This is a genomic window from Haloarcula hispanica ATCC 33960, assembly GCF_000223905.1.
GTDB lineage: Archaea > Halobacteriota > Halobacteria > Halobacteriales > Haloarculaceae > Haloarcula > Haloarcula hispanica.
Genome location: NC_015948.1, coordinates 1,950,549 through 2,005,635, shown reverse-complemented (window position 1 = coordinate 2,005,635; position 55,087 = coordinate 1,950,549). Strand labels below are relative to the sequence as shown.

Sequence of the window (55,087 nt, the reverse complement as noted above, 5' to 3'; positions counted from 1 at the left end):
TCCCCGAAGCGGAGTATCCGGTTACGAGAGTACTCGAATCCGGCGAGCCAGTGTTTGGATTCGAGCATTGGATAGAACTCGCCGACGGGACCGAACGGTGGCTTTCGAGCAATGCCGCGCCGATACTGGGTGATGACGGGACCGTCGAGCGCGTCGTCGTCGGTCTGGACGACGCAACGAGATTGAAACAGCGGGAGGAGCACCTGGAGTGGCTTATCGGGACGGAGATGCTCGCCGACGTCGGCGGATGGGAACTGGATCTGGAGACAGGTCTAATAGAGGGTACTGCAGGGATGAAACGCCTGTACGGGCTCCCGGAGTACAATCCGACGCTTGAGGAGGCACTCGAGCAGTACCATCCCAACGATAGAGCGGCCCTTCGCGACGCCATCGAGACCTGTTGTGAAACCGGCGAGCCGATGGAACTGGAAGCACGCCGCAAGACCGCAGAAGAAACCGAGCGCTGGTTCCGACTCCGGGCAGAAAAAACCGTCCGGGGCGGGGAACCGAAACTGCGAGGCATCGTTCGCGACATCACTCAGGACAAGGAACGAGAGCAGCGGCTAATGGTCATGAGTCGGATTCTCCGGCACAACATCCGAAACAAGCTGACCGTGATACGGGGCAATTCGAGACTCCTCAAAGAAGAACTCGGATCGCCCGAGTTCTCAGTCGACGCTGCCAGCGGACACATCGACAGAATCGAGAACGCGTCGAAAGAGCTCGATTCGCTGGCCGAACGAGCACGGACGTTCGACCGGGTCATCGAGCGCGACCTCCGAAGCGGGACAGTCCACCTACGGCAAGTCCTCACCGATGTCCGGGACGATCTCGGAGAACAGCATCCCGAGGCCGCAATTGAGGTGACACCTACCGACGCGGAGGTGGCTGGTGACAGGATGGCTATCGACCTGATGCTGGAGATTCTTGTCGAAAACGCGCTGGAATACAGTGATCTACCTAGCCCGAGGGTCAAACTTACGGCTGAAGAGACCCCGTCGGGCCAGGTGACAGTCAGCGTCGATACCGACGGGTCCGGTATCCCCGACATGGAGCAAAAGGTCCTGGCTTCGGAGACGGAAGGGCCAGTGGTACACAGTCGCGGTCTCGGGTTGTGGGCGGTTACGTGGCTTGTCCGACGCCTCGGCGGGTCTGTGACAATCGACGAAGACGCCGCCGATGGCGGCGGAACGCGAGTTCGACTCGCGTTCCCGCTGGCGCGAAGCGAGTAACGAACGACAGCGTATTTTCCGTCCCGGTTCTGTCGCTCCATCTATAGTAACAATTGAAACGATTTAACACTGATCGCACTGCCGTCGTGCGATCAGGTGTGCATTGATTTTCAATGGCTACTATACCGCAATCCGGGATTTGATATCGCCACATATGGTTTATCGCGAGGCCACAGGCGGTCAAGGGCCAAACGGTAAGACCACGCGGTACGAGAGGTCCGCGTATGACACTGCGGGCACCACCGCTCTCTGCGGTTCACCAGCGATCCGACGCTTCGTTCACCGATTTCGGCGGGTGGGAGATGCCGGTCGAGTTCGAGTCGATCCGCACGGAACATGAGGCTGTCCGGAGCGAAGCCGGGAAGTTCGACGTTTCACACATGGGACAGATAACCGTGTCCGGGCCGGACGCGGCGACGCTGACACAGCGGCTGACCACCAACGACGTGACCGTGCTGGACCCGGGCGAGGCCCAGTACGGGGCCATCACAGACGAGGACGGAATTATGCTGGACGACACCGTCGTCTACCGATTGCCCGAAGGCGCGGCCGACGAGTTCCTGTTCATCCCGAACGCCGGGCACGACGGGGAAATGACCGAACGGTGGCTCTCTGAGCGGGACGAGCGGGGGATCGACGCGACGGTGACGAACCGGACCGAGGAGTACGCGATGATCGCCGTCCAGGGGCCTGACGCGCCGGACCTGCTGGCAGCCGAGACAGATGTCTCGCTCGCTGCCCTGTCGCGGTTCGAGGTGGCTGACGGGGCTGTCGCCGGTGTCGACTCGTTGATCGCTCGGACGGGATACACGGGCGAACGCGGCTTCGAAATCCTCTGTCCGCCCGACGAAGCCGAGGCGGTCTGGGGCGCGCTTGAGTGCCAGCCCTGCGGGCTCGGCGCGCGCGACACCCTCCGGTTGGAGATGGGTTTTCTGCTCTCCGGGCAGGAGTTCCACCCGGTCGACGAGCCCAGGACGCCTTACGAGGCCGGTATCGGCTGGACCGTCAAACTAGATACGGAGTTCGTCGGTCGGGACGCACTGGAGGGCGTCGCCGCTGACGGTCCCGAAGAGAAGCTCATCGGCATCGAACTCATCGACCGCGGCGTCCCGCGTCACGGGTACGACGTGACGACGCCGGACGGAGAGCCGATCGGTCACATCACCAGCGGTACGATGAGTCCGACGCTGGGAGCGCCGATTGCCCTCGCCTACGTCCCGACGGCGTACGCCCAACCGGACGAGTCCGTCCGCGTTGTCGTCCGCGGCGAACCGAAGAAAGCACGTACCAGGAGCACACCATTCCTCGATAGATGAGCTTCGACGTTCCCGACGACCTGCGATATCTGGAGTCACACGAATGGGTACGCGTCTCCGGCGACACCGCCGAGGTCGGCATCACGGCGTTCGCACAGGACGAACTCGGCGACGTGGTGTTCGTCGAACTGCCCGAGGCAGGGGCGGAGCTGACCGCGGGCGAGGACTTCGGCGTAGTGGAGTCTATCAAGGCCGTGTCCGACGTGTACGCCCCCGTCTCCGGCACCGTCACAGCAGTCAACGACCGGCTCCGCGACGAGCCGGAACTGCTGAACGAGGACCCGTTCGGTGACGGGTGGATGCTTGAGGTCGAGATAGCCGACGAGAGCGACGACCTGCTTTCACCCGACGCGTACCGCGACCAGATCGAGTAACCCTCGGTGGCAGCGGTCCCTGCGGGGGTGAAAGGAGTAACCTAATGTGGGCACGGTCGCTAGCTGTCGATATCATGTCACCCCGGCGCTACTGGGTGGTTCTCCAATGAGCGATAGTGACTCACACGCAACAGGCAGTCCGTACGCACCGCAGACGGCCGCAGAGACCGCGGCGATGCTCGATGCAGTCGGGGCCGACGACCTCGAATCGCTGTTCGACGTTCCCGAGTCCGTCGCCTTCGACGGCGAGTTCGGTATCGACGCCCGGAGCGAGCGGGCGGCGCGCCGGGAAGTCGCCGGCCTCCTGGGCCGCAACGCCGACCTCACCGAGTTTCTCGGCCGCGGCCACTACGACCACTACGTCCCGAGCGTCGTTGACGACCTCGCCAGCCGCTCGGAGTTCCTGACCTCCTACACGCAGTACCAGCCAGAGGTCGCACAGGGCTTTCTCCAAGCGTTGTTCGAGTTCCAGTCGATGCTGGTCGAACTCACGGGACTGGGCGTCGCCAACTGCTCGATGTACGACGACGCGACGGCGCTGGGCGAGGCGGCGACGCTCTCCCAGCGCGTCCGTTCGGTCTCGGGCGACCGGATTCTGGTTCCCGAGCACCTCCGGGAGGGCAAACGCACCGTTCTGTCGAACTACGCCGAAGGACCGGCCCTCACGGTCGAGTCATACCCGATGACCGACGGCGTCGTCGACGTGGCGGCGCTGGCCGACCAGATAGGCGACGACACCGCGATGGTGTACGCCGAGTCGCCGACGGTCCGGGGCGTTATCGAGGAACGGCTCGGGGTTGTCGGCGACCTGGCCCACGACCACGAGGCGCTGTTCTGTCTCGGCTCGGACCCCATCGCGCTGTCCCTGCTGGAGCGCCCGGCCGATGTCGGAGCCGACGTAGTCGTCGGCGACGCCGCGTCGCTGGGGACCGGGACCGCCTACGGATTCGGCCTCGGAATGTTCGTCACCCGCGAGGAGTATCTGCGGCAGGTCCCCGGCCGGCTGGTCGGGGCCAGCGAAGACGCCGCCGACCGCCGCGCGTACACGCTGACGCTCCAGACGCGGGAGCAACACATCCGCAAGGAGCGGGCCACCTCCAACATCTGTACGAATCAGGCGTGGGTCGCGCTTCGGACTGCGATGCACGCCGCGTGGCTCGGCCCGGACGGACTGGTCGACCTCGCCGAGGACTGTGTGACCCGCGCTCGTGACCTATCTGACCGCCTCGACGACATCGTCGGCGTGAAAGCCCCGATTCACGGCCGCCACCACTTCCGGGAGTTCCTCGCCCGCACGGACCAGCCGGCCAGCGCAATCGTGGCCGACCTCGCGAGCGAGGGCTTCGCGGTCCACGCGGTCGAGGACCACTTAGTGCAGGTGTGTGCGACCGAGACCACTGCTGACGCCACAGACGAGTTCGTGGCGGCGTTCCGGGAGGTGGCGAAGTGACACTCGCCTCGCGCTACTCGGCGAAACACCGTGAGACAAACCGCGTCCCACGAGCGTCACGCTCGACACGGGGGTGTCTCGCGTGAAATACGACCAGGCGCGCTGGACCGACGACAGCGACGACCGGTACGAGCCGCTGCTCTCGGAGAAAGCCAGCGAGACGGTCGACACCGAAGACTCGCCGCTGCCCGACGACCTGACGCGGGACTCGCTCTCCCTGCCGGACCCGGCCGAGCCTGAACTGGCCCGGCACTATACGCGCCTCTCGCAGATGAACTACGGCGTCGAGAGCGGGCCGTTCCCGCTCGGCTCGTGTACGATGAAGTACAACCCCTCCTTCACCGAGGACGTGGCTGCACGGGCGGACGCCGCCATCCACCCGGACCGGCCCGATTCCACAGTGCAAGGAACGCTGGCGCTGTGTCACCGCCTGCAGGATTACCTCGGCCGCATCGGCGGGATGGACGCGGTGACGCTACAGCCCCCGGCCGGCGCGGCTGGCGAGTTCACCGGGATACAGATCGCGAAGGCCTACCACCAGCACAACGGCGACGAGCGCTCGGAGGTCGTCATCCCGGACTCGGCGCACGGGACGAACTTCGCGACGGCGGCGATGGCCGGCTACGAGGTCGTCGAGCTCCCGAGCGGCGACGACGGCCGGGTCGACATCGAAGCGCTGGAGGCGGCTGTCGGCGACGACACCGCCGCGCTGATGCTCACGAACCCCAACACGCTGGGGCTGTTCGAGCGCGACATCGAGCACGTCGCCGACATCGTCCACGACGCTGGTGGCCTGCTGTACTACGACGGCGCGAACCTCAACGCCCTGCTCGGGCGCGCTCGCCCCGGCGACATGGGCTTCGACGTGATGCACTACAACGTCCACAAGACGTTCGCGACGCCCCACGGTGGCGGCGGTCCCGGGGCCGGCCCGGTCGGCGTCCGCGAGGAACTGGCCCAGTTCCTCCCGAACCCACACGTCAGAGAGCGCGGCGGCAACTACGAACACTACGAGCCGGACAACTCCATCGGGAAGGTGCATGGCTTCTACGGCAACTGGCCGGTATTGCTCAAGACCTTTGCGTACATCGCCAGATTGGGCGACGAAGGCCTCCGAGACGCCAGCGCGAAGGCCGTGCTGAACGCGAACTACCTCGCTGAGCAGATAGAGTACGAGGTGCCATTTGGCCCGTTCCATCACGAGTTCGTCGCCAGCGCGGGCGAGCAGGACGCTGCTGACGCGGCCAAGCGGATGCTCGATTACGGCGTCCACCCGCCGACGACGAAGTGGCCCGAAATCGTCGACGAGGCGCTGATGACCGAGCCCACGGAGAGCGAAACCAAACGCTCGCTGGACCAGCTCGCGGCCGCGTTCAACGCCGTGGCCGGCGACTCCGACGCCGAACTGGCCGACGCGCCGTCGCGTCCGGCGGCGAAACGCATCGACCAGGCGACTGCGGCCCGAAACCCGCGGCTCTCCTGGCAAGCGCTTGACGACACGTAGCTGCTCGTTTCGACAATTGATACTCCCGCCCGAGCGTATATGCCACCCCGTTGTATAGCAGTTACAACGCAACGCTATGTCCGATACGCCGCACCTGTTGTACGTGGGTCTTGTCGACGCGGACACAGCCACACCTGACGCATCGGTTGCAGTTACGCCAGTCACCACCGCGGCAGACGCGCTGTCGGAGCTGGCCGACCGCGACTACGCCGCCGTCATCTGCGAGCAAGAGCTCCCGGGGGACGAAACGGGTCTGGACGTGCTGGCGGCGATACGCGAGCAATACGACGCCCTCCCGATCGTTCTCTGTACGGCCGAACCGGACGGCGAGGTCGCCGCCCGTGCGACGCAGTTGGCCGTTACTGAGTACGTCCCGCGGAGCGATGTGGACCTGGCGACACGGGTCGGCGACATCCTGACAGGGACCGACACGAGCGCCGACAGTCCAGCCGATCCCATCGAGCGCAAGCACGAGCTACGGACGAACAACGCGGCGCTTCGGAAGCTAGCACAGCTCGCAACGGAAGACGGGCTCACGGAGACCGAAACGGTCGAACGAGTCCTCGAAATCGGATGCCAGCGGCTCGGCGTGTCACTTGGCTTTCTGAACCGGATCGCGGACGGGACACACGAGATCGCGGTAATGGTCGGCGATCACCCCCGCTTCGAGCCCGGGGCCACGACCCCGATTGCGGACACCTACTGTGATCGGGTCATCGAGACCGGCGAGATGTACGAGGTCGCCGACGCTACCGACGTGGCGGGCGGTCCACCAATCGCCCAGAAAACCGGGATGTCCTGCTATATCGGGAGCGAACTCAGCGTCAACGGGACGACCTACGGGACGCTGTGTTTCGCCGACAGCGACCCGCGTCCGGAGCCGTTTTCGGACTCGGAGCAGGCGTTTCTCGAACTGCTGACCGAATGGATGAACCGCGAACTCGAACGCCGCCGCCGCGAGGACGAACTCGAACGATACGAGAACATCATCGAAGCGGTCGACGACGGCGTCTATGCGCTCGACTCAGAGGGGTATTTCGAGTTCGTCAACCAAGCAATGACCGACCTCACTGGCTACTCCGAGTCGGAGCTGCTCGGCGCCTACACCGGGTTCATCAAGAACGACGCCGTCGTCGAGCGCGCCGAATCAATCGTTCAGGAGATGATATTCGGGGACCGCGACGACGAGGAATCGTTCGAGCTGGAGATCCAGCAGGCGTCGGGGAACTCGTTCCCCGCCCAGGACCACATGACGCTGCTGTACGACGACGACGAGCGATTCGCCGGGACCGCGGGCGTCATCCGGGATATCACGGAACAGAAACGGCGCGACGAGGCGCTGTCCGGACTGCTTGATACGACTCGGTCGCTCATGCAGGCCAAGACACCCCAGGAGGTCGCCGAAACAGTCATCGAGGCGACTGAGTCGGATCTCGGGTTCGACCACTCGCTCGTCAGGCTGTACGACGAGGAGGCGGACACACTCCGACCGGTCGCAGCCAGCGACAAGGTCCCGGAACGACCGGTGTACGACGCCGACGAAGGGTTCCCCGGCGACGCGTTCCAGCGCGACGAGCCGCTGATCGTTGACGAGTTCGAGCGGATCGACAACTACGACTCCGACGTGCTGACAGCGGTGATGTACCTCCCGATGGGGGACCACGGAGTCGTGAGCATCGGTGCGCGACAGGGCCACGAGTTCACCGAGTCGGACGTCTCCGTCGGCAAGATTCTCGCGTCCAATGCAGCCGCCGCGTTCGACCGCGTCGAGCGTGAGCGAAGCCTGTTACGGTACGAGTCAGTGTTCGAGAACGTCCGTGACATGATGTACGTCCTCGACGACGAGGGTCGGTTCCAGCTGGTCACCGAACCGCTCGCGGAGTGGCTCGGCTACGAGCGGGCGACGCTTCTGGGCCAGCATCCGCGCGTTGTTCTCGACCAGGACACTATCGACGAGTTCGCCTGTCGTATCGGCGACCTCTGCCGCGCGGGCGGAACCGGGGCGGTCCAGCTCGAAGCGGCGCTGGAAACGGCCAGCGGAGGGACGCGTCCGGCCGAAATCGAGGTCTCGCTGCTCGACGCGGACCAGTTCCGCGGCACTGTCGGCGTCGTCCGGGACCTGACCGAACTCAAGCAGGCGCGGGCAGAGCTGAAAGACGAGCGTGACCGGTTCTCGTACCTGTTCAACACGCTCCCAGACGCCGTCATCGAAACGGAGACGGTCGCGGACGAGTCGGTCGTCAGGTCGGTCAACCCCGCGTTCTCCGACGTGTTCGGGTACGGCGAGGACACAGCCGTCGACAGCCCACTCTCCGACCTCCTCCGACCACCGGACACTGCACACGACGAACTGCCCCAGTTCGACGACCGACGGGCGAACGGCGACCCCTTCCAGACCGAACTCCGACTGATGACCGAGACGGGGTTCCGTGACTTCCTTTTCCGGGGCGTGCCGTACAGCCGGGACGGCGACAGCGTCCGCGGGTTCGGTATCTACACCGACATCACTGAGCAGCGCGAGCGCGAACGCCGGCTGAAACTGCTCAACCGCGTCCTTCGGCACAACCTCCGGAACGACCTGACTGTCGTCCTCGGGATGGCTGACGCGCTGGACGAGCGAATCGACGACGAGGACCAGCGAGCCATTCTCCACAGACTTCAGCGAAAGGCGGAGGAGATGGCGTCGCTGAGTGAGCGGGCGCGCGACATGGAGCGTTCCGTTCGCCGCGACCAGTACGGCGCGGCCCCGGTCAACGTGCCCGCAACCGTTACGGATACCGTATCCTCGTATCACGACGAGTATGCCGGTGAAATCAAAACAGACCTCCCGGATGTGTCGGTTACGGCGGGTGATGGGCGGCTCCATCGAATCCTCGGTGAACTCCTCGAAAACAGCCTCGAACATGCCGGCGACGACCCGTCGATTAGCGTCGACGTGACGGCCGACCAGCGAACCGTCTCAATCACTGTCGCCGACGACGGCCCGGGGATTCCACAGCACGAACTCGACGTCGTGACCGGCGACGAACCGATTACACAACTCCGTCACGGGACCGGCCTCGGCCTGTGGCTGGTCGTTTGGGTGACCGAAACCTACGGCGGCACCGTCGACTTCGCTAGCGGTCGGGACGGCGGGACAGTCGTCACGCTAGAGCTGCCTCGGTTGGATACTTAGATGGCGTCGCGGATCCGGTCGGCGAGCACGCTGTACTGCTCCGTGCCCGTCCCCTTCTGAACCACGGCAGTGACGCCATGTTCCGCGGCAGCATCTGCGACGTCGTCGTACTCGCGGGCCGTAAACAGCAGGAACGGGATGTCGACGTCGTTCTCCCGGAGCGCGGCACATAGCTCCATCCCGTCGAGCCGGGGCATCTTGTAGTCACTGACGACGGCGTCGAAATCGCCGTCAGTTGCCAGGTCCAGTGCCGCCTCTGGGTCGGCTTCCGTCGTGATCTCGAACTCGTCTTCCTGTCCCAGAAACGTCCCGACGATGTCCAGAACGTCTACGTCCTCGTCTACCAGTAGGACCTCGATACTCATCGGTTCTAGGTCCGTGGTTCCCCGGTAAAAACTCTCGGTCACCGCATCGCATCCAGGTTGACGACGATGTCCTTGTCCACGGTAATCCACGTCGATAGCTTGGCAATGCCGGAGAGCCCCCGCGGTGACACGGTACAGCGGTCCGGTTCGCCGGTGTACTCAACCACGGTCATCGACAGGTCGTGCGGGGCCTGCGTTCGCTCGGCGGTCGCGTTTCCCGCACCGTCCGGGTCGAGACTCATCGGTAATGGATACCTCTCAGGGACGGTGTAAAACGGCTGCTAAGAGGTCTCTATACCGCTCCGGAGAGCTATGCCGCCTGGCCGGTGTCGACTTCGCCGTCGATGCGGACGAACCCGTAGTCACACTCCGGGCAGTGCCACTTGATCTTGGTCCCCAGGTGCATCGTCGTGCTCGCGACCTTCCAGAAGTCGCGGTACTCTTCGCATTCAGGACAGTAGTGTTCGAGTTCGAGGCCCATATCCAGTTGTTTCCGCGGGGGTACAGTTGAATTTCCCGGTTCCACTCGGGGCGTCGAAGGGGGCAAACCGCTCGAACCCCTGTATCCCAGTATGATTCCGAGCGCGTACGAGCCGACTCATCCGACCGAACTGGCCGTCGACGCTGAATCGCTGCCGCCGTCGGCGACCGAGACGGCGACGTTCGGCATGGGCTGTTTCTGGGGGCCAGACGCCCGCTTCGGCGCGACACCGGGCGTGGTCAGGACACGAGTCGGCTACGCCGGCGGCACCGACCTGGACCCCAGTTACTACTCGCTGGGCGACCACACCGAGGTCGTCCAGGTCGAGTACGACCCCGAGGCGGTGCGCTACGAGGACCTGCTTGCCGTGTTCTGGGCGAACCATACGCCGTTTTCCGCCCCTCGGAAACGCCAGTACCGCGGCGTGGTGCTGGCTCATAACGATCAGCAGCGTGAAACCGCCAAGCGGACGCGCGAGGAACTCGAATCGCGGACGGGTAGGTCAGTCGAGACGGCCATCGAAACCCTCGACCAGTTCTACCTGGCGGAAGACTACCACCAGAAGTACGAACTCCGCTCGACGCCAGTGGTCGCCGATGAACTTGAAGATATCTACGGCGATGCGTTCGTCGATTCGACGGTCGCCGCCCGGCTCAACGGCTTCGTTGCCGGCCACGGGGACGACGCCGAGCGCGAGGCGCTGTTTGCCGAACTGGATATCTCACCGGCTGCGCTCTCAGAGGTCCGCCGCCGGCTCTGAACACGGAGCTAGCGGTTCACAGTCGCCACGGGGCTCGGCCGCCCGCGCGCCCCAACGATTCGCCCACGGCTATAAGACGCTGGCAGTGCCAGATCCAGCTATGACTATCTACACCGGCCGCGGCGACCAGGGCCAGACTGATCTCCGGAACATGGAGCGGGTGTCGAAGGACAGCCGCCGCATCGAGGCGTACGGCACCGTCGACGAAGTGAACGCACTGGTCGGCGTCGTCAGGCCGACCGGCCACGATGACATCGACGAAAAGCTCCGCGTCATCCAGAACCACCTCCACATCGTTCAGGCCGACTTCGCCAACCCCGACCCCGACGAGGACGACCCACGGATACAGGAGTCCCACGTCGAGACGCTCGAAGACCTCATCGACGAGGCCGATTCGGAGCTTGACCCGCTCGAATCGTTCATCCTTCCCTCCGGATCGGAGCCGGGGGCGAAGCTCCACCACGCCCGCGCGGTCTGTCGGCGCGCAGAGCGCCGCTGCGTCTCCTTTGCTGCCGAGGAGGCCGGTGTCAACGAGACGGCTATCATCTACCTGAACCGGCTCTCGGACGCCCTGTTCACGCTCGCCCGCCTCGTCAACAAGCGGGAGGGCATCCGCGAGGAGAACCCCGAGTACTGAGACGACACCTCCCGCGCGGCCGCCGTCAGTACCGCGTCGGCGACGGCGGTTCGCAATAGCAAAGTGACCGGCCCGGAAGGGTGAGGTATGAAAGCGACCGCGAAGGCACATCCGATTCAGGGGCTGGTCAAGTACCACGGGATGCGAGACGAGGAACTGCGACTGCCGTACCACGACAGCATCTCCGTCTGTACCGCACCGAGCCACTCGAAGACGACGGCCGCCTTCGACCCGAACCGCGAGGAGGACGTGTACGTCATCGACGGCGAAACGGTCACCGGCCGCGGGGCCGAGCGTATCGACGCCGTCGTGGACCACGTCCGCGACCTCGCGGACATCGACCACGGCGTCCGCTTCGAGTCGGCGAACAACTTCCCGACGAACATCGGCTTTGGCTCCTCCTCGTCGGGCTTTGCCGCCGCGGCAATGGCCCTCGTTGAGGCGGCGGGCCTTGACATGACACGACCGGAAATATCGACCGTCGCCCGGCGCGGCTCCTCCTCGGCCGCTCGCGCGGTGACGGGCGCGTTCTCCCACCTGCGGACCGGCATGAATGACAAGGACTGTCGGAGCGAGCGCATTGAGACGGACCTCGAAGACGACCTGCGGATCGTCGCCGGGATGGTCCCATCCTACAAGGAAACCGAGGAAGCCCACAAGGAGGCTGCCGAGAGCCACATGTTCGAGTCGCGGATGGCCCACATCCACGGCCAGATCTCGGACATGCGCGACGCGCTGTACGACGGCGATTTCGACGCCGTCTTCGACCTCGCCGAGAAGGACTCGCTGTCGCTGGCCGCCGCGACGATGACCGGTCCCGCCGGCTGGGTGTACTGGCAGCCTCGCACCATCGAGATTTTCAACGCCGTCCGGGAGCTCCGGAACACCGAGGACGTGCCGGTGTACTTCTCCGTCGACACCGGCGCGAGCGTCTACATCAATACGACTGAGGAGTACGTCGGCCGCGTCGAAGAGACGGTCGCCGACTGCGGCGTCGACACCCGCGTCTGGGATGTTGGCGGCCCCGCACAGATTCTCGACGAGGACAAGGCGCTGTTCTGAACCGGCACTGATCGAATCGTCGCTCCCGAGCACAGGGTTAACCCGACGCCGTCCTAACCGGAGAACACAATGCGCGTCGCCGTTCTCGGAGCCGGATACGCCGGGCTCACGCTCGCCAGAAAGCTCGAACAGACTCTCCCCGATAGCGTCTCGCTGGTCGTCGTCGACGAGGAGCCCGAACACCTCGTCCAGCACGAACTCCACCGGGTCGTCCGCCGGCCGTCGCTGGCCGACGAGATCACTGTCGACCTCGACGCTGTCCTCGACTGCGAGGTCCGACAGGCAACAGTCACGGACGTATCGACCGACGAAGGGACGGCGACGCTGGACGGGGCTGAGACGCTGTCCTACGACGTGGGTGCGGTATGTCTCGGTGCACGAACGGCCTTCTACGATCTTCCGGGCGTACGCGAGCACGCGACGCCGCTGAAGCGCCTTGCCGACGCCCACGATATCCGCGAGCGGTTCCTCGAACTCGGTGACGGCGACCGGGTGGTCGTCGGCGGCGCTGGCCTGTCTGGCGTGCAGGTAGCCGGCGAACTGGCCGAAATGGCCTCGGACAGCGACAGCGAGGTCCTCCTGCTCGAACAGGAAGACGCCGTCGCACCGTCGTTCCCGGCATCGTTCCAGTCGGCGGTCCACGACGCGCTGGTCGACGCTGGTGTGACAGTCAGGACCGGAACGGGCGTGGCTGGGGCCGATGCTGATACCATCGCGCTCGAAGACGGCTCGGACCTGGCGATGGACCAGTTCGTCTGGACCGGCGGTATCGAGGGGTCGCCGGCACTCGACGCCGACCGCCCCGTCGTCCGGGCGGACCTCCGACTCGGCGAGTCGACGTTCGCCGTCGGCGACGCCGCCCGAGTCGTCGACAGCGACGGCGAGGCCGTGCCGGCGAGTGCGGCGGCTGCCATCCGCGAGGCCCGTGTGGCCGCGGACAACATCGGGACGCTCGTCGAGCGGCAACAGGGCGGTTCCGGCGAGTTCCAGCCCCGACTGACCCAGTACCAGTTCAATGTCCCAGGGTGGCTCGTTTCGGTCGGCGACGACGCCGTGGCGAAGGTCGGCCCCTCTATCCTCACCGGGCGGGCCGCGCTGGCGCTCAAGACGACTGTCGGCGCGGGCTATCTGGGAACAGTTGGAGCCGTCCAGAACGCGGTCGATCTCGTCAGCGAGGAGCTGGACCTCGATGCGAGGGACACGAAACCCGAATAAAGTACCGCAAAAACCGTAGATCGGCGCGTCAGTCCTCGCCGTCCGCGGTCGCGTTCCCGAGCACGTCGTCGGGTTCGATCCAGATGACGAACTCATCTTCCTCGTCGCGGTCGACGACGCCGTTGATGTACTCGCCGTCGACCGGGGCGGTGTTCACTTCGGATTCGGCGACAGGCACGACCTGCCGGACCTCGTCGACGATCCAGCCCATTGCGCCCTGTTCCTCGAACACACCTGCGTCGAAGACGACGATGAGGTTCTCAGTCCCGTCGCTGTCGATGTCCATCATCTCCTTGGGGTTGAGGATCGTCGTAATCTGCCCGCGGAGGTCGACGACGCCCTCGACGTAGTCTTCGGTGTTGGGAACGCGGGTGACCGTTTCGCGCTTGACGATCTCCTCGACGTAGTCGATATCGAGACAGTAGTACTCGTCACCGAGCGCGAACTCGAGTACCCGGACCAGTTCTTCTGTCTGGGTCGCGTCGTCGTCGATAGCCGCGGCGCGAGCGCCACCCTCGGTCGTGGCGGTGTTGTCCGACGCCATCGCCTCCTCGATGAGTTCCTGGTCCGGCAACTCAACGCCGGTCGGTCCCTGCATCGGGCTGGCCGACGCCGACAGGTCGTCCGTCGGCTGGTCGGCACCACCGGCGGCGACGTTCTCGGGAGTTACCTGGGCCGAGGCCTCTGCCGCTCGCTGTGCGGCGGCCATCGCGTCAGTGTCGCTCTGATCAGTCGTTGCGCCGTCGGAGCCAGTATCGCTACCGCCGTCGTCGGCGGCCTGTTCATCGGCAGTAGCCGTTTCGTCAGCCGCGTCATCGCTGGCGGCCGCTGAGTCCGTGGTGGCTACCTCGGTTGCTGTCTCCTCGGTTTCGCCCTCGTCGGTGGGCTGCTCACCGGAGCCGTCCGCGGAGGCGTCGTTTGTCTCCTCAGTGTCGTCGGTAGTTTCTGCCTTGTTCCCCTCGCGCATCTGCCGGATGCGCTCCGCCCTGTCCATACGTTCGTCGTCACTCATGCTGGTACCTCTGTGTCGGTAAAGCCGAACTGCTCGTCGAGTTCAGCGGCGATGTCCTCGAAGACAGCCGCCATGTCACACGATTCCTCGGTCGCGAAGATAGACTGACCGGCGCTGAACGCCCGCTGAAGCGCCACCCGTTTGCGGACCTCCCAGACGGGACTGTCCGGGAACGCCATGTTGAACCATTCGAGCATCGTCTCGTCCTCGGACGTGGTCTCGACCCGATTGGCGACGACACCGAGCGTGTTGATCGACGCGTCGGTCTGGCGCTCCATCGCGGCCATCTGGTCCATCAGCAGTTCGATGGCTCGCTCGGAGGTGGCTTCAGTCAGTGCGGGAATGAGGACGTTCTGTGCGGCGTACATGCCGGTGTCAGTCAGCTTCCCGTAGAACGGCGGGCAGTCGATGATAACGTAGTCGTACTCGGCATCGAGCGTCGACAGCGCCCGGTCGAGCGTGTCGAGCGCGTGTGACCCCGTGACCATCTCCGGCGTGATGTTGATCGCGAACGAGGCCAGCGCGGCCTGATCGATATCCCCGCCCTGGGTGTTGACCCGGGCGATGAGGTCGGCGATGGTCAGTTCGTGCTCGGCCTGGAGCATATCGATGCTGGAGGGGATCACGTCCATCTCCTCGCCTTCGCAGATAAGCTCACCCAGCGCCGATGGGTCGCCAGTCAGTGCGTCGAACAGCGTCGGCGGGTCGGCGTCGTACGCCTCGACGAGGCCCACGCCTTCCGTGGCGTTGCCCTGGGGATCGAGGTCGATAAAGAGGACGTCCCGGCCGCGGTCGTTCAGTGCACCGGCTACGTTGATAGCAACTGTCGTCTTTCCGGTCCCGCCTTTCGCGTTGGTCACACAGAAGCGGGCTGGACCGGTTTCTGATTGCCGGTTCATCATCCAAGTATCCACAGGTCGACTCCGAGCCACTATAAAAATGTGGTCCCGATTATCAACGTCGCAACTGGGGGACGGAACGCGGACGAGACAGAAACACCCGCGAGCGTGTGCATGACGGCCGTCTGACGGTGTGCAAGATTTATGATTGTGTAGATTGAAGGGTCAGTATCATGACCATCAACCCGCGCGATTACGACCTCGACGAGTTACGGAAGATGGCTCGTCAGCGGGGGAACGGGATGAGCGACGAAGACGTCCCGGACCCGACGGGCCTCGACATGGGGCTTGACGACTCCGACGAAGAGGTGCTTGCGGGGAGTTCGTTCCGCTCCGGGCTGTACCGTGAACTGCTGCCGTTCCTCGGCGGCGACGCCAACGAGAAGCCCTATCTCGAAACATTGCCCGAGACCTACGCCGCGGAGTTCGTGGTCTTCGAGTGGCTGGAGTTCCTGCTGATGCACTCCGGGTATCAGGGGGCCGACGAAGCGCTCGATTACTACCGCTCTATCGACTGGATCACCGAGGACGTACAGGACGACCTCTCGGACTATCTGCTCGGCATCGACGAGTCGGCGACGAACGACGACAACGAACTGAGCGTCGACGACCACATGCTGAGTCTCGTCTACGTCGCGAAGCTCACTGCGATGACGTAACGCTCGTTTTCAGCACCAGCTCTTTCCTTCGAATCCCCGCTACCGAGGGGGTTTCAGTATCAGCCACCTGAGAGGACAGCTATCAGTCCTGAATACTAGGGAGAGGATATATATCGGGCGGTCGACAAGGACGACCGTATATGAGTGACGAGGATGCGGACGACGGCACCGGGTCCGAATCGGACGCCGGTGTGTCGTCGGACGGCGCTGCCGCTGTTCCGGTCGGGGTCAAACTCGGGAGCACCCGGACCGTCATTGCCCTGCCGGGCGAACACGGCACGGAGAACCGAATCATCAAGACACTGACGTGCATGGCGACGTACGAGGACGCCCTGACCGGCGAGGAGAAGATCCTCTACGGCGAGGAAGCGGCCCGCGAGTATCCGGACCGCGTCGAGTACATGCTTCGGTCGGGACTCCCCGAGGACGCCGACCGGGCCGAGATGACCAAGACGTTCTTCGAGGCGATAATCGAGGAGCATGACATTCCGGCAAACAGCGGCGTCGTGTACGCCATCCCGACTATCGACAACCCGACCGGGCTGGAGAACCTGCAGAACGTCATCGAGAACTCCTCGATCGGGCTGGAACTCGTCGAGAGCTATCCGGAGTCGCTGTGTGGCTCCATTCCGGCCTTCGGTGACGACCTGGAAGCCATCGACGAGATCTTCGTCGCCGTCAACATGGGGTCGACGAACCTCGAAGCCTCCGCGTACCGCCGCGGTGAACAGCTCTCTCCGTTCACGACGGGTGCGGTGACCGGGAACGAGGTCGACCGGATGATCGCCAACTACGTCGAGGAGGAGACCCAGGGCCGGGTCAACATTGACAATCAGACTGCCCGCGAATATAAGGAGGAACACGCCGACTTCGTCGATTTCGAGCCGTTCACGGACATCATCCAGCAGCCCGGCGGCGGCTCACACGAGTTCACCATCGAGCGCTCGGTGATGGACGCGGTCAACGAGTACCTCGACGATGCTGTCGACGAACTGGCGAACACGTTCTTGCCGGAGCTGGCGAACGACTACATGAAGGTGTACCAGCTAGCACTGGACCGGCCGATCGCCATCACCGGCGGCATGGCCTGTATCCCCGGCATCGTCGACGAGTTCGAGGAGCGACTCAGTGCGGAGCTGAACCGCGACATCGAAGTCATCGCCGCCGACGAACCGGACGTCGCGCCGACCATCGGCGCACAGCGGATCGCGGCGCGTCTCGTCGAGACCAACTAGGGGTTCCGCCAGCAGTTCAGCCACCGTTCGATTCTGGGCTCAGACTGTGCCATTTCGTGACCACGATCGGTCGAGAGCAGTTCGAATACGTCAGTGTCGATTCCGAGACGGGTCGCGTCGGTCGAGAGACCACCACCCTGTCGCTCCTGAGACGAACCCCCGCTGAGACGGGTACGTGGCATGTGGCCAAGTACGGAGACATGATACCTAAAGCCAAGTCAGACAGCCGTCTGCCGGCTGACGCACGGTAGGGAGTCACGGCGTAGTCGACAGGGCTGCCGTGACCGAGGAACAGCAGCACGATATGCACCCAAACCAGATTAATTTACCATGGCGATATCAGAATAGATAAGTGAATATCAAGTCCTAAGGCCTATTCTACCCGGTAATGGGAAAAATTATCAACTTAGATAATCTCGAGGGAGATCCGCCCGACGTTCTCACCGGCACCGGTTCGGGCGGACTCCTCTCGGCCGGATATCTCCACGATGGGCCAGCACTGGGAGCCGTCGACGACGACGAGACGGCGCAGTTCGCCCTCACCAGTCGCAAGCACGGCATCGAAATCGGCACGTCGGAGTCCGGTGAGACGGTGCGACCAGGAAGTAACTACCGGATGATCGGGATCGTGACTGACAAGCGGTTCCTGTTGCTGGTGGGCGACGACGACGGCGACACGCGGTTCGCCATCCCACACGTCGATATCGACCAGATTTCGGGTGACCGGTCGCTCGGACACGGCCGGATCACGTTTCGGCGATGTGGCGACACGGAGTGGCAGGTCCACTGTGGCAAGCAGGGACTCGTGGACCTGACGGCGTATCTCTCGCACGCGTCACAGGCGTGGGTCCGCGTCGAGAACATCCTGGACGAGGTCAAGCGGATCCTCGTGACTGCGACCGAACAGCGCGACCGAGGGGACCACGAGCAGGCACTGAAGTCGGTGCTGGAAGCCGGGGACCGACTCGACGCGGCCGGCGAGACGGCCACCGAATTCGGGCCGCCCGGAGACGCGAATGCGCTCGAAAGGCGTGTCGCGACGGTACGGGAGCGCCACGTCGCGACACTCGCGGAAGTCCGCCGCAGCCGTGCCCGAAGGGCGGTCGACACCGGTGAGAAGCACTGGCGGGGGAACGATTTCGAGGCGGCGTACGACGCCTACGAGGCGGCGCGGGCGGAGTACGACGAGATCTTTTCGCTCCCGACGGCGGTCGTCCCCGAACTTGCCGACATCCGTGCCGAGCGGGACCGACTCGACACCGTCATCGAGGACCTCGAACAGTCGCCGTTGCGCACTGCGGTCGCGGCCGACAACGAGGCCGTCGCGGCGGAAGACCCCGCTGTCGCCGCCGATCACTGGGCCGAGGCGCTCGAAGCCTACCGAGACGTTCTCGAACTCGACTGGGGCGCGGACGAGCGGCGGTTCGCTGGCGACCCCGAGAAGGTCCGGGACCGACTGGGAACAGTCGCGGAGAACCTCGTCGCCGCGCGGCGGACGGTCGCGACGGACGCGATGGAGGCAGGGGACTGGTACGCCGACGCCAGCCAGCCCGACGCCGCGTTAAAGGAGTACAAGACGGCCCGGGCGGCGTTCGAAACCGCGCTGGCGGACGCCAGGGATTGTTATCCGGACGCCACCGACCACCTTGAAGCGGAACTGGATGCCGTGGAACAGCGACTCTCGCGGACGGAGGCCAGACTCGGTGGCGAACCCGTCGACGTGGACGACCGCTTCGACGAGACTGGGACAACGCCGGACCTGGACATCACGACCGCCGACGAACCCTCGCCGTCACCGACTGACACGACTGACCTCTCGGATATCGAGAGCGGTATCGACGGCACCGACCCGAAAATCGATCCGACGGGACACGGTGGGTCGTAGTCCTCGCTAGCCATCCGTTCTCGGCTCGCCGTCCGTTGTCTGCGACCGTCCGCACCCTGGCGAAACTGTGTAGCGGTGGCGCTATCGCCACAGACTGGGGGTTTCTGATCAACACCATGTAATGACATAGCATAATTCAGCCGTGTCAGGCCGTCTCCCGCCCGAGCCGACTATGGTCAGGAGAAAATTTATATCCTTCAGTAGAATATATACAATTATAATGGATTGTACCAACTGTGGCACGCGGATGTCATACAACGATCAGACGACAAAGCTCACCGAGTTCGTCTGTCCCAGTTGTCACGAAACCGTCATCGACTGGAAGGCCGAGGCCCGCAACGCCCGCGTTCACTGACCGGTTCCGCCCACTTTCTCACCGATAGTCCCACTCTCAGCCACTGCTCTGGCTACTGACGGCGTTGCCAGTATCTCTGCCTCGTCGCTGACTCGTGTTGCGGCCACGCTACGGGCCGCCGATAGGCCGCCAGACGCTTCGCTGGCCGCACCGACGACATAATCCACAAGAGCGTGCATGTTCGTTCAGAAACGATTGCCGAATATTTTTATATTTCAGGAGGGGATAACCGAGCAATGGGAAATTCGCCACGCATCGGCTGTCTCTACGCCGACACCTGTACAGACGAGCAGGCGGCGGCGTACGACTGGTGTCAGGAGGCAGTCGACGATGCCGAGCGATGCGCGCTCTCGTCGGTCGAGCCGACCGAGTACGATGTCCTCTGGTGGCATCGGGACGAACTGTTCGACGAGCGAGCGCTGGCCGACGCGCCGGCCCTGGCCGCGTACGTTCGTGACGGCGGCTCGCTCCTGCTGACACTGAGCGCGCTCTCGGCCGTCGAACCGCTCGGGTTCGACGACGTCGCGCCCGACGCCGTCGGCTGGGAGGAGATTCCGGAGCCGACCGGACACCTCTGGCAGGCCCTGTACGCCGACCACCCAATCCACGCGGACTACGACACCCTTCGCGTCCACACCCGCGGGGCCGGCGTGACGATCCCCTACGCCAGATACGAATCCATCGCGCCCCAGTCCGGGGACGTGCTCGCGAGTACGGTCCGTGGCGACACTGACGTGGTCAAGCAGATGTCGATTCTTTCCTGGGAGCCCGGGGCCGGGCAGGTGCTGGGCATCGGGTCGTCCGTAGCGTTCGCCCAGCCGACCCACGACGTGTGCCGGGGCAACCGCGAGACGCTCATCGAGAACGCGCTGGGATTCCTGGCGACGGCCGACCGGCACCCGCTGACCGGCCGTCCGAAGGACGTCGACACGTTCGGGCAGTTGCGTGAGCGGCTCGGCGATGACCCGAGTCGCCCGTCTTACCACGTAACGCCGCCGGCGAACTGGCTCAACGACCCGAACGGGCTCATCCACTGGAACGGGCGCTACCACCTGTTCTACCAGTACAACCCGGCCGGGCCGTTCCACAACACGATTCACTGGGGCCACGCCGTCAGCGACGACCTCGTCCACTGGGAGGACCGCCCGGTCGCGCTTACGCCCTCGCCGGACGGCCCGGACCGGGACGGCTGCTGGTCCGGCTGTGCGGTCGACGACGGCGGCGTCCCGACCGTGCTGTACACGGGCGGCCGGGACAAACGCCAGCTTCCCTGCATCGCCACCGCAGCGGACGACGACCTCACGGCCTGGGACAAGGACCCGGACAACCCCATCATCGAGGAACTGCCGACGGAACCGGAGGTGCTCCGCACCGAGGACTGGGAGGGGGAGTTCCGGGACCACTGTGTCTGGCGCGAGGACGGAACCTGGTACCAGCTCATCGGAGCGGGCATCGAGGGAGGCGGCGGAGCGGCCCTGCTGTATGAGTCCTCCGACCTCCGGAACTGGGAGTACCAGGGCCCGATTCTCACCGGCGACCGCGACACCGCCGGGACCGTCTGGGAATGCCCGGAGCTGCTCGATTTCGGGGACCGACAGCTCCTCCACATCTCGAACTACGAGGACGTGGTGTACTTCCTCGGGACGTACGAGGACGGCGAGTTCGACGCCGACCGCCGCGACAAGCTCGACCACGGCGACTTCTACGCCCCGCAGTCGATGTGGACCGACGACGGCCGCATCCTGACTTGGGGGTGGCTCCCCGAGGCCCGTGACGTGAGCGGGCAGTGGAACGCCGGCTGGTCCGGCGCGATGTCGCTGCCCCGGGAGCTGTCCCTGGCCGACGACGGCGGCCTGTGCCAGCGGCCGGCCCCCGAACTCACCGAGCTACGGGGCGACAACACCAGTTACGACGTGGTGCGCCTCGACGCGGGCGACACCGAGCAGTTGCCGGTTGAGAGCCGGTCGTTCGAGCTCCGCGCCACGGTTCGACTTGAGGACGCCGAAGCCGTCGAACTGTCCGTCCTCGAATCGCCGGACGGCGAGGAGCGGACGCCGATCAGATACACCTACGAAAGCGAGGTCGCCATCGACCGGTCGGCCTCAAGCACTGATCCGCAGGCAACCGGCGACACCCAGTGGATGCGAGTTCGACCGTACGACGCGCCGCTGTCGCTGCGCGTCTTCGTCGACGGGAGCGTCGTCGAGGTGTTCGCCAACGAACGGCACTGCCTGACCAGCCGCGTGTATCCGACCCGCGATGATGCGACCGGCATCTCGCTGTCGGCCGACGGCGGTCGCGCCACTATCGCGTCGCTGGACGTCTGGGACCTGGACTCTGTCTGGTAACCAGCCCGACTGGGTTCCTGCAAAAAGACGGATTCCGCGCTCGTTACTTTGACTCGGTGCCAGTCTCGGTTCGGGTCCCGTAGCTCCCGGCCCTGGTCTCGTTACCCTTCCCGCGCCGGATCAGTTCCCTGTCCGTCAGCGGCAGCGTCTCGCCGTCCAGCGGGATGTGCCAGTGCCCGAGATTTCCGATGATACGCGTTCGGCTCCCCTCGACATCGAGCCGGAGCGTCGGGCCGAGCGAGCCGCCGAACCGGCGCATCTGATCGGATTCGGACAGATGGGCGATCTCGTCCAGCGTGTCGCCGTCGAAGTCGTAGTAGTTGAAGAAACTCTGGACCAGTACCTCGTCGTCGTGGGGAAACGCCATCCACGAGTAGGACTGGAACGGCGCGTTCTCGGGGTTCGTGGCGACGAGGCCGGACTCGTTCAGCGGAACGTAGTCACCGCGGAGATCCTCTGCGACGAAGCCGTACAGCGCGTCGAACCCCTCCAGTCCCGGCGCGAACGTGTGGAGGTGGCTGGAGATGAACAGGTAGTACAGGCCGTCTCGATACACGATATGGGGCCGTTCGAGTTCCTGGTTGACGCCGACGGCGTCCAGCAGCGGGTCTTCGAGGTCCCACTCCAGCGGGTCGCCCGTCGGCGAGCGGGCGACGCCCACGCTCCCGTTGAACTCCTGTAACGCGGCGTCGCCACCACAGACGTCGCTCCCCTCCGGAACCGGCGTGTTCGCTTCGAACAGGAGCCACGTCTCGCCTGTCTCGGGGTCCTCGAAGAACCACGGGTCGCGGAAGGTGTATATCATCCCGCGAGACTGGTCTTCGCGCTCGTAACGGTCGCCGTCTGGCTGGAGCAGTTCGTGGTGGGTCCACGGACCCGAAAGCACGAACCCGTCTGCCGTGTCGATGCTGCCGCCGCCCGCGCCGACGATGCGCTGCGTGTAGGTCAGGTCGTCGGCTCCCTCCTCGCCGGCTGCAGTATAAAATAGATAGACACTGCCGTCGTCGTCGTACAGCGCGGACCCGGCCCACTGGCGCTGGCCCAGTGCGTCCTCGAACACCGGGCCGGCGTTGTGCCAGTTGCGACCGTCATCGGAGTAGAAACAGCGGATGGTCGCCACGTCGTGGCGCTTGCCGGGCAACAGGTCGGACGGAGCCGTCAGCGAGAAACAGACCCGATAGCCGTCGACCGTCGCCAGCGTGCCGTCGCGGTTGCGGAGGAACCAGGTATCCCAGATGTGGACCTCCGGAATCTGTTCGGTCGCGGGCGGGTAGACGATGGGGGCAACGGTGTCGTCGGTCCGCTCGATCCGACTCGCCTGCTCGCGTGTCCACCCGGCGCGCCCCTTCGTTCCGGGACGACCCTCGCCGAGCGCCTCGTTTGTCATATCTCACGTTGGGCCGACCACGGGTATAAATGTTGCCAGGCGGGTACTACGGGTGTTGTATGAAATATATGCAATACGACAGTGCCGGGCGCTAGCAGAGAAAACTGATAGTGGGTAGGTCAAGGGGGCCGAACAGCACATTACTCGCTTGAGTCCTCGCTGCCGCTGACACCCTCTGGACCGGTGATATCGAGCGGCCGGACCCACTCGTGCCAAATGAAAACGACGCCGAGGCCGTACCCCAGCGCCCAGACGGCGCTCCCGATCCACGGGTAGCCGAGCGTGCTGAACCCCCAGTTCGCGAGTCCGGGGAGAATGATCGCAGCGAGAACCGTCAGCACCAGCACTGCTGTGTCCCGATTGTTCACGGTCGCAGCCCCCACGTTACTGTGCCGTTCATACCACAAATTAGGCTCGGACACTCCTGAGTCTGTCGGAACACCGACCCGTGACCGGGACGAGACTGACGCCGTAGCCGTCCCATTTTTATCATCGTATGCCCTACCCCGGATGTCGGGAATGTCTCAGAACCACACAGACCGGTCGTCTTCGGAAGACATCGAGTGGTGCTACGATGCCGTCCATCGTGTGTCGCGGACGTTTAGTCTCACAATTTCGGAACTCAACGAACCGATGGCCCGGGACATCTGTCTGGGCTATCTTCTCTGCCGCGTGGCTGACACGATCGAGGACGCCGGCCACCTCCCTCCAGCGGTACAGACCGAACTCCTGCAGACGTACAGCCGCTCGCTCGAACCGTCGAGCGGGACGACCGTGTCGTCGTTCCACGACGCCGTCGAGGAGTGGATTCCCACGACGACGAACGCTGACTGGGAAGTCGTCGAGAATGCGGGCCGTATCGTCGACGTGTTTCACACGCTTGACGACCACTCCACGCAGACCATCCGCGGGCCGGTCCGGGAGCTCGTCGATGGGATGGCGATGTTCGTCGACCGCTACGCCGACGCCGGCGGACTTCGAATCAAGACGCTGGACGAACTCGAAGAGTACTGCTGGTACGCCGCCGGCACCGTCGGCACGCTGGTGACCGGGCTGGTCTCCCACGAAGCCACAGACGAGCAGATCGCCCAGATGGAGGAAAACGCCCGCTCGTTTGCCCTCCTGCTCCAGCTCGTCAACGTCGCCAAGGACGCCGCGACGGACATGGAAGAGGAGAACAACGTCTATCTCCCGCTTGAACTGCTCCACGAGCAGGGGCTCGACCACAGCGACGTGAGCGACACCGACAACGTCGACTCGCTGGTCCCCGTCATCGAGCAGGTCACCAAGCGAGCGGAGGGGTACCTCGACGACGCGCAGGCGTGGCTCGAAGCCATGCCGGAGACCCGCGGAAACACGCTCTCCGCGTGGGCGATTCCGTTCCTGCTTGCCGTCGGGACGATCCGCGAACTCCGCGAACGGCCCGCCGACGTCATCGAGCAGGGGAACGTCAAGATCTCCCGCGAGGAGGTCCACTCCGTGACACAGCAGTTCGGCGGCGACGGCGACCCTTCAATCGGGGAGTTGCGGGCGAAAATCCGCCAGCAGCCGCTCCACCAGTACTGACGACCAGCAGAGACATTCCTCTTTTCGACGCCCTGTCGCTTTCGCAAACGCCGCCTACTCCGGGCCGCGTTTGTCGTACTGCTGTACGATCTCACGGAGCCACCAGAGCTTCAGCCCGCTCATCGCCAGCGTGGCGGCCGCGGCGCTGACCGGTCGGCGACGCCAGGCAGCGTACAGAGCGATGGCCGACGCCAGCGCGCCGCCGGTGTTACAGACGTTCGGATAATCGAGGCCCATCGTTCCGTTGTCCTGCTCCCTGAGCCACCACCGCTCTGCCAGCACGGCGCGGGTCATCCAAGCGTCCTCGGTGTCCGGCGGCGCGAACAGGATTGGGTTGATAGCTGTCCACAGCAGCGCCGCGGTCAAGAGTCGCCAGCGACGCTGATACACTGCGTACACAATGACAGCGCCGGTCGGAACGCGCGACCAGCCGCTCTTGGGGTTCGAGTGGCGGCTCCAGAACCAGTCCCGTACGCTGTTCGGTAGTGGTGCTGTCATATCTTCCTATCGACCGTGACAGAGGATAACACTGCTGCCGGGTGGTGTGGCCCAGAGCAGCGGCCCCGATCTGATTCTCCGGGGACAGAACACTCATGTCCGCCCTGTGTGAACGCCGTCTATGGCCACAGCGGCGTCGGGGCTCTCCGAGCCACAGGTACTCGCCCGGACGAAAGACCGGCTATTTGCGGACCGCGAGGACGCCTACGTCGTCGCGGACACACAGTTCGCACAGCAGCGCTGGCTGGACGAAACGCCTATCGAGGCGGCCGTGCAGGCGACGCTCGCACCGTTCAACCACGTCCGGGTCGGAACGGGCTATCCCGATCTCGTTGGCGTGCAGACGCTCTCGACGGACCTGCTGTCCGTCGACCGGCTCGGTGACCGGCCGCCGCTGATCGTCGTCGAGGCGAAGGGGTACACCGGCAACGGCGGCGTCGACGCCGAGCGCGGGGTCGTCCAGGCCCACGACCGGCTCAACGAGGCGAACGTCGCCTTCCTGACCGCCCCCCGGAGCGGCATCTCCACCGCCGCGCGGACGATGGCCCGCGAGCTGAACGTCGGCGTGCTGGGCGTCGAATCCGACGGCACGGTCTCAGTGCTGGAACGGCCCCGCGTGGTCGGTCACGGGTCGATGGACGCCGCCTCGGCGATCCGGTTCCAGGCCAGCGCCCAGGGCGTCGCCGACCAGAACTTCGGGCTCAACCATCCGAAGAACTACGTCGCAGTCCCGCTGGCCGTCTACCACGACGGCGACGGGCGGGACCTGCTTGCCAGCCACGTCGTCGGGGCCGTCGACGGCGCTATCGCTGGCGCGGAGTTCCTGAACCTGATCGACGCCGGCCAGGGGTCGCTCACGTTGACGCCGCTGGGTCGGGAAGTCGTCCGGTTCGCGCTCCGGATGGTCGGTAACGTCAACGCTGCCATCCGACAGTTCGAGGACTGGCAGCGCTCCCGCAAGCGGTTCATCGACATCGCGCCACAGTGGGGCCAGCTCGTCCGCCGTGTCGTTTCTGACTACCCGGCCACAGAGCTGCTCGTCGACGGGCTCTACGCCTGCCACCGGGACGGCTACGCCGCCCCGTCGCTCGTCGAGTTCGTCGAATACCTCCACGCGCTTCACCCCGAATTCACCGTCGAACTGTTCCTCCGCGGCGACGAGACCGTCCGCCAGCGGGTGCTGACCGGCGACGGCGAACTCCGCCGCTCGGAACTCACCGACGGCAGCGTCTATCACTCCCCCACTGTGTTCCAGCTGAAGGCGATCTACTACCACGCCGGCATCGTGACCGACCGCGGCGCGGAGCCCTCGAACCTCGATCCCGAGACGGACGAGTGGGCGCTGTGTGACCCGCTCGTGTAGCGGCTCGTATCCGGCTGCTCCCGTATTTCTACCGACGCATAACTCTGAAACGTGGGTAGCCCCTACAGCAACGCAATGTCCCGGACCCTGGAGCTCCCCAACGGCGATGTCGTCTCGCCGGACGACGTGTTCTGTTACAACGACTACCCCTACCGGCTCGTCTGGCTGGAGGACGATACCCACGAGTTCGCGCTCTCCCCGCTGTACTGGGGCGACAGCGGCATGGACATCCCGTTCCGCGACCGGGAGGCGCTCGTCGACCAGTGGGAAGTCGATTCGCAGGGCCGGATGACGGCCGAGGAGTGGGCGGACTGGCTCGACGACGCGACGGAGGACCCCCGCTACAGCGACGACGAGGTCACGTCGCTCGCGGCCGAGCTACCGACGGAGTGGGACCCCGAGGGCGGCGATTCTGATTCCGGCGGCGGTATTCGGGACCGTCTCGGATTGTAAGCGCCGTCGCGGGACTTTGAAAGGTACTAATCCGTTCGCCCTGCAACCACAGGCATGGAACCGATCTGGCTCGCCGCCGGCGGGGCCGCCCTCGCCGTGGGCCTCGCGCTGGCGTTTGCGATCACCCGCCGCTCGTCCAGCAGTGCATCGAAACGAGCCCACGAGGCCGCACAGGAGCGAGAACCGCCGGTCGAACTCGGCGAGACCTACGAGTTCGGGGTCGCCGAGTTCACCGACCACCACTCCGGCGACCGCGTCGCCGTCGGGAAGGTCGAGGGGTTCGTCCTGTTCACCGAGGACGTGCCGTCGTCGGTGTCGGCCGGCGACGTGATCCGGGCGAAGGTACTGTCGTTCAACCGAGATCACACCTCCGCCGACGCTCGGTTCGTCGAACGCGCGTGAGCGAGGGTGGAGCGGTTACAGGGTTGAGGCGAGCGCACCTCGGACGATGGCGACACGCTAACCCCGCTGGATGGAGAAACGGATATGTGTCCACCACGATAAGATAGGCCATGAGCGAATCGGACGGGCAGACCACGCCACAGGACACCCGCGAGGTCATCATGGAGGCCACCTTTCGGGCGCTGAGCAAGCACGGCTACAAGGACTTGCGGGTCCGGGACATCGGCGAGGAGATGGACATGTCCCGGCAGGTGATTCACTATCATTTCGACGGCAAGTACGACCTCATCTCTTCGTTTCTGGAGTACATCATCGATCAGTACGAGGGCAGCGTCGAAGTCGACGACGAGACCGATCCCCGCGCAGAGCTCGATGTGCGCATCGACCGGTGCCTGTTCGGCCCGGAGTTCGACGACTTCTCGCACTGGGACCGGATGAAGGTGTACCACGAACTGTACGCCTACGCCCAAAACGACGACGAGCACCGGGCGCTGTTCAACGAGCACTACGACCGGCTTCGCGAAAGCATCGCCACGGTCATCGAGGACGGGATCGAGCAGGGCGCGTTTCGCGATGTCGACGCCGAACTGATGGGGCAGCTTATCACAGACGTGATTCACGCGGCCCGGGGTCGACGGATCGCCCTCGGCCACGAGGACGCACCCGACGAGGCAAAGCGCGCCATCAACGACTTCATTCTGGACTCGCTGTACCCGCCGCAGTAGACGGGGGCTGGAAAAGACAGCGTTAGACGGGGCTGATACCGACGCTGAGCGCCCACGTTCCGGTTGCGGACGCCGCGACGACGAGTGCCCCGCCAGCGAGCGTCACGTTCTTCAGGAAGCTGTTCAGTTCGTCCTGTCGGTCCTCGTCCGGCACGGCCCAGAAGTCGTGCATCGCAACCGCCGAGACGATGAGGAACGCTGCGAGGGCGACTGCCGCGACGACCGGGAAGACGCCCACGGTCACACCGAGTCCACCGAGGATGAGGAGCCCACCGGACGCGAGGACGGAGAATTTGGGGGCCGGGAGGCCCTTGTACTCGGCGTAGCCGGCCATCTGTTCTGTCTGTGTGAAGTGGCTCAGGCCCGTAAAGGCGAGCACGCCGCCGAAGAGGACACGGCCGGCGACGAGCAACACGACGTTGAGTTCGGGTGCCATCACAAACTCACCACCGGGACTGTACGGACAGCTTCAACAGTTCGGATCGAAGTAGTAGCTGGATTCATTGTGGTAGTAAATTCTGGCTGCATCGTTAGAGTTCCGGCACGTCCGACGGCATGTCGAAGTCGTGGTAGTACTCGCCCTTTTCCTTCGAGAGAATGTCGAGGACGGCGGCCGCGCCGTCACCGGCCGCGATGACTGCCTGCCACTTCTCCGCCCGACCCATCGCACCGGTCGCGTACACGTTCTCGACCGACGTTTCCATGTCGACGGTCACGTTGACGACATCCTCATCGGTGAATTCACAGCCGAGGTCCTCGGCGAGGCTCCGGTCGCCACCAGTCGCGAGGACGACGTACTCCGCGGTGTACTCGTCGTCGGCTGTCGACAGGACGAACCCGTCGTCGGTCTGTTCGATATCGGTGACTTCCGTCTCGTGCAGCGTCGCGCCACGGTCGCGGGTCTGCCCGCGAGCGATGGTGAGGAACTCGTCGCCGCTGATGGATCGCACGCCGGGGTAGTTGAACAGGTGTGCCTTGTGCATCCACGACTCGTCCGTGTCGAAAGTGATCGTTTCGAGGTCGTTCTTCGCAGCGTACTGTGCCGCACTCAATCCGGCGGGGCCGCCGCCGACAACTGCTACATCTGCCATGTCTCAAGCCAGGGGCCACCAATAAAAGAGTCTTACCATCTGGTAAAATTCGGCCGGAAGCTCACAGGTGGCTCTCAACCACGTAACGCTGCCCACTCAAAGAACGTACGGCCCGCGCTGTCGGATCGACTCGCCGTGCGGACGGCCCGAGACGGCGACGACACGGAGCGACTCATTGCCCCGGAGTGTCACTGACCGTGCGTCAGTGACCGGTAGAACATCACCGTCAGTGAACGAATGCCCCTCGACCGTCCCGCTACCGGCGACACCGTAGAGGAACCCGGACCACTCCGCCGGAACCGACCACGTCCACGCGTCGGTTACGGAAACGTCCAGATACTCCATCGGCGTATAGAGGCTGATCGGCGAGCCCTCGCCGACAACTGTCGTGACCGTCGCGCCGTCCTGTTCTTCCGTCGGAAGCATGTCGGCCGTCGCGTCGACGTAATCCGGGTCAGCGTCCTTCACCGCCTGCGGCAGATTTACCCAGAGCTGGAGTCCGGTACAGGCCTGCCCATCCGCGGGGAATTCGGAGTGACGTATCCCGCTTCCGGTTGTAATTCGCATCGCATCGTTCTCGTATGCAGTGTTTGCGACGCCGAGCGAGTCTTCGTGTTCCATCCCGCCTTCGATCATGTACGAGACGATTTCGAAGCCGCGGTGGGGATGCATCGGAAACCCCGTGTCAGGGTCGATATAGAACTGTTCAAACAGGACAAATGGGTCCAGATTGTACGGATAGCTGTCCGTCGGGAACGCACGGTTTGAATTCACGCCCGTTCCATGCCGGACCATCTCTCTAGGAATCGGTCCGTCAGTCGACGCCTGTGACTCGCTCTCGGTCATACCGCTCCTTGTTTACCGAGCGGTAAAAACTGTCGGGAGTGAACTGCAATCACCCGCTGGCCTTGGTTCGGTGACACTGCCGTCACCGGTATCGAATCCGCTCTCGCGGGTGGAACAAAGCCCTGCAGACGGGCAAACCCCTCTCTCCGTGTACTACTGGCCTCGATGGAAACTGCCGTAGCACAGCCTCATACAGTGGTATTCTGTCCTTCAAAAGTGTGAAGCGAGCGTATGGGTTGGGGCAGATTCTCACCGAAGCGAGACTCACTGCGTTCGTCTCGCAGGGTCCGAATCCGCCGGACCATTCTGCTCCTCACGCCTGTTCGTCACAAGAATGGGTTGGGGCGGATTCGAACCGCCGACTTCCTCCGTGTGAAGGAGGTATCATAACCGAACTAGATCACCAACCCGATGCACTCGACTCTATTCGAGCGTATCCCTTAAGAATTGCTTTCCGACTACGCTTCCGGCTCTTCCTTCCCGCGGTACTCGCCGATCTTTTTGCGGGCGTCAGCGATCGCTTCCTCGGCTTCGCCTTCGGCTTTCCCCTGCAGTTCTTTCAGGTCAGCCTTGACGGCCTCCAGTCGGCTGGGTTCGGGCTCAGCTTCCTTCCCAGTAAGTTCTCGGAACCGTTCCTCGACCGGTTCGAGTTCTTCTTTGACGCCCTTGGTGGCGGTCTTGCCGGCGCGCTTCAGGTAGTATCGTGCGTCTTCGAAGTGCTTGTTCATATATGACCTTACGCGAAGGACGAATATATCTCTTGTGCCCGGAACACAGTCCCCAATCACGGCTGATCGAGGGACTGCGAGCGGCCACGATGGTAAACGTGTCCCGCGGGTACGAACTGTTTTGCGCCGGCACCTGCAACGGGGAGACATGTTCACACGGGTATCGATTCCCACGCCGTTTCAGGTCGGGCCAGTCAATGCATATATCGCGCGACGAACCATCGTCGATCCGGGACCCGACAGCGAGGAAGCGTGGTCGCGTCTGGTTGAGGCGCTTGAAGCACGCGAGCTGTCGCCAGATGACATCGAGCAGGTACTGGTCACACATCCGCATCCGGACCATTTCGGCATGGCAAACCGGTTCGCCGAGCGGGGGGCGCGTGTCCTCGCCAGCGAGCCGGCAGCCGATATCATGCGCGATTTCGCGGCGCAGCTACACACTGAACAGTCCTATTTCGCGGATTTCTTCGAGCGGTGTGGCGTCTCACGCGAGACTGCCGAGACGGTCACACAGCTACCGGAAGCGTTCCTGCCCTACGCCCAGAGCGTCGATACCGACCGCGCGCTCGCGGCTGGTGATATCGCTACCGTCGACGACACAGAACTCACGGTCGACACCGTACAGGGCCACTCCGCCGGCGAAATCATCTTCTCGTACGACTTTCAGGGTCGCCGTGAGGCGATCGTCGGCGACAACGTGCTGGGCGACATCACGCCCAACCCGTTCCTGCAGGTGCCCGACGAGAGCGGGACGCGCCCGCGGGTGCTGCCGGCGTTCAACGACTCGCTCCGGTGGCTCCGCGAGCAGGGCCACGACCGTTTTCTCACCGGCCACCGCGAGCCCGTTGCATCACCGCAGGAACGCATCGACGACATCCTCGCGGAACACGACCAGCGCACCGCGGAGGTCGCCGACATCGTCTCCGGCGGGGCGACGACACCCAGTGACGTGATGACGGCGCTGTTCGGGGACCTGCCCGCTACGGAGTACTTCGCTGGGATGAGCGAGGCTGTCGGCCACCTGGACGTACTCGAAGTCACCGACCGCGTCGAGAAGCGCGAGAGTGGCGGCGTGTTCGTCTACGAGTCGGCGTAAGCCTCGCTAACAAGCGTGTGAGAAAGAAAATAGCCAGGCGTCTACAGCAACTGCGCTGCCTGGAACGCGATCTCGGAGACGCGGTTGAAGCCGGGCAGCAGGAGCACCGTCACGATGGCGGCGCCCACCACAGCGGTGTACAGCCCCATCGGGTACGACTCGATGGTCCGGCTGCCGGTCGGTTCCTCGATCCACATCGCCTTGACGACGCGGGAGTAGTAGAACAGGCTGAGCGCGCTGTTGATGATGAGCGCGGCAGCCAGCGACCACGCGCTGACGTTGAGCGTCGCCTGGAACAGGTAGAACTTCGAGAAGAACCCGCCGCCGATCGGCAGGCCGGCGAGGCTGAACAGGAACACCGTCATCGCCGCGCAGGCGACCGGCGCTTCCTTGCCGAGGCCGTTGTAGTCCTCGAAGCGGCGGCCGACGCCCCAGTACTCGGCCAGCGCGATGAACAGGAACGCGCCCGTGTTCATGAAGCCGTAGACGAGCAGGTGGGACATCCCCGCACTCATGCTGAGACTCAGTCCCTCACCGGAGCCGGACACGGCGGCGAGTCCGATGAGGACGTAGCCGGCGTGGCCGACACTGGAGTAGGCCAGCATCCGCTTGACCGTCTCCTGGGTCGCGGCGGCGAAGTTCCCGATGAACATCGTCGCGATGGCGAGGATCTGGAACGCCATCACCCAGTTGATCGCGCCGCCGGCGGCGAGCAGGTCACCGATCGGGAAGGCGACGGCGAAGACGCGGAACGCCAGCACGAAGCCGGCGGCCTTCGACGCCGAGGAGAGGAACGCCGAGATCGGCGCTGGCGCGCCCTCGTACGCCTCGGGTGCCCAGAAGTGGAACGGCACGGAAGCCGTCTTGAACGCGACGCCGCCGATAATCATCAGGATACCGACGCCGAGGATAGCCATCGGGACGGCAGGCTCACCGGACTGGGCCTGAACCGACCCGTCGACGATGGTCTGGACCGTGCCACTGGAAATGGCCGTCGCGACGCCGTCGAATCGAAGGACGCCCGTCGCAGCGTACACAAGCGAGATACCGTAGGCAAGCACCGCCGAGGACACTGCGCCGATGAGGAAGTACTTCAATCCCGCCTCGACGCTGCCCTTGTTCTCCTTGAGGAAGGCGACGAGCGCGTAGGACGGCAGCGAGACGAGTTCCAGCGCGACGAAGGCCGTCGCCAGGCTGTTGGCCGCGCTCAGGAGGCTCATCCCGGTCGCGGACAGCAGGACCAGCGCGAAGAACTCGGCCTGGTAGCTGTGTTCGGCGACGTAGTCGTAGCTCGCGAGCACGACCAGCGTCGTGACGCTGCCGACGATGGCCATGAAAAACAGGGCCATCTGATCGACGACGAGCTGGTTGTTGAACAGTGCGACGCCAGTGCTATCGGCGATGCCGGTGCCGGCGGTGATAAACCAGCCGGCGAACCCGAAGGAAAGCAGGGAGCCGAGCACCGAGATGCCGGCCAGAAGCCCCGTGTTCGTCGTGTCCGGGTCGATCGAGTCCGCTAGCAGCAACACCAGAGAGGCGAGGCCCAGCGAAAGTGCCGGGGCGAGCGCCATCCAGTCAGGGAGTGCGACCATCTATGCACCACCTCCGATTTCGAGAACCGGTGAAATCGAGTCCTGTATCATGGCAAAGGAGAGGTCCGGTGCGACACCGAGTGCGATGACCAGCAGGAGCAACACGGCCAGCGGCGCGACGTCGTGGAACGCGGCCGGGCTGACCTCGTAGTCCGTCTCCAGACTGAAGGCCCCGAACAGCGTGCGCTGCATGGCCCACAGCAGGTAGCCGGCCACGATGACGATGCCGAACATCGCCAGCGAGGTTAACACCGGTGCAGCCCCGCCGAGTGTCGGCGCGTTGAACGAACCCTGGAAGATGAAGTACTCCCCGGCGAAGCCGGCCATCAGCGGCAGGCCCATGTAGCCGAAGGCGGCGGCGACGAAGATGCCAACCGTCCAGGGCATGCGGTCCGCGAGGCCGGACATGTCGCCGACCATGCGCGTGTGCGTCGTGTTGTAGATAACGCCGACACACATGAACATCAGCCCCGAGATGAGGCCGTGGGCGATCATCTGGAAGGTCGCCCCGCCCATGCCGTAGGGCGTGAACGCGACCAGGCCCAGGATGACGTAGCCCATCGACGAAATCGAGGAGTAGGCGACGATGCGTTTGAGGTCACGCTGTGCCAGCGCGAGCATCGCGCCGTAGATGACGCTGACAACGCCGATGATAGCCAGCGGAACGGCGAGCTGGCGCGCCGTGTCAGCGAGCATCGTGAAGTTGAACCGCAGCAGCGCGTAGGTCCCCATCTTCAGCAGGACACCGGCCAGCATGACCGACACCGGCGTCGGGGCCTCGACGTGTGCGTCGGGCAGCCATGTGTGCAGCGGGAAGACGGGCACCTTCACCGCGAACCCGAAGAACATCAGGATAAACGAGATGGTCATCAGGTTCACGCCGGCGATGGTCGGCAGCCCACTCGCGGTGCGGAACGCCTCGGCCATCGCAGGCAGGGACAGCGACGTGAGGTCGGTGCTGAACACGAGCGCGAACAGCCCCGCGAACATGATCAGCGACGCCACGTTCGTGTAGACGAAGAACTTGATCGCGGCGTACTTCCGGCGCGGGCCGCCCCAGACACCGATGAGCAGGTACATCGGGATGAGGACGCCCTCCCAGAAGACGAACCAGAGGAAGAAATCGAGCGCGGAGAACACGCCGATGAGGCTCACTTCCATGAACAGCATCAGCCCGTAGAACTGGGACTGGCGCTCGTCGATGGGCGTCCACGCGGACACGATGGCGAGCGTCGTCAGCACCGTCGTCAGCGCGAGCAGCGGCATGCTGATGCCGTCGAGGCCGACGTAGTACGACACTTCCAGCTCACCCAGCGTGATCCACGGGATCTGCTGGCCGAACGCGATGTCGGCGGGCGACAGCAGTGCGTTGCCCGTCCCGCCGTACTGCGTGAGGTACACCCAGTACATGTAGATGCTGCCAAGTGCCGGCACCGCACTGACGGCTGCGGCGAGCTTTCCGGCGTAGCGGTCAGGCGAGAGGAACACGAGGCCGGTTCCCAGCAGGGTCACGAGCAGCAGTGCAGCGACCCACATCTAGAACCACCCTCCCATGATGCCGAAGGCAGCAAGCAAGAGCACGAGTCCAAGCGTCAACAGCGTCGCGTAGTTGCTGACGACGCCGGACTGGATGCGTCGGATGCGGCTGCCGCCGAACAGGCTCACGCTGGAGATGCCGTTGACGACCCCGTCGACGACACCCTGGTCGAACTTGTTCATCACACGGGCGAGCGGGTAGGTGACACCCGTCGCGAGCCACACCTGATATTCGTCCTGGTAGTAGTTGTGCATGAGTAGCGTCTTCAGACCGCCAAGCTTGTCCGTATGCTCGACCGGGTCGGCACCGGCATAGAGGCTCCGAGCGACGAACACACCGGCGAGTGCCAGCCCGAGCGAGACGCCTGCAGAAGCGAGCAGTGTCGGCGTCTCTCCAAGCGGGTAGCCCTTCACAACGTGTGAAACATCGTGCAGGAGACCCTCGTAGTGGTGCAGTCCAGTGTTGAGCGCCGCAGGCCAGCCACCGTTCTCCGGCCCGGTCAGCCACTTGTGGAGGAAGTCGATGTGGGCACCGGTGAGCTTCGCGACCGGAGCCATGTTGATAAACCCGATCGTCGTCGCGAGAATCCCAAGCACCGTCAGCGGGCCCTTGACATTCCAGCGGACGGGCTCGGGGTCACGCGCGGTGTCCGAGCGGGCGTCACCGTGGAAGGTCAGGTACACCATCCGGAAGGTGTAGAAGCCGGTGAAGAACACGGCCAGCAGCCCCATCGCGTACGCGACGAGGTAGGCCGTGCCGAGACCACCCTCAGTGCCGAAGCCGTGGATAAGCGCCTCGTACAGCACCTCGTCTTTGGACCAGAAGCCGGCGAAGGGAACGATACCAGCGAGCGCGAGCGAGCCGGCAAGGAACGTCCAGTAGGTCACCGGCATCCGGTCTTTCAGACCGCCCATGTCCCACATATTCTCGTTGTGGTGCATGGCAATGATGACCGACCCCGCGCCGAGGAACAGGAGCGCCTTGAACACGGCGTGGGTCGTCAGGTGGAAGACGGCAGCGATGTAGCCACCCGAGCCCAGCGCGAGCATCATGTACCCGTACTGGGAAATGGTGGAGTACGCGAGTACCTGCTTGATCTCCTGTTTGACCAGACCCATCGTCGCCGCGAACAACGCGGTGAAGCCGCCGATAAGGGCGATGACGGCCAGTGCCGTCGGCGAAAGCGCGTAGAAGCCGTACATACGCGCGACGAGGTACACACCAGCTGCGACCATCGTCGCTGCGTGAATCAGGGCCGAGACCGGCGTCGGACCTTCCATGGCGTCGGGCAGCCACGTGTGCAGCGGGAACTGCGCGGACTTGCCGACGACGCCGCCAAGCACGAGGAGGCCGAGCACGGTGAACCATTGCTGTGGCCCCATGCCGACTGTCTCAAGCATCGCGATGCCTTCGGTCTCGCCGTCAACGATGGCGTGTTCGGCAAGCATCGGGAAGCTCTCGGCGACCACTTCGCCGCCCTGCGTAATGGGGGCGAAGAGACCGGTCCCGAAGGTGGCGAAGATGCCGACGACGCCGATGAGGAAGAAGTAGTCACCGAAACGGGTGACCAGGAACGCCTTCTTCGCGGCGCTCGGCGGGCCGTCGTCACGGAACCAGAAGCCGATGAGCAGGTACGAACACAGGCCCACCAGCTCGAAGAACATGAACGCCATCAGGAGGTTGTTGGCGACGACGAACCCGAGCATGCTCGCCGTAAACAGGCCGAGCCCGGCGTAATAGCGCGGGAGACCGGTCTCGCCCTCGTCGTTCATATACCCGAGCGAGAAGATGTGGACGAGGAACGAGATGAGACAGACGATAAGCAGCATGAGCGCCGACAGCGGGTCCAGCAGGAGTCCGAAGTTAAGCTGGAGCGACTCGACGCTCGTGGTCCACTGGTACAGTATCTCGTTGTGAACCTCACCGCCGGCTACCGTCAGCGCGACCCAGATCGACAGCAGGAGCGATCCACCCGTCGCGGTGATGCCCGCGAGCGCGCCGCCTTTCGGCATGCGGTCGCCGGCAAACAGCGCGACGAGGAACGATACGAACGGCAGCAGGACAATCGCCGGAGCGTATGTGAATGCAGCCATCTGTTACCACCTCATCGTCGTCGCCTTCGTCACGTCCACGTCTGAGAAGTTGCGGTACAGGACCAGGACGATACCGATCCCGATGGCCACCTCCGCGGCGGCGAGTGCCATCGTGAACAGGCTGAACACCTGACCGGTGAGGTTCCCGTGTTGTAGCGAGAACGCGACGAGGTTGATGTTCGCAGCGTTCAACATCAGCTCGACGGACATCAGGAAGATGAGCGCGTTCCGTCGCGTGAGGATGCCGAACAGGCCGATACAGAATATGGCCGCCGACAGGAGGAGATACGTCTCGGCCGGAATCACGAGTCGTCACCTCCCGGGCCACCGTCAGCGGCAACGGGCACGTCTTCGTCTTCTTTGGTTTCGACACCGAGCGTGACCGACTCGCCGGCGACCTCGCGGCGAGCGAGCATGACGGCCCCGACGAGTGCGGCCACCAGCACGATGTCGATGACCTCGAAGGCGACGAGGAACCCTTCACCGGGAACGGCCGTCTCACCCTCGCCCATAATCGCGCTCGGGGCGATATCGAACAGCGCCGCGCCGAGGCTCTTGGTTATCGCCGCTCCCTCGCCGAAGCCCGCTGGTGCGGGAAACGAGACGCCCATGAACACTGCACCGAGAACGACGAACAGGGCGATTGCGGCCAGTCCAGCGACGAAACTCCCCTCCGTCTGTAGTTCGGGTTTTGTGGTCATGGTGTCACCTCGATCACCGACTCGTCCTCGCGGGTCAGCATCACCGCGAAGGTGATGAGGACGAGGACGCCGCCGACATACACCAGGATCTGCATCGTTGCGACGAACGCCGCCTGGTTCATTACGTAGAACACTGCGACGCTGACGAGTGACACGCCCAGTAACAGCGCCGAGTGCCAGACGTCCCGGACTAACACGACGCCCGCAGCGCTGCCCACCGTTACCATAGCGAACAGCGCGAACGCAATTGACTCTGCCAGTGCCATCTTACTTGGAGACTCTTTGCGGCGTCCCTTTGAAGATTCCTCTTTCGTCTCGCCAGTAGAGCCACTGTTTGCCGGTATGGCCCCCAGATTTCGGGGCACTTCCGTCCTGCTGGCGAACACCTATCAATTAACTGGTGGATTGCAGCGGTGGAGCCCGTAGCTCTACCCAGGGAGTGATACTGGAAGGGCGGCCTCGCTGAGCGGACGGTCGTTTCGGCGAGTCACGTACGGATGACAGTTCAGCAACGACGCTTGACCCGACAGAGAACCGCTGAAAGCCGTCGCAAAAGGAGTTACTGGTAGTCCACTTCGCCGTCGCCTTCGCCGATCCACGCGCCCCGGTCCGGTTCGCGTGACTCGAGTGGGTCGATGTCCTTGTACCACGGGACGTTCTTGAGCTGTTCCTTGTCGTAGGCGAACTCGTCTTTCGTGTCCGCGGTGAACTCGAAGTTCTGGGTCAGGAGAATGGCGTCGGTCGGGCAGACTTCCTCACACAGCCGGCAGTAGATACACTGGCCGATGTGGAGGTTGTACTGCTCGCCGTTGCGCTGCTCGTCCATCACGATCTGGATCGTGTTGTTCGGGCAGACGTTCTCACACTGTCGACACCAGATACACCGCTCCTGGCTCCACTTGTGGACGCCGCGGAAGCGGGGGCTCACCTCGGGGGCGACGTCCGGGTACTCCACCGTGAACGTCTCCCCGTCGAGGGCGTGTTTCATCGTCGTCGCCATGGATTTCAGGATTCCGATCATGACAGGTCACCTCCGGTCGCTCGTGGGTCGGTTCGCGTGGCCGTCATCAGACGGTCACCCCGACGATAACCGCGGTCAGCAGTAGGTTCGCCAGCGAGAGCACCAGCATTCCCTTCCAGCCGATTTCGATAAGCTGATCGATCCGGACGCGGGGCACCGCCGAACGGGCCCACTGCGTGAACAGGAAGACGCCCCAGATCTTGATGAGGAACCAGACGATGCCGGGCAGGACCGGACCGGCCGGCCCACCGAGGAAGATCGTGGCGATGATCGCCCCGCCGAGGAAGATGTGGATGAACTCCCCGAGGTAGATCAGGACGAAGTACACCGAGGAGTACTCGGTCTGATACCCGGCGACAATTTCGGTCGGCGCTTCGGGGATGTCGAACGGGTTCCGGCCGACTTCCGCGAGGTTCGCGATCATGAACAGCACGAACGCGAAGGGGTTCACGAACGCGTACCACGACGGCAGCGGGCCGATAAGGGACTGCTGCTGGGCCGCGACGATCTCGCTCATCTGGAGCGAACCGGCGAAGATGACCACCGACGCGCCCGTCAGGATGAGCGGGATCTCGTAGGCGAGGTTCTGCGCGACGGCGCGCAGCCCGCCAAGGAACGAGTACTTGTTGTTCGATGCGTAGCCGGCCATCACGAGACCGATCGACGTGGTCGAGGCCACGGCGAACACGTACGCCAGCCCGACCTCGGGGTCGGCGAGGTGAATGCCGTTCCCCATCGGAATCACGGCAAAGCCGAGCAGCGCGGTACTGGCGATAATCAGCGGCGCGAGGTCCCACGCCGGTCGGTCGACGCCTTCGGGAACAATGAGTTCCTTCGATAGCAGGCGAACGGCGTCAGCCACGATAATGAACAGCCCGTACGGGCCAATACGGTCGACGGCGATGCGGTCGGTGAACGCGGCCGTAATCTTTCGCTTCGCCCACGGACCGGCAAGCGCCGTGTTCGTCATCATGAGCGTCCCGATGAGTCCAGCTCCGACGAGGCTCAGCACGATCATCACGGCCGTGCTGTTGGGGTCGAGGTCCAGCAGGTTCGCGAGCGTTTCCGGTAACGGCGCCGACTGCATTACCGGTCCACCTCCCCGAGTACGATGTCGAGGCTCCCGAGCGAGGCGATCATGTCAGGGATGTACTCGCCCTGGGACATCTCCGGCAGCGTCTGCAGGTTCGAGAAGCACGGACTGCGGATCTTGAACCGGGCCGGCTTGTCCGTGCCGTCCGAGCGGATGTAGATGCCGAGTTCGCCCTTTGCACCTTCGACGGAGCGGTAAATCTCCTTGTCGGGGTCGGGTCGGAGCGTCCGCGGGACGTTGGCCTGAATCTCGCGGTCGTCTTCCGGCCACTGCTCCAGCAGGTCGACACACTGCTCGATGATGCGGGCGGACTCCTCGACCTCGCGAAGGCGGACGAGAACGCGGCTGAAGTTGTCGCCGCCCTGCTCGGTGACGACGTTCCAGTCGAGTTCGTCGTAGTAGCCGTACGGGTCGTCGCGCCGGATGTCGTAGTCGACGCCCGACCCGCGTGCCACGGGACCGGTCGCGCCGTACTGTTTGACTTGCTCCGGCGAGAGGACGCCGGTGTCGACACACCGCATCTGGAAGATCTCGTTGCCGGTGACGAGGTCGTGGATCTCTTCGAGCTTGTGTGGAAGATCGTCGAGGAAGTCGCGGATCTTCTCGAAGTACTCGTCGCGAGGCTCGGGTAGGTCCCAGGCGACCCCGCCCAGCCGGAGATAGTTGAACATCAGCCGCTGCCCGGTCAGGTCTTCCAGCAGGTTCTGGACGATTTCGCGGTCGCGGATGCCGTACTGGAAGACGGCGGTGAAGTCGCCGAACACGTCCAGCGCGAACGTCGCCAGCGCAAGCTCGTGCGAGGCGATCCGGCACATCTCCGCCGCCATCGTCCGGATGACCTGCGCGTACTCGGGGACCTCGATATCCGCGAGGTCCTCGGCCGCGCGCGCGTACGCCCATTCGTTGAGGATACCAGCGGAAATGTAGTCCCACCGGTCGGGGTACGGCATGATCTGGTGGCGGTAGGTGCCCTGCTGGCACATCTGCTCCTCACAGCGGTGCAGGTAGCCGATGTCGGGTTCGAGGTCGGCGATCTGCTCGCCGTCGAGCACCGTTTCGACGTGGAGCACGCCGTGGGTCGCCGGGTGGTGCGGGCCGATGTTGACGAACATCGTGTCCGGATCGTCCTCGCTGCGTTTGTCGTCTTTCAGTGGGTTCGCGTGCTCGCGCAGTGAGACGATCTGTGGCTGGTCCTGATTGTAGTCCTGGCTCAGGGGGTGGCCCTGCCAGGTCTCTGGCAGGAGGATGCGACGCAGGTCCGGGTGGTCGTTGTAGTCGATCCCGACCAGGTCATACGCCTCCCGCTCGTGCCAGTCCGCGGTGTCGTAGACGCGAGCGGCCGACTCGTTGTGCGGGTCGTCTTTCGGCGACGGGACGACGATCGACAGCTCCTGTGTCGGGTCGTTGTACTTCCGCAGGTGGTAGATGGATTCGTACCGGTCGTCGTACTCCTGTGCCGTGACACAGGCGCAGTGGTCGAACCCGGCCTCCTCTTTCAGCGTCGAGAGGACTTCCTGGACCTCGTCGGGACGGATGACGAACCCCTCGGCGTTGACGTGCTCCTCGCGGTCGAGGACGTGGCCCCCGAGCAGGTCCGCGAGCGCGTCGTAATCAAGGCCGTCCTCCGTAACGCCGACGTCGAGCGCCGTATCGCGTGATGGTTTTTCTAAACTCATGGCAGGTTATGGAGAGTCGTTCCAGTTGTACCGCATGACGAGGTCTTCCTCGTCGATCTCGCTGGCGAGTTTATCCACGAGCTCGTCCTGTTCGAGGTCGCCGAACTGCTCCAGTTCGTAGGGTTTGACCGTCACCGGTGAGGACTCGCCCTCGGCAATGCGCTCCTGCAGTTTGGCGACGCCGTAGATGAGTGCCTCGGGGCGGGGCGGACAGCCCGGGACGTGGATGTCGACCGGGATGACCTCCTCCGCGCCCTTGATCACGTTGTACCCTTCCTGGAACGGGCCGCCGGAGATGGTACACGACCCCATCGAAACGACGAACTTCGGCTCGGGCATCTGGTCGTAGACGCGCTTCATCCGCGGCGCGAACTTCGAGACGATGGTCCCCGGGACGATGATGACGTCCGCCTGGCGCGGGGACGCGCGTGGCACCCCTGACCCGAAGCGGTCGAGGTCGTGTTTGATCGCGTAGGTGTGGATCATCTCGATGCTACAGCAGGCGATCCCGAACTGCAGCATGAACATCGAGGAGCCCCGGACCCAGTTCATGAACTTGTCGAACTTGGTCAGGATGAACGGCGTCGACCCGAACGCCTCACGTAGCGTCGAGTTGAAGCGGTCGTCGGCCCCGTCGCCCATGCGGGCCTCCTGTGTCGATACGTCTTCGACGGCCGGTGGTGTCTGGTCACTACTCATATGTGTCTGCCCCCTTCGTGGCGCGCGGACTGCGCACCCACTGAACTGCACCGTTACGCCAGGCCCAACCGAGTCCGATGGCGAGAATCGTAATGAATACGACCATCGGTAGCAGTGCCGTGGTCATCCCGAGCTCAGCGGCAGCGTCGCTGTAGATGACCGTCCACGGGAAGATGAAGACGGTCTCGATGTCGAAGACGACGAACAGCAGCGCGACCATGTAGTACTGGATATTAAACTTGATCTGTCGACTGCTGCCAGTCGGCACTTCACCGGACTCGTAGGTGGTGCGTTTGCCTTGTTCCGGCACGCTGGGCCGCAATAGGCTCGAAACTGCCATCATCGTCAGTGGGATGGCTAGCGCCACGACCGCGAGCGCGCCGATGGCGATCCATGGATTACTCATTCCGGTATCTCCTATCGTCTGCCGGTTAGAAGTACTCGCATATAAGGGTTCATTGTTCGGTTTTTCGGCCCTGTGGGTCTTTAAGAGCCGACGCGCTCTCGGATGGCAAGTGACCTGTAACTGCCGCACCTCCCAGGGTGTGACGCCCCTCAGTTATCACTCGTCCCAGTACTCGCGCTTGAACCCGGGTGTCCCGAGTTCGTGGAGGTCGCGCGACGCCTCGCCGACGTTGGTCTGGAGGCCTTCGTGATACGAGACGAGACGGTCACGGAGTTCGTCGTGCTGCCGTGCGAGAATCTGTACCGCGGAGAGCGCGGCGTTGAACGACTTGCCAGCGTCGACCGCGGTCAGCGGCGCGCCCTGTGGCATCCCGATGACCGAGTCGACGGATTTCTCCTGCACTGGGACGCCAATAACCGGCAGCGGGTAGGCGATGCTGGCGGTCATGTTCGGCAGGTCCGCGGATTTGCCGCCAGCGCCGGCGATAATGACGTCGATGCCGCGGTCAGCGGCCGTCTCTGCGTACGCGTACATCAGGTCCGGCGTCCGATGGGCCGAGCAGACGAACGTCTCGAAGGTGAAGCGGCTCTCGGGCGCGTCGGTGTAGTCCGTCTGTTCCTCGAAGCCGAGTTCGTCGGCAAGCGCCGCGTAGGCCCCGGGCCGCTTGCCCTGCCCGCCGGCCATCGTCGGCAGGTCCGAGTCCGACCCCATGACGATGCCGACATCGGGCGTCAGATCGTTCGGCCGGTCCATCTCGGCTTCTTCGCGTAACTGGTCGATGAGCGACTGGACGCTGTCTGCGGGCATACGACCGACTGGAACGGGGACGGGCGTAAGTGTAGGCGATTTCCGGTCAGTCGGCTAGGGCCGCTTCCAGTTCGGCAAGCAGCGTCTGTGGGTCCGCAGGGAAGCACCTGAGTGGGTCGGTACGACCGGTGACCTGTATCCTGAGCGCGTACCGCTTGCGGTAGGTGAGCGCGAGGCTGGCGGCACCGGCGACAGCGAAGGCCCCGCCGAGGAGGACCGACCGGTCAAGTGACAGCAGACCGAACCCGACCAGCGCGGCGCTCATCACCGCGAGAAACCAGTCGACGTCCTGAAGACTTACCTCGACGATGTCGTCGAGGTCGACGACCACCGGATTGTCGCCACGGTCGACCACCAGGCGATCAGCACCGAGAATGACAGTCCCGCCGGTTCGGAGCGTGCCGGCGTACCGCTCGGTGTCGACAAGCGATGCGGCGTCTGCGGTCGTGCCGTCGCCGTCGTCGTCCACGGTCAGTCGTCGCTCACTGCAGCCGGGCGGTCGCCGCCGCGGCCGCGGATGCGGTCCAGTGACGAGACGTATTCGCTGTCGTCCTCCGTGAGCGCGGCCCAGGCTGCGAGGCCGCGCTCCTCGCGGGTCCCCGGCACGGTGTTGTCGAGGACGAAGGCGACGATACCGCCGACGACCATCCCGGTGCCACCCATGACGAACAGCGTCGTCGCGACCACATCGGTCCCGAGCACACTCCCGAGGACCGGAACGGCTGCCAAGCCCTGCTGGAGAGCTGTCGCACTGCCGACGTCCATTCCCTGCCCGACCTGGCTCATATACTCGGGCACCGCCAGGCCGGCAAAGAGCGCGAAGCCGACGATGAACACGTTCCGGTTGGCATCGAGGTCGACGTATTTGAGCTGTGAGAGGCCAACGGCAGCGATCTGTCCGAACATGACGATGTAGAGGCCGCCGATGATCGGCGACGGGATGGTCGCGAACAGCTGGCCCGCTGGACCGAAGTAGCCGACCAGAATCATTACCGCGGCGCCGATCTGCACGACGTAGCGGGAGGCGACGCCGGTGATGGCGATCGCACCGACGTTCTCAGTGTACGACGTACAGCCGTTGCCGGTGCCCATGATGCCGGCGAATACGTTGCCGACCCCCTCCATCCCGATACCGTCGTTGATTCGGCGGCTGTTCGGCGCACCGCGGCCGGCAATGCGGGCGACGGAGTGGTAATCGCCGAAGCTCTCGACGACGGAAGCGAGCATCCCGGCGAACATCCCGACGATGAACCCCGGCGTGAACTGCGGGAGCCCCCACTGGAACGGGTAGATGGGCTGGACCAGCGGTGCGTTCGTGACCGAACCGAGCGAGACATAGCTGACCGAGCCTGCGGCGAAGACGCCGGTGACCGAGAGGATAGCCGCGACGGTCCATGCAAACAGAATACCCAGAAGTACGGGAAAGAGCTTGAACGCGCGGTGGCGTCGATCGAGATACTGCGAACACGCGATAATCGAGAGCATTGTGAGCCCGAGCAGCCACCAGTTTTGCCCGGTCCCGGGGTTGCCGAAGTTCGGGTTCGCTATCTGTGGGACGTTGAACAGCGACAGTCCGATGAGCGCGATGACCGGCGCGATGACGACCGGCCCGACGTACCGCTTCAGCTTCCCCATGAGGCCGCTGTAGCCGATCACCACTTCGACGATGCCGGCGACGATGACAGCTCCCTGTAGTTCGACGAGCATTGTCTGCCAGTCCGCCCCCTGCTGGGCCAGCACGCCGATGATGGCCAGCCCGGGCGCGAGCATGGAGAACGTCCCACCTTGGACGATCGGGTATCTGTTCCCGAGCGTCGTCTGGGCGAGCGTCGCGATGCCGGAGACGACGAAGAACGTCCCGATGAGACGGCCGACCTGGTCCGGCGCGGCCTCGAACATCCCCATTGCGCCCGCGAGTCCGAGCGGGATCGCCACGGACGCGCCGATCATGGTCAGGTAGTGCTGGACGCCGAGCAGTATCGCCTGCTTTCGCGGTGGCTTGTCGTCGATGCCGTACTCGACGAAGCCGGCGGTTTCCGGTTCCTCCGGTGTCGTCGGGTTTTGTCCGTCATCCGGCGGTGTCGCGTCAGTCATGCTCGCTACCCATGGCACTGCAACTCCCGATACATATTCTTTGCTCGTTGGCCCAGCGGCGACGTGGTTCAGCCGCCCGCCTCGAAAGGAAAACGCTCTTGGCCCGCTCCGACACAGTCTTGGACATGAGCAACGGGGACGACGATGCCGACGCGTCGGACGACGCCGAGGCAGCAGACGAGATCGACGTGACCGCCGAAGAACTGGAATCGCGTCTTACAGAGGCCAGCGACGCGTTAGAGGCCGCAGAGACGGAGGCCGACCTCGACGACGTGGAGTCGTCCCTCGACGACATCGAGAGCGACCTCGAAGCCGCCGACCTGCCCGAACCCGACGAGGACGACGACGACGCTGAAGACCCCCGCGAGGAACTGGAGTCACAGCTCTCGGACCTCCGGGACGACCTCGATGCACAGCGTGGCCCCTACGCCGAGGACGTGGTCACTATCGTTTCCGACGCGGAAGACACCGTCACCGACAGCGAGTGGACCGACGACGGCGAGGGCGAGGCCCAGGAGGCCGTCGAGACGTTCCTCGACGAAAGCGCCGAGTTCGTCGACCACGACGCCGACACGGGCGGCGATTTCGTCGCTGCCGGGGATGCGCTGACCACAGTCGTCGACGCTATCGAAGCGGCAAACCTCGACCCTGACGAGGACACGGAAACTATCGAAGGGCTCCTCGAAGCGGCGGAAACGTTGGAAACAGGGCTGGACGAAGCCGAAGTCTGGGACGACCTCACGGTACAGGAGCAACTCGACGCCCGCGGCTTCTATGATATCCTGACCAACGAGAACCGGAAGGACTTCCCGCCGGAGTGGAACGCCGCGAAGCTCCACGCCGAGGAGGGGGACTTCGAACAGGTTCTGTTCGCATACGACAAACTCGGGTCGGAGTTCTTCGACGGATACATCGTCGACCTCCTGTACAACCTCGGCAGCGACGCCGAGCCGGCCTTCGACGCGATGCACCAGCGCGCCCAGAAGCGCGACAAAGGGCCAATCGAGGTACTGGGGAAGATCGGCGACGAGCGCGCGACCGAGACGCTGCACGACTACATCGACGGCGACGGCGACCCCGCGCTCCAGAAAGTCACGCTGCGCGCGCTGGGCGCTATCGGCAGCGCGGAGTCGGTCCAGCCGGTCGCCAACCGACTCGACGCCGACAGCGAAGAAATCCGCTCGGTCGCCGCCCGCACTCTGGGCCTGCTGGGTGACACCCGCGCTATCGAGCCGCTCGGCGACATACTCGAGTCCGACGACAGCGACTCCGTGCGCGCCTCCGCCGCGTGGGCGCTCCGACAGATCGGGACCGAAACGGCGCTCGAGGAAGCCGCCCGCTACACGGACGACCGCGCGTACATCGTCCAGGCCGAAGCCGAGAAGGCGTCAAGCGCCTGAGTCAGGGAATCTTTTTATACGAACGGGCGGCCAGACGCCCCGATGCGGTCGCTCGCCCCACTCGTCTGTTGCGTGCTCGTCCTCGCCGCGATAGGTCCCCATATCGCAGTTGGACAGGCGTCTCAAGCCGGCACAACAGCCAGCCGTCCTGCGGAGCCGTCGATTCACGCGGTGTACCCGGACCCTGTCGCTGGCGGCGACGCGGGGGAGTTCGTCGTCCTTGACATCCCCGACGGGACCGACATCGGACAGTACGCCATTACCGACGGTGACGGGACTGCGGGTATTCCGAATACCAGCGCACGCGGGCGCGTCGTCCTCTCGACGGCACCGAACCGGACACGCGGGCTCACCGACCGGCCGGTCGTCGGCCTCGACGGACATCTCGCGCTGGCAAACGGGGGCGAGCGGGTTCGCCTTCAGCGTGCCAATCAGACTGTCGATGCCGTTCGGTACACCGAGGCTGTCGAGGGGGAACTCGGCGAGGTAAACGGATCAGTCATCCGCTGGCGACCGCTGGGCGCGACGGACCGACCGGTCGTCAGGGCCGCCGGCGGCGAGGTACAAGCGTTCACGCTTCCGGACTCGCCCGCCGCGCCGATGCAACCGATTCGCAACGCTACCGAACGGGTGTACCTGGCCGGCTACACGCTCTCCTCGGCCAGGGTCGCCGACGCCCTCATCGCCGCCCAGCGCCGTGGCGCGACGGTCCGCGTCCTTCTCGAAGGTGAACCGGTCGGGAGCCGCACCGCCGCGGAAGCCCGCACCCTCGACCGGCTGACCGACGCCGGCGTCCCGGTTCGGGTAGTGACTGGCCCGCGCACCAGATACCGCTACCACCACGCGAAGTACGCCGTCGCCGACGGGCGGGCCGTCGTGCTGACGGAGAACTGGAAACCCGCGGGAACCGGCGGAAACAGCAGCCGGGGCTGGGGCGTCATCACGGCACAACGACGGGTCGTCGACGGGCTGAATCAGACGTTCCGATCTGACGCCGGCTGGCAGGACAGCGAGCGGTGGGGGGAGTACCGTCAGGGGCGACAGTTCGAGCAGGGCGAGCCGGCGACGGGCTCGTACCCGAGCGAGTTCCGGACGGAGTCGGTGGCCGTCCAGCGGACGGACCTCTTGGTTACCCCGGACAATGCCCAGGGCAAACTCGTCGCGACGATAGACGACGCGGACGACTCCATCGACGTCATCCAGCCCACGGTCGGAGATTGGGAGAGCCCACTTCTGCGGGCGCTCCGCCGGGCCGCGTCGCGCGGCGTCGAAGTCCGCCTCCTGCTGAGTGACGCGTGGTACGTTCGCGAGGAGAACACGCAGACAGCACAGCGGTTTCGGGAGTGGGCCGACCGCAACGACGCATCGCTGACGGCGAAAGTGGCGGACCCCGCCGGTCGCTACGAGAAGATCCACGCGAAGGGCGCCGTCATCGACAACAAGCAGGTCGTCGTCGGCAGCCTCAACTGGAACGAGGCGGCAGCGACGTCGAATCGCGAGGTCGTACTCGTGTTGCACGGCCGCGACGCGGCCGACTACTTCGGTGCCGTCTTCGACGCTGACTGGGGGGCCGGCGGGTTCGACACGCCGATTGGGGCACTCGTGGCCTCGCTCGGACTCATCGTGGTCGCCGGGCTCGCCGCTCGTCGGGTTTCGTTCGAGGCGTAAAAAACGGGTATCGTGTGTCGAGCGGCGTTACACTTCTTCCGGCAGCGCCGTCGAGCTTCCGAGCTCCTCGTCGATCTCGGCTTCGGCCATCTTCTCGACGAGGGCGTCGATGACCGACTCCCGCCGGCCCTTGACGAACTTGATGGAGCCGACGACGAGGTGGCCGCCGCCGGAGACGCCGCCGCCGTCGACCTCCTCGGTCAGTTCGGTGACCATCCGCGGGATGTCGAGGCGGACGCCGTCCGAGCGCAGGACGGCGAAGTCCGGGCCGTAGCCGATGGTGATGACGGGGTCGCCCGTCTCGGCGACCTTCCGGTCGTGGATTTCGCCGGTCGTCTTGCCCGGCGCGGGGTAGGTAAAGCGGTGGGCATGGTTCTCCACGTCGATCGTGTAGAGGTGCGCGCCGTTGTCGAGGCGCTCGTGCTCGACGTGGCTCATCGCGGCGTCGAGCTGGTCCTCGACGTCGCGCTCGGCCCGGTCGGCGAGGAAGTCGACGACTTCCCCGTGGCGGTCTCGGTCGTCGCAGTCGACGTTCAGCACGTCGGTGATGAGCTGTTCGCCGGAGTTGTAGCGCAGCCAGTGGGTCGCGTAGTCAAGCGCCTCGCCGATGTCGCGCAGGTCGGCCTCGTCGTAGTCCTTCTCGCCGGCGAGGTCGATGTAGTCGCGCATCGCCTCGGCCTCGGAGCGGTCCGACAGGCCCGCGACAGCGGGGACGTGTCGGAGGTCCTCGGTGAGGTCGGGGTCGATCATCCGGGCGAGTTCGACACACAGCATCCCCGTCGTGATGCGGTAGTCCTCGTCGTGGAGGTATGGATTGACGTGCTGTTCGATGAGCGGCTCGACGGCTTCCGGGTCCGGGTGGTGGTGGTCGACGACGACCACCGGGATGTCGTAGTGCCGGAGGTTACGGTAGGCCGGTGTGTCCTCCTCGGTGGAGCCGTTGTCGAGCATCAGCAGCATCGGTAGCTTCTGGCCGTGGCGGGTACGGTCCTCCAGCGCGAAGTTGAGGTCCCGGGTCACGTCCTCCATCTCGTAGTAGGGGGCCTTGCTCGGCAGGCGCTTGAGGAGGTGCTGGGGCGCGCTGGCGTCCTCGTACTGGGAGGCGATGAACGATTCCAGCGCGACCTGCAGCGGCACGCTCGCACAGAGCCCGTCGCCGTCGGCGTGGTGTCGCATGCGAATCGGGCGGCCCGAAAGCACCGTCTTGCGGAGTTCGGTCGCGACTTCGCGGAGGTCGTCCCACAGCTTCTCGAAGGCGGGCCACTCGACCAGCGGCTCCACGTCGGCCGGTTCGGCGGCCTCCGCCAGCGCGGCGTCGAGGTCGCTCTCGATGTCGTCGGCTTCCTCACCGTCGAGGACGGTCAGCGATTCAGCCTCGACCTGCAAGCCGTCGTCGCGCTCCTCGGCGCGCCCGGAGACGCGGACGATGTCGTCGATTTGGACGTCGGGGTGCGCCCGGACGCCGGCCTCCTCGAAGGCGGCACAGGGGACGATACCGGTTTCGTCCCGGACCTGGAACACAGTGGGGCCGCCGGTCTGTTTGATCTGGACGACCTGGCCCTCGATGATGACCGTCTCACCGGTGGCGTCGACGAGGGCGGAGACAGTGGTCGCGTTGCCGTGGGCGACGTGCTGTTCCTCGTAATCGGCGACTCGCACTTCCTCGAAGCTCAGGTCGCCGTCGGGACGGATCTCGCCGAGTTCGACGATGAGGTCCTCGCCCACGTCGTACTGGCCCAGAAGATTAGAGTCGTGGACGAGACCGGAGACAGCGTCGGAGAGATCGACGAACACGCCGTATTCGACGGTGCCGTTGACAGTTGCGTGGTACAGTGCGCCTTCTTCGAGATCGTCGGACGTACATTGGTCCGCGAGATCGTAGACGATGGTCCCGCCGTCGGGGACCGTAGCACCGTCACCGGTGCCAGTTGGCGAAGACATTTGTCAATCCTTCGGTGCTCCCCCGTTTGTACTCTTCGGAATCCGCGGAGGGACGAACACAACGCGTAAAAAGCGTCCGGCCCGACCCCGTGGTATGGGGTTGTTCCGAACGAGCGGGATACTCGGGATCGCGGAGTCCGCACTCGAGTTCGCGCTCGCAGCCTCTGAGGAGGCCCATCCCAACGAGTATATGGGCTTTCTCAGGGGCGATGACGCCAGCAAGCTCGGGCTCGACGACGACGGGACCGTTCTGACCGATGTTCTGGTCATTCCGGGGACGGAGTCGAACCCGGTCAGTGCGACTGTCAAGACGAGCATGGTTCCGAACGACATGCGAGCAGCGGGGTCGATTCACTCGCACCCGAACGGCGTCCTCAAGCCCAGTGACGCCGACCTCGCGACGTTCGGCCGCGGCGACGTTCACATCATCGTCGGCTACCCGTACGGTCGCGACGACTGGAAGGCCTTCGACAGCGACGGCTCGGTCGTCGACCTTCCGGTGCTCGACGTGGAGCCGCCGGAGGAGTCCTTTTTCGATTTCGATCAGGCCGACATCGACGCGGAGCTACGTGAGGAGGAGTTCGATCAGTGACCCGCGTCGTCGCACAGGGAACGTTCGACATTCTGCATCCGGGCCACGTCCACTATCTACAGGACGCCGCCGACATGGGCGACGAACTGCACGTCATCGTCGCCCGCTCGGTCAACGTCACCCACAAGCAGCCGCCGGTCGTTCCGGACGAGCAACGCCGGGAGATGGTCGGCGCACTCAAACCGGTCGACGAAGCACACCTCGGGCATCCCGAGGACATCTTCGTTCCCATCGAGCGCATCGAACCGGACATCATCGCACTGGGCTACGACCAGCACCACGACGACGAGCAACTCGAAGCGGCGCTGTCCGCCCGGGGCCTCGACTGTGATATCTGCCGGGCCAGCCCGCTGGAAGCCGAGGCGGCTGACCGGCTCCTGTCGACAGGCCGGATCATCGACCGGATTGTCGACGAGCGTAGCTGACTCGGTTCCGTAGTCTGCCCACTCTTATCAGCATATTAGCAAAATTATTTTACACTCACGTATCGCTAATGCAATCACCAGTTGGGACGATACAATGGGGATGGTCACAGTCAACGACGTCGATTCACGGTCGTACCGCGCTGTAGAGATACTGCTGCTCCTGCCGACGCTCCTGTTTGGATTCCTCGGTCTCGGACTGATCGTTGTCGGGATAGGGGGCGAGAGTGTGGGTACCGGGCCCCTCGGGATGGCCAGCATCTTCGGGACGTTCGGCGTCTGGTACCTCGGTGGCATTGTCGTGGCACTGATATCGTGGCTCGTAACGCCGGTTTTCCTCTACTTTGATACAAAGAAAGTGCAGGAAGCAGACGTGGACTGGGACCCGAATCCAGTCCTGTATGCGGTCGCCGGCTTCTTCCTCGGCTACCTGATGAAACTTCACCACCTGTACAAACGCCATCAGTATGTCGTCGACTGGGTCGACCGGGACTGGTGGTGGACGGTTGTCGCTATCGGGGCCGTGCTGCCGCCCGTCTGCCTCGTTCTTGGGGGCGTACTTGCTTCAAGCGGAAGCATCGGTATCGGACTTGTTTTGATTGGTGTCGGTATCCTCACTGCGGTACCGTTCTCTGTCGCGATATACCGCGACGCGACTTACGTCCGACTTCACTCCGGCGCGTGGCAGCCCAACCCAGGGAGCTACGTCGGTTTCAGTGTCTTTTTCTTTCTGTTCGGACCAGTAGTGTACCCCATACTCGGCTGTTACTACCTCTTTCGCCGCCACCGGGCTATCGGGACACTGTAATCGGTGACGTAGCCCTCCCTGTTCCAGTCCGAGATACGAACGTGGTGCTCACAGTTCTTGGAGGCGTGATGTGAGTGGCCCCGATTCCAGTCTAACCACAGCCTTCGTTTTACGACAGTAACAACCGCCTCTGAGACGACGCGCTCACCGGTACTGTCGATGCCGGCCGCAATCGCCAGCGCGTACTCGCCGTCGTTCGGAACGGCTACGGTCAGATTGTCGGGGCCTGAATCAGCGACGGAGTCCCAGCCTGGCTCGGGCGGGTAGGACTCCCGAACGGTGGTCGGGGCAAAACCGTTCGCAAAACGACGGTTCGCGCGTCAGATCAGGTCGGCCTCGGCGAGGCGGTCGACGGCTTCCTGCAGGCGCTCCTTGCTGTTTGCGTAGGAGATGCGAGCGTAGCCGGGCGTCCCGAACGCGGTCCCGGGGACGGTGGCGACCTGTGCCTCCGAGATGGCCTGGTCGCACCACTCCGTGTCATCCCCGTCGGGGGCGATTTCGGGCATCATGTAGAACGCGCCCTGTGGCTCGGGGACGTGGACGCCGTGGTCCTCGAACAGGCCCATGAGGAACTCGCGGCGCTCGGCGAAGGCCTGGCGCATCTCTTCGACGGCGTCGTCGGTATTCGTGATGGCCTCGACGCCGGCGTGCTGGACGAAGTTGACGGCACACGAGACGGAGTGGGAGTGGACCTTCCCGGCCTGGGAGACCAGTTCTTCCGGGGCCGCGAAGTAGCCCAGCCGCCAACCGGTCATCGAGTAGGCCTTTGAGAAGCCGTTGAGCGTGATGGTTCGGTCCTCCATGCCCTCAAGCGTGCCCAGCGAGATGGCTTCGACGCCGTCGTAGGTGATCTCCTTGTAGATCTCGTCCGAGATCACCGTGATGTCGTGCTCGACGGCGAGGTCGCGGACGCCCTCCATCGCTTCGCGGGAGTACACCGCGCCGTGGGGGTTGCCCGGGGAGTTGACCACGAGCAGCTCCGTCTCGTCGGAGACGGCGTCGGCGAGGTCGTCCAGCGCGCCTTCAAGCTGGAAGTCGTGGGCGGCGGTGTCGACGCGGGTCAGCGTCCCGCCGGCGAGTTTCGCCATCGCCTCGTAGGACACCCAGGCCGGGTCGAGCAGGGCGACTTCGTCGCCATCGTCGATGACGGTCTGGAAAATCTCGTACAGCGCCTGCTTGCCGCCGGGCGTGACGATGAGGTTGTCCGGGCCGTACTGAGTGAGGCCGTCGTCGTGGAGCTTGTCGGCAATAGCCTCCTTCAGTTCGGGGATGCCGTTCGAGGACGTGTAGCCGGTGTGGCCGGCGTCGAGTGCGTCCTTGGCGGCGTCTTTGATGTTCTCCGGCGTGTCGAAGTCGGGTTCGCCGACGCTCAGGTCGACGACGTCTTTCCCTTCGGCCTCCAGTTCTGCGGCCTTGTTGCTGATCGCGAGGGTCGCGCTCGGTTCTACACGTTCGACGCGGGAAGCGAAGTCCATAGTCATTGTTCGAGTTCAGTGGCGAGTTCGATCGCGCTCCGGACGGCCGAGGCCCCCTTGTCGGTTCGGGCCTCGGCTTCGTCCTGGCTCATGCCCGGGCCGATGATGCCCAGCGTGACGGGGGTGTCGCGGTCGAGGGATACGTCGGTCAGCCCCTGTGCGGCGGCGTTGCCGATGACCTGGTCGTGGTCGGTGTCGCCGCTGATGATCGCGCCGAGGACGGCCACGGCGTCGACGTCCGACCGGCGCGCCAGCCGGTCGGCGGCCAGCGGCGTATCGTAGGACCCCGGGACATCAATCGACGCGACAATCTCGGCGTCATTGTCGGCAGCGGCCTCGTAAGCCCCGTGCTCCATCTCCTCGATAACGGCCCCGTGTTTATCATACTGGGCGACAACCAGCCCGAGCTGCACCATACCTGACACCCGGGCAGGGGCGACTAAAGAACTACCGTTCCATGCCTCCGTAGTTCCAGACTGCTGTGCCGGCATCTGAGGTGGCCCGCTAGGTTAAAAACATGTTATAGAAACCAGAAGGATTCTAATGCCCCATGTGCTTGAGCCAGATATGGCTGAGCCGTCCCTGCTGTCTGCCCTCCACGATATCCGGGACCGGAGCCGGTCCTGGTTCGCGGACGACCCCCGCGCCACCGTGAAGCTCGTCGTCGCCGTGACGCTTCTCGGACTCGTCCTCAGAGTCGCGGCGCTCGGGAGCCGCGTCGCCCACTTCGACGAGGGTCGCGTGGCCTACTGGGCGCTGCATCTCCGCGATTCCGGCTCGTTCGCCTACCGATACATCATCCACGGCCCGTTCATCCAGCACGTCGACGCCTGGGTGTTCACCGTCGCCGCGCCGACTGACTTCACGATGCGGCTCCCGGTCGCGATTGTCGGTGGCCTGCTCCCGCTGACAGCACTGCTCTTTCGCGAACACCTCCGGTCCG

57 protein-coding genes and 1 tRNA gene (2 of these 58 only partly in view) are annotated in these 55,087 nt (G+C 64.5%); 27 read left to right on the top strand and 31 right to left on the bottom strand.

All coding sequences use genetic code 11. The features are described 5' to 3' along the window. From HAH_RS10045 to HAH_RS10020, 6 genes are all read left to right on the top strand, one after another. Nucleotides 1-1,232, top strand: partial view of a sensor histidine kinase gene (locus tag HAH_RS10045; protein ID WP_044951930.1) — the 3' portion only. The gene continues 571 nt to the left of window position 1, outside the view; 1,232 of the gene's 1,803 nt are visible here — the last part of the coding sequence; the start codon falls outside the window, past its left edge; it ends in the stop codon at nucleotides 1,230-1,232. A 224-nt stretch (nucleotides 1,233-1,456) separates the two neighbouring features. Then, entirely contained in the window at nucleotides 1,457-2,548 is a 1,092-nt protein-coding gene (gene gcvT, locus HAH_RS10040) for a glycine cleavage system aminomethyltransferase GcvT (RefSeq protein ID WP_014040819.1), read from the top strand. Next, nucleotides 2,545-2,922: a glycine cleavage system protein GcvH gene (gene gcvH, locus HAH_RS10035; RefSeq protein WP_014040818.1), complete on the top strand. Its 378-nt coding sequence runs from the start codon at nucleotides 2,545-2,547 to the stop codon at nucleotides 2,920-2,922. Before gcvT ends, gcvH begins: the two co-directional genes overlap by 4 nt. 106 nt (nucleotides 2,923-3,028) lie before the next feature. Next, nucleotides 3,029-4,372, top strand: a complete 1,344-nt coding sequence (gene gcvPA / locus HAH_RS10030; RefSeq protein WP_014040817.1) for an aminomethyl-transferring glycine dehydrogenase subunit GcvPA — start codon at nucleotides 3,029-3,031, stop codon at nucleotides 4,370-4,372. An 82-nt stretch (nucleotides 4,373-4,454) separates the two neighbouring features. Continuing rightward, nucleotides 4,455-5,876: an aminomethyl-transferring glycine dehydrogenase subunit GcvPB gene (gcvPB, locus tag HAH_RS10025; protein ID WP_023843342.1), complete on the top strand. Its 1,422-nt coding sequence runs from the start codon at nucleotides 4,455-4,457 to the stop codon at nucleotides 5,874-5,876. Nucleotides 5,877-5,952: 76 nt separating this feature from the next. Continuing rightward, entirely contained in the window at nucleotides 5,953-9,051 is a 3,099-nt protein-coding gene (locus tag HAH_RS10020; protein WP_014040815.1) for a PAS domain S-box protein, read from the top strand. Here the strand turns inward: HAH_RS10020 and HAH_RS10015 are convergent. The 3 genes from HAH_RS10015 to HAH_RS19970 all read right to left on the bottom strand — a co-directional run bounded on the left by HAH_RS10015 (nucleotide 9,048) and on the right by HAH_RS19970 (nucleotide 9,897). Next, complete coding sequence (locus HAH_RS10015) at nucleotides 9,048-9,416, bottom strand: response regulator (RefSeq protein WP_014040814.1); 369 nt, start codon at nucleotides 9,414-9,416, stop codon at nucleotides 9,048-9,050. The two genes, HAH_RS10020 and HAH_RS10015, sit on opposite strands and share 4 nt — an antisense overlap. A 38-nt stretch (nucleotides 9,417-9,454) precedes the next feature. Further along, nucleotides 9,455-9,658 (bottom strand): DUF7511 domain-containing protein, encoded by a 204-nt coding sequence (locus HAH_RS10010; RefSeq protein ID WP_014040813.1) that lies wholly within the window; start codon nucleotides 9,656-9,658, stop codon nucleotides 9,455-9,457. A gap of 68 nt (nucleotides 9,659-9,726) precedes the next feature. Further along, a complete protein-coding gene (locus HAH_RS19970) occupies nucleotides 9,727-9,897 on the bottom strand; it encodes a DUF7838 family putative zinc beta-ribbon protein (protein WP_004591646.1) in 171 nt (56 codons plus the stop codon). 91 nt (nucleotides 9,898-9,988) lie between these two features. Between HAH_RS19970 and msrA the strand changes: the two genes are divergently transcribed. The 4 genes from msrA (at nucleotide 9,989) to HAH_RS09990 (ending at nucleotide 13,571) form a co-directional block, all read left to right on the top strand. Further along, nucleotides 9,989-10,657: a peptide-methionine (S)-S-oxide reductase MsrA gene (gene msrA / locus HAH_RS10005; protein ID WP_014040812.1), complete on the top strand. Its 669-nt coding sequence runs from the start codon at nucleotides 9,989-9,991 to the stop codon at nucleotides 10,655-10,657. Between the two features lie 100 nt (nucleotides 10,658-10,757). Next, complete coding sequence (locus HAH_RS10000) at nucleotides 10,758-11,294, top strand: cob(I)yrinic acid a,c-diamide adenosyltransferase (RefSeq protein ID WP_014040811.1); 537 nt, start codon at nucleotides 10,758-10,760, stop codon at nucleotides 11,292-11,294. 87 nt (nucleotides 11,295-11,381) lie between these two features. Beyond that, complete coding sequence (gene mvaD, locus HAH_RS09995; protein WP_014040810.1) at nucleotides 11,382-12,356, top strand: phosphomevalonate decarboxylase MvaD; 975 nt, start codon at nucleotides 11,382-11,384, stop codon at nucleotides 12,354-12,356. Between the two features lie 69 nt (nucleotides 12,357-12,425). Then, entirely contained in the window at nucleotides 12,426-13,571 is a 1,146-nt protein-coding gene (locus HAH_RS09990) for an NAD(P)/FAD-dependent oxidoreductase (protein ID WP_014040809.1), read from the top strand. A gap of 28 nt (nucleotides 13,572-13,599) precedes the next feature. Here HAH_RS09990 and HAH_RS09985 read toward each other — a convergent pair whose 3' ends face one another. Beyond that, nucleotides 13,600-14,583 (bottom strand): chemotaxis protein CheW, encoded by a 984-nt coding sequence (locus HAH_RS09985; protein ID WP_023843341.1) that lies wholly within the window; start codon nucleotides 14,581-14,583, stop codon nucleotides 13,600-13,602. Further along, on the bottom strand, nucleotides 14,580-15,485 hold the full coding sequence (locus HAH_RS09980; protein WP_014040807.1) for a ParA family protein: 906 nt from the start codon (nucleotides 15,483-15,485) through the stop codon (nucleotides 14,580-14,582). Before HAH_RS09980 ends, HAH_RS09985 begins: the two co-directional genes overlap by 4 nt. A 170-nt stretch (nucleotides 15,486-15,655) precedes the next feature. On the opposite strand from HAH_RS09980, the gene HAH_RS09975 reads away from it, so the two are divergent. Both HAH_RS09975 and HAH_RS09970 read left to right on the top strand, forming a co-directional pair. Beyond that, nucleotides 15,656-16,141 (top strand): FlaD/FlaE family flagellar protein, encoded by a 486-nt coding sequence (locus HAH_RS09975; RefSeq protein ID WP_014040806.1) that lies wholly within the window; start codon nucleotides 15,656-15,658, stop codon nucleotides 16,139-16,141. Nucleotides 16,142-16,281: 140 nt separating this feature from the next. Further along, complete coding sequence (locus tag HAH_RS09970; protein WP_008311619.1) at nucleotides 16,282-17,376, top strand: rod shape-determining protein; 1,095 nt, start codon at nucleotides 16,282-16,284, stop codon at nucleotides 17,374-17,376. Here HAH_RS09970 and HAH_RS09965 read toward each other — a convergent pair. After that, nucleotides 17,373-17,558, bottom strand: a complete 186-nt coding sequence (locus tag HAH_RS09965; protein ID WP_008311620.1) for a hypothetical protein — start codon at nucleotides 17,556-17,558, stop codon at nucleotides 17,373-17,375. The genes HAH_RS09970 and HAH_RS09965 overlap by 4 nt on opposite strands. A 206-nt stretch (nucleotides 17,559-17,764) precedes the next feature. Here HAH_RS09965 and HAH_RS09960 point away from each other — a divergent pair, with 206 nt between their 5' ends. The 3 genes from HAH_RS09960 to HAH_RS09955 all read left to right on the top strand — a co-directional run bounded on the left by HAH_RS09960 (nucleotide 17,765) and on the right by HAH_RS09955 (nucleotide 21,964). Beyond that, nucleotides 17,765-19,261 (top strand): hypothetical protein, encoded by a 1,497-nt coding sequence (locus HAH_RS09960; protein ID WP_014040805.1) that lies wholly within the window; start codon nucleotides 17,765-17,767, stop codon nucleotides 19,259-19,261. 220 nt (nucleotides 19,262-19,481) lie between these two features. Next, nucleotides 19,482-19,616 carry a hypothetical protein gene (locus HAH_RS20305; protein ID WP_023843340.1) on the top strand — a complete coding sequence of 45 codons (135 nt, stop codon included), beginning with the start codon at nucleotides 19,482-19,484 and terminating at the stop codon, nucleotides 19,614-19,616. A gap of 236 nt (nucleotides 19,617-19,852) precedes the next feature. Next, on the top strand, nucleotides 19,853-21,964 hold the full coding sequence (locus HAH_RS09955) for a GH32 C-terminal domain-containing protein (protein ID WP_014040803.1): 2,112 nt from the start codon (nucleotides 19,853-19,855) through the stop codon (nucleotides 21,962-21,964). Nucleotides 21,965-22,007: 43 nt separating this feature from the next. Here HAH_RS09955 and HAH_RS09950 read toward each other — a convergent pair whose 3' ends face one another. Both HAH_RS09950 and HAH_RS09945 read right to left on the bottom strand, forming a co-directional pair. Then, nucleotides 22,008-23,351, bottom strand: a complete 1,344-nt coding sequence (locus tag HAH_RS09950; protein WP_014040802.1) for a glycoside hydrolase family 68 protein — start codon at nucleotides 23,349-23,351, stop codon at nucleotides 22,008-22,010. Nucleotides 23,352-23,491: 140 nt separating this feature from the next. Then, on the bottom strand, nucleotides 23,492-23,719 hold the full coding sequence (locus HAH_RS09945; RefSeq protein WP_225308094.1) for a hypothetical protein: 228 nt from the start codon (nucleotides 23,717-23,719) through the stop codon (nucleotides 23,492-23,494). A gap of 151 nt (nucleotides 23,720-23,870) precedes the next feature. On the opposite strand from HAH_RS09945, the gene HAH_RS09940 reads away from it, so the two are divergent. Further along, nucleotides 23,871-24,917 (top strand): phytoene/squalene synthase family protein, encoded by a 1,047-nt coding sequence (locus tag HAH_RS09940; protein WP_014040800.1) that lies wholly within the window; start codon nucleotides 23,871-23,873, stop codon nucleotides 24,915-24,917. A 54-nt stretch (nucleotides 24,918-24,971) separates the two neighbouring features. Here HAH_RS09940 and HAH_RS09935 read toward each other — a convergent pair whose 3' ends face one another. After that, nucleotides 24,972-25,415, bottom strand: a complete 444-nt coding sequence (locus HAH_RS09935; protein ID WP_023843337.1) for a DUF6653 family protein — start codon at nucleotides 25,413-25,415, stop codon at nucleotides 24,972-24,974. Between the two features lie 121 nt (nucleotides 25,416-25,536). Between HAH_RS09935 and HAH_RS09930 the strand changes: the two genes are divergently transcribed. From HAH_RS09930 to HAH_RS09915, 4 genes are all read left to right on the top strand, one after another. Further along, nucleotides 25,537-26,778: a hypothetical protein gene (locus tag HAH_RS09930; protein WP_014040798.1), complete on the top strand. Its 1,242-nt coding sequence runs from the start codon at nucleotides 25,537-25,539 to the stop codon at nucleotides 26,776-26,778. Between the two features lie 75 nt (nucleotides 26,779-26,853). Beyond that, nucleotides 26,854-27,231 (top strand): hypothetical protein, encoded by a 378-nt coding sequence (locus HAH_RS09925; RefSeq protein WP_014040797.1) that lies wholly within the window; start codon nucleotides 26,854-26,856, stop codon nucleotides 27,229-27,231. A 54-nt stretch (nucleotides 27,232-27,285) separates the two neighbouring features. Further along, complete coding sequence (locus HAH_RS09920) at nucleotides 27,286-27,633, top strand: TRAM domain-containing protein (RefSeq protein ID WP_014040796.1); 348 nt, start codon at nucleotides 27,286-27,288, stop codon at nucleotides 27,631-27,633. 110 nt (nucleotides 27,634-27,743) lie between these two features. Further along, complete coding sequence (locus HAH_RS09915) at nucleotides 27,744-28,358, top strand: TetR/AcrR family transcriptional regulator (protein ID WP_014040795.1); 615 nt, start codon at nucleotides 27,744-27,746, stop codon at nucleotides 28,356-28,358. 22 nt (nucleotides 28,359-28,380) lie between these two features. Here the strand turns inward: HAH_RS09915 and HAH_RS09910 are convergent, their stop codons facing one another. The 5 genes from HAH_RS09910 to HAH_RS09890 all read right to left on the bottom strand — a co-directional run bounded on the left by HAH_RS09910 (nucleotide 28,381) and on the right by HAH_RS09890 (nucleotide 31,023). Next, nucleotides 28,381-28,794, bottom strand: coding sequence for a DoxX family membrane protein (locus tag HAH_RS09910; protein ID WP_014040794.1), 414 nt, complete (start codon nucleotides 28,792-28,794; stop codon nucleotides 28,381-28,383). Nucleotides 28,795-28,888: 94 nt separating this feature from the next. Further along, nucleotides 28,889-29,449, bottom strand: coding sequence for an NAD(P)/FAD-dependent oxidoreductase (locus HAH_RS09905; protein ID WP_014040793.1), 561 nt, complete (start codon nucleotides 29,447-29,449; stop codon nucleotides 28,889-28,891). A gap of 96 nt (nucleotides 29,450-29,545) precedes the next feature. Continuing rightward, nucleotides 29,546-30,295, bottom strand: coding sequence for a pirin family protein (locus HAH_RS09900; RefSeq protein WP_014040792.1), 750 nt, complete (start codon nucleotides 30,293-30,295; stop codon nucleotides 29,546-29,548). 335 nt (nucleotides 30,296-30,630) lie between these two features. Next, nucleotides 30,631-30,705 (bottom strand) — tRNA-Val (locus tag HAH_RS09895). Nucleotides 30,706-30,753: 48 nt separating this feature from the next. After that, on the bottom strand, nucleotides 30,754-31,023 hold the full coding sequence (locus tag HAH_RS09890; RefSeq protein WP_008313024.1) for a DUF7553 family protein: 270 nt from the start codon (nucleotides 31,021-31,023) through the stop codon (nucleotides 30,754-30,756). A 148-nt stretch (nucleotides 31,024-31,171) separates the two neighbouring features. Between HAH_RS09890 and HAH_RS09885 the strand changes: the two genes are divergently transcribed. Then, nucleotides 31,172-32,119: an MBL fold metallo-hydrolase gene (locus HAH_RS09885; RefSeq protein ID WP_008313026.1), complete on the top strand. Its 948-nt coding sequence runs from the start codon at nucleotides 31,172-31,174 to the stop codon at nucleotides 32,117-32,119. Nucleotides 32,120-32,160: 41 nt separating this feature from the next. On the opposite strand, the gene HAH_RS09880 is transcribed toward HAH_RS09885, so the two are convergent. The 14 genes from HAH_RS09880 to HAH_RS09815 form a co-directional block, all read right to left on the bottom strand. Beyond that, complete coding sequence (locus HAH_RS09880; protein WP_014040791.1) at nucleotides 32,161-33,711, bottom strand: NADH-quinone oxidoreductase subunit N; 1,551 nt, start codon at nucleotides 33,709-33,711, stop codon at nucleotides 32,161-32,163. Beyond that, nucleotides 33,712-35,247, bottom strand: a complete 1,536-nt coding sequence (locus HAH_RS09875) for a complex I subunit 4 family protein (RefSeq protein ID WP_014040790.1) — start codon at nucleotides 35,245-35,247, stop codon at nucleotides 33,712-33,714. After that, nucleotides 35,248-37,341 (bottom strand): NADH-quinone oxidoreductase subunit L, encoded by a 2,094-nt coding sequence (gene nuoL, locus HAH_RS09870; protein WP_014040789.1) that lies wholly within the window; start codon nucleotides 37,339-37,341, stop codon nucleotides 35,248-35,250. Nucleotides 37,342-37,344: 3 nt separating this feature from the next. Next, nucleotides 37,345-37,647 (bottom strand): NADH-quinone oxidoreductase subunit NuoK, encoded by a 303-nt coding sequence (gene nuoK, locus HAH_RS09865; RefSeq protein ID WP_014040788.1) that lies wholly within the window; start codon nucleotides 37,645-37,647, stop codon nucleotides 37,345-37,347. Continuing rightward, a complete protein-coding gene (locus HAH_RS09860) occupies nucleotides 37,644-38,042 on the bottom strand; it encodes an NADH-quinone oxidoreductase subunit J family protein (RefSeq protein WP_014040787.1) in 399 nt (132 codons plus the stop codon). Before HAH_RS09860 ends, nuoK begins: the two co-directional genes overlap by 4 nt. Next, on the bottom strand, nucleotides 38,039-38,308 hold the full coding sequence (locus HAH_RS09855; protein ID WP_004591678.1) for an NADH-quinone oxidoreductase subunit J: 270 nt from the start codon (nucleotides 38,306-38,308) through the stop codon (nucleotides 38,039-38,041). The genes HAH_RS09860 and HAH_RS09855 overlap by 4 nt, the downstream gene beginning before the upstream one ends. 293 nt (nucleotides 38,309-38,601) lie before the next feature. Then, entirely contained in the window at nucleotides 38,602-39,063 is a 462-nt protein-coding gene (locus HAH_RS09850) for a NuoI/complex I 23 kDa subunit family protein (protein WP_004518194.1), read from the bottom strand. 46 nt (nucleotides 39,064-39,109) lie between these two features. Continuing rightward, nucleotides 39,110-40,150, bottom strand: coding sequence for a complex I subunit 1/NuoH family protein (locus tag HAH_RS09845; RefSeq protein ID WP_014040786.1), 1,041 nt, complete (start codon nucleotides 40,148-40,150; stop codon nucleotides 39,110-39,112). After that, nucleotides 40,150-41,832, bottom strand: coding sequence for an NADH-quinone oxidoreductase subunit D (locus HAH_RS09840; RefSeq protein WP_014040785.1), 1,683 nt, complete (start codon nucleotides 41,830-41,832; stop codon nucleotides 40,150-40,152). The genes HAH_RS09845 and HAH_RS09840 overlap by 1 nt, the downstream gene beginning before the upstream one ends. 6 nt (nucleotides 41,833-41,838) lie before the next feature. After that, nucleotides 41,839-42,531, bottom strand: a complete 693-nt coding sequence (locus HAH_RS09835; protein ID WP_004957101.1) for an NADH-quinone oxidoreductase subunit B — start codon at nucleotides 42,529-42,531, stop codon at nucleotides 41,839-41,841. Next, nucleotides 42,524-42,937 (bottom strand): NADH-quinone oxidoreductase subunit A, encoded by a 414-nt coding sequence (locus HAH_RS09830; RefSeq protein WP_004957100.1) that lies wholly within the window; start codon nucleotides 42,935-42,937, stop codon nucleotides 42,524-42,526. The genes HAH_RS09835 and HAH_RS09830 overlap by 8 nt, the downstream gene beginning before the upstream one ends. 156 nt (nucleotides 42,938-43,093) lie before the next feature. Next, a complete protein-coding gene (locus HAH_RS09825) occupies nucleotides 43,094-43,744 on the bottom strand; it encodes an AIR carboxylase family protein (protein ID WP_014040784.1) in 651 nt (216 codons plus the stop codon). Between the two features lie 46 nt (nucleotides 43,745-43,790). Beyond that, on the bottom strand, nucleotides 43,791-44,213 hold the full coding sequence (locus HAH_RS09820; protein ID WP_014040783.1) for a hypothetical protein: 423 nt from the start codon (nucleotides 44,211-44,213) through the stop codon (nucleotides 43,791-43,793). A gap of 2 nt (nucleotides 44,214-44,215) precedes the next feature. Further along, entirely contained in the window at nucleotides 44,216-45,838 is a 1,623-nt protein-coding gene (locus HAH_RS09815) for a uracil-xanthine permease family protein (RefSeq protein WP_014040782.1), read from the bottom strand. Nucleotides 45,839-45,963: 125 nt separating this feature from the next. On the opposite strand from HAH_RS09815, the gene HAH_RS09810 reads away from it, so the two are divergent. Further along, complete coding sequence (locus HAH_RS09810) at nucleotides 45,964-47,238, top strand: HEAT repeat domain-containing protein (protein WP_014040781.1); 1,275 nt, start codon at nucleotides 45,964-45,966, stop codon at nucleotides 47,236-47,238. Nucleotides 47,239-47,280: 42 nt separating this feature from the next. Beyond that, the gene (locus tag HAH_RS09805; RefSeq protein ID WP_014040780.1) at nucleotides 47,281-48,906 is read left to right on the top strand and encodes a phospholipase D-like domain-containing protein; all 1,626 of its coding nucleotides are present in this window, start codon (nucleotides 47,281-47,283) and stop codon (nucleotides 48,904-48,906) included. A 27-nt stretch (nucleotides 48,907-48,933) separates the two neighbouring features. Here the strand turns inward: HAH_RS09805 and HAH_RS09800 are convergent, their stop codons facing one another. Continuing rightward, nucleotides 48,934-50,847: a DHH family phosphoesterase gene (locus tag HAH_RS09800; RefSeq protein ID WP_014040779.1), complete on the bottom strand. Its 1,914-nt coding sequence runs from the start codon at nucleotides 50,845-50,847 to the stop codon at nucleotides 48,934-48,936. A gap of 94 nt (nucleotides 50,848-50,941) precedes the next feature. On the opposite strand from HAH_RS09800, the gene HAH_RS09795 reads away from it, so the two are divergent. The 3 genes from HAH_RS09795 to HAH_RS09785 all read left to right on the top strand — a co-directional run bounded on the left by HAH_RS09795 (nucleotide 50,942) and on the right by HAH_RS09785 (nucleotide 52,669). Further along, nucleotides 50,942-51,439: a Mov34/MPN/PAD-1 family protein gene (locus HAH_RS09795; RefSeq protein ID WP_014040778.1), complete on the top strand. Its 498-nt coding sequence runs from the start codon at nucleotides 50,942-50,944 to the stop codon at nucleotides 51,437-51,439. Continuing rightward, on the top strand, nucleotides 51,436-51,864 hold the full coding sequence (locus tag HAH_RS09790) for an adenylyltransferase/cytidyltransferase family protein (protein ID WP_014040777.1): 429 nt from the start codon (nucleotides 51,436-51,438) through the stop codon (nucleotides 51,862-51,864). Before HAH_RS09795 ends, HAH_RS09790 begins: the two co-directional genes overlap by 4 nt. Before the next feature lie 94 nt (nucleotides 51,865-51,958). Continuing rightward, complete coding sequence (locus HAH_RS09785) at nucleotides 51,959-52,669, top strand: hypothetical protein (RefSeq protein ID WP_023843334.1); 711 nt, start codon at nucleotides 51,959-51,961, stop codon at nucleotides 52,667-52,669. Between the two features lie 320 nt (nucleotides 52,670-52,989). On the opposite strand, the gene HAH_RS09780 is transcribed toward HAH_RS09785, so the two are convergent. Both HAH_RS09780 and ribH read right to left on the bottom strand, forming a co-directional pair. Beyond that, complete coding sequence (locus HAH_RS09780) at nucleotides 52,990-54,150, bottom strand: pyridoxal phosphate-dependent aminotransferase (protein ID WP_044951925.1); 1,161 nt, start codon at nucleotides 54,148-54,150, stop codon at nucleotides 52,990-52,992. Further along, on the bottom strand, nucleotides 54,147-54,560 hold the full coding sequence (gene ribH, locus HAH_RS09775; RefSeq protein WP_014040774.1) for a 6,7-dimethyl-8-ribityllumazine synthase: 414 nt from the start codon (nucleotides 54,558-54,560) through the stop codon (nucleotides 54,147-54,149). The genes HAH_RS09780 and ribH overlap by 4 nt, the downstream gene beginning before the upstream one ends. A 151-nt stretch (nucleotides 54,561-54,711) precedes the next feature. Between ribH and HAH_RS09770 the strand changes: the two genes are divergently transcribed. Next, a protein-coding gene (locus tag HAH_RS09770) for a flippase activity-associated protein Agl23 (RefSeq protein WP_044951923.1) crosses the window boundary here: on the top strand, nucleotides 54,712-55,087 show its start. The gene runs 1,598 nt beyond the window's last position; 376 of the gene's 1,974 nt are visible here — the first part of the coding sequence; the start codon lies at nucleotides 54,712-54,714; the stop codon falls past the right edge of the window.

What these genes read in the sequence shown, in the direction of transcription:
- gcvT (WP_014040819.1), top strand. Translation starts at nt 1,457, where the DNA reads ATGACACTGCGGGCACCACCGCTCTCTGCGGTTCACCAGCGATCCGAC.
- gcvH (WP_014040818.1), top strand. Translation starts at nt 2,545, where the DNA reads ATGAGCTTCGACGTTCCCGACGACCTGCGATATCTGGAGTCACACGAA.
- gcvPA (WP_014040817.1), top strand. Translation starts at nt 3,029, where the DNA reads ATGAGCGATAGTGACTCACACGCAACAGGCAGTCCGTACGCACCGCAG.
- HAH_RS10020 (WP_014040815.1), top strand. Translation starts at nt 5,953, where the DNA reads ATGTCCGATACGCCGCACCTGTTGTACGTGGGTCTTGTCGACGCGGAC.
- HAH_RS10015 (WP_014040814.1), bottom strand. Translation starts at nt 9,416, where the DNA reads ATGAGTATCGAGGTCCTACTGGTAGACGAGGACGTAGACGTTCTGGAC.
- HAH_RS10010 (WP_014040813.1), bottom strand. Translation starts at nt 9,658, where the DNA reads ATGAGTCTCGACCCGGACGGTGCGGGAAACGCGACCGCCGAGCGAACG.
- HAH_RS19970 (WP_004591646.1), bottom strand. Translation starts at nt 9,897, where the DNA reads ATGGGCCTCGAACTCGAACACTACTGTCCTGAATGCGAAGAGTACCGC.
- msrA (WP_014040812.1), top strand. Translation starts at nt 9,989, where the DNA reads ATGATTCCGAGCGCGTACGAGCCGACTCATCCGACCGAACTGGCCGTC.
- HAH_RS10000 (WP_014040811.1), top strand. Translation starts at nt 10,758, where the DNA reads ATGACTATCTACACCGGCCGCGGCGACCAGGGCCAGACTGATCTCCGG.
- mvaD (WP_014040810.1), top strand. Translation starts at nt 11,382, where the DNA reads ATGAAAGCGACCGCGAAGGCACATCCGATTCAGGGGCTGGTCAAGTAC.
- HAH_RS09990 (WP_014040809.1), top strand. Translation starts at nt 12,426, where the DNA reads ATGCGCGTCGCCGTTCTCGGAGCCGGATACGCCGGGCTCACGCTCGCC.
- HAH_RS09985 (WP_023843341.1), bottom strand. Translation starts at nt 14,583, where the DNA reads ATGAGTGACGACGAACGTATGGACAGGGCGGAGCGCATCCGGCAGATG.
- HAH_RS09980 (WP_014040807.1), bottom strand. Translation starts at nt 15,485, where the DNA reads ATGATGAACCGGCAATCAGAAACCGGTCCAGCCCGCTTCTGTGTGACC.
- HAH_RS09975 (WP_014040806.1), top strand. Translation starts at nt 15,656, where the DNA reads ATGACCATCAACCCGCGCGATTACGACCTCGACGAGTTACGGAAGATG.
- HAH_RS09970 (WP_008311619.1), top strand. Translation starts at nt 16,282, where the DNA reads ATGAGTGACGAGGATGCGGACGACGGCACCGGGTCCGAATCGGACGCC.
- HAH_RS09965 (WP_008311620.1), bottom strand. Translation starts at nt 17,558, where the DNA reads ATGCCACGTACCCGTCTCAGCGGGGGTTCGTCTCAGGAGCGACAGGGT.
- HAH_RS09960 (WP_014040805.1), top strand. Translation starts at nt 17,765, where the DNA reads ATGGGAAAAATTATCAACTTAGATAATCTCGAGGGAGATCCGCCCGAC.
- HAH_RS20305 (WP_023843340.1), top strand. Translation starts at nt 19,482, where the DNA reads ATGGATTGTACCAACTGTGGCACGCGGATGTCATACAACGATCAGACG.
- HAH_RS09955 (WP_014040803.1), top strand. Translation starts at nt 19,853, where the DNA reads ATGGGAAATTCGCCACGCATCGGCTGTCTCTACGCCGACACCTGTACA.
- HAH_RS09950 (WP_014040802.1), bottom strand. Translation starts at nt 23,351, where the DNA reads ATGACAAACGAGGCGCTCGGCGAGGGTCGTCCCGGAACGAAGGGGCGC.
- HAH_RS09940 (WP_014040800.1), top strand. Translation starts at nt 23,871, where the DNA reads ATGTCTCAGAACCACACAGACCGGTCGTCTTCGGAAGACATCGAGTGG.
- HAH_RS09935 (WP_023843337.1), bottom strand. Translation starts at nt 25,415, where the DNA reads ATGACAGCACCACTACCGAACAGCGTACGGGACTGGTTCTGGAGCCGC.
- HAH_RS09930 (WP_014040798.1), top strand. Translation starts at nt 25,537, where the DNA reads ATGGCCACAGCGGCGTCGGGGCTCTCCGAGCCACAGGTACTCGCCCGG.
- HAH_RS09925 (WP_014040797.1), top strand. Translation starts at nt 26,854, where the DNA reads ATGTCCCGGACCCTGGAGCTCCCCAACGGCGATGTCGTCTCGCCGGAC.
- HAH_RS09920 (WP_014040796.1), top strand. Translation starts at nt 27,286, where the DNA reads ATGGAACCGATCTGGCTCGCCGCCGGCGGGGCCGCCCTCGCCGTGGGC.
- HAH_RS09915 (WP_014040795.1), top strand. Translation starts at nt 27,744, where the DNA reads ATGAGCGAATCGGACGGGCAGACCACGCCACAGGACACCCGCGAGGTC.
- HAH_RS09910 (WP_014040794.1), bottom strand. Translation starts at nt 28,794, where the DNA reads ATGGCACCCGAACTCAACGTCGTGTTGCTCGTCGCCGGCCGTGTCCTC.
- HAH_RS09905 (WP_014040793.1), bottom strand. Translation starts at nt 29,449, where the DNA reads ATGGCAGATGTAGCAGTTGTCGGCGGCGGCCCCGCCGGATTGAGTGCG.
- HAH_RS09900 (WP_014040792.1), bottom strand. Translation starts at nt 30,295, where the DNA reads ATGACCGAGAGCGAGTCACAGGCGTCGACTGACGGACCGATTCCTAGA.
- HAH_RS09890 (WP_008313024.1), bottom strand. Translation starts at nt 31,023, where the DNA reads ATGAACAAGCACTTCGAAGACGCACGATACTACCTGAAGCGCGCCGGC.
- HAH_RS09885 (WP_008313026.1), top strand. Translation starts at nt 31,172, where the DNA reads ATGTTCACACGGGTATCGATTCCCACGCCGTTTCAGGTCGGGCCAGTC.
- HAH_RS09880 (WP_014040791.1), bottom strand. Translation starts at nt 33,711, where the DNA reads ATGGTCGCACTCCCTGACTGGATGGCGCTCGCCCCGGCACTTTCGCTG.
- HAH_RS09875 (WP_014040790.1), bottom strand. Translation starts at nt 35,247, where the DNA reads ATGTGGGTCGCTGCACTGCTGCTCGTGACCCTGCTGGGAACCGGCCTC.
- nuoL (WP_014040789.1), bottom strand. Translation starts at nt 37,341, where the DNA reads ATGGCTGCATTCACATACGCTCCGGCGATTGTCCTGCTGCCGTTCGTA.
- HAH_RS09860 (WP_014040787.1), bottom strand. Translation starts at nt 38,042, where the DNA reads ATGACCACAAAACCCGAACTACAGACGGAGGGGAGTTTCGTCGCTGGA.
- HAH_RS09855 (WP_004591678.1), bottom strand. Translation starts at nt 38,308, where the DNA reads ATGGCACTGGCAGAGTCAATTGCGTTCGCGCTGTTCGCTATGGTAACG.
- HAH_RS09850 (WP_004518194.1), bottom strand. Translation starts at nt 39,063, where the DNA reads ATGATCGGAATCCTGAAATCCATGGCGACGACGATGAAACACGCCCTC.
- HAH_RS09845 (WP_014040786.1), bottom strand. Translation starts at nt 40,150, where the DNA reads ATGCAGTCGGCGCCGTTACCGGAAACGCTCGCGAACCTGCTGGACCTC.
- HAH_RS09840 (WP_014040785.1), bottom strand. Translation starts at nt 41,832, where the DNA reads ATGAGTTTAGAAAAACCATCACGCGATACGGCGCTCGACGTCGGCGTT.
- HAH_RS09835 (WP_004957101.1), bottom strand. Translation starts at nt 42,531, where the DNA reads ATGAGTAGTGACCAGACACCACCGGCCGTCGAAGACGTATCGACACAG.
- HAH_RS09830 (WP_004957100.1), bottom strand. Translation starts at nt 42,937, where the DNA reads ATGAGTAATCCATGGATCGCCATCGGCGCGCTCGCGGTCGTGGCGCTA.
- HAH_RS09825 (WP_014040784.1), bottom strand. Translation starts at nt 43,744, where the DNA reads ATGCCCGCAGACAGCGTCCAGTCGCTCATCGACCAGTTACGCGAAGAA.
- HAH_RS09815 (WP_014040782.1), bottom strand. Translation starts at nt 45,838, where the DNA reads ATGACTGACGCGACACCGCCGGATGACGGACAAAACCCGACGACACCG.
- HAH_RS09810 (WP_014040781.1), top strand. Translation starts at nt 45,964, where the DNA reads ATGAGCAACGGGGACGACGATGCCGACGCGTCGGACGACGCCGAGGCA.
- HAH_RS09805 (WP_014040780.1), top strand. Translation starts at nt 47,281, where the DNA reads ATGCGGTCGCTCGCCCCACTCGTCTGTTGCGTGCTCGTCCTCGCCGCG.
- HAH_RS09800 (WP_014040779.1), bottom strand. Translation starts at nt 50,847, where the DNA reads ATGTCTTCGCCAACTGGCACCGGTGACGGTGCTACGGTCCCCGACGGC.
- HAH_RS09795 (WP_014040778.1), top strand. Translation starts at nt 50,942, where the DNA reads ATGGGGTTGTTCCGAACGAGCGGGATACTCGGGATCGCGGAGTCCGCA.
- HAH_RS09785 (WP_023843334.1), top strand. Translation starts at nt 51,959, where the DNA reads ATGGGGATGGTCACAGTCAACGACGTCGATTCACGGTCGTACCGCGCT.
- HAH_RS09780 (WP_044951925.1), bottom strand. Translation starts at nt 54,150, where the DNA reads ATGACTATGGACTTCGCTTCCCGCGTCGAACGTGTAGAACCGAGCGCG.
- ribH (WP_014040774.1), bottom strand. Translation starts at nt 54,560, where the DNA reads ATGGTGCAGCTCGGGCTGGTTGTCGCCCAGTATGATAAACACGGGGCC.